The 57,671-nt window shown below is 74.0% G+C and carries 42 protein-coding genes and 1 riboswitch (2 of these 43 cut by a window edge); of the genes, 24 read left to right on the top strand and 18 right to left on the bottom strand.

Annotated features, from left to right (window positions below; all coding sequences use genetic code 11):
• The 3 genes in view from ACH4TG_RS16365 to ACH4TG_RS16355 are tightly spaced (at most 46 nt apart) and all read right to left on the bottom strand, a layout consistent with a single transcriptional unit that may run on beyond the window.
• On the bottom strand, nucleotides 1-281 hold the beginning of the coding sequence (locus ACH4TG_RS16365; protein WP_398242955.1) for an AMP-binding protein. It extends 1,201 nt beyond the left edge of the window; 281 of the gene's 1,482 nt are visible here — the first part of the coding sequence; its start codon is at nucleotides 279-281; the stop codon falls past the left edge of the window.
• Nucleotides 278-1,411 carry an acyl-CoA dehydrogenase family protein gene (locus ACH4TG_RS16360; RefSeq protein WP_398242954.1) on the bottom strand — a complete coding sequence of 378 codons (1,134 nt, stop codon included), beginning with the start codon at nucleotides 1,409-1,411 and terminating at the stop codon, nucleotides 278-280. The genes ACH4TG_RS16365 and ACH4TG_RS16360 overlap by 4 nt, the downstream gene beginning before the upstream one ends.
• A gap of 46 nt (nucleotides 1,412-1,457) precedes the next feature.
• Nucleotides 1,458-2,171 carry a thioesterase II family protein gene (locus ACH4TG_RS16355; RefSeq protein WP_398242953.1) on the bottom strand — a complete coding sequence of 238 codons (714 nt, stop codon included), beginning with the start codon at nucleotides 2,169-2,171 and terminating at the stop codon, nucleotides 1,458-1,460.
• 396 nt (nucleotides 2,172-2,567) lie between these two features.
• On the opposite strand from ACH4TG_RS16355, the gene ACH4TG_RS16350 reads away from it, so the two are divergent.
• The 10 genes from ACH4TG_RS16350 to ACH4TG_RS16305 all read left to right on the top strand — a co-directional run bounded on the left by ACH4TG_RS16350 (nucleotide 2,568) and on the right by ACH4TG_RS16305 (nucleotide 25,863).
• Nucleotides 2,568-2,852: a phosphopantetheine-binding protein gene (locus ACH4TG_RS16350; RefSeq protein WP_398242952.1), complete on the top strand. Its 285-nt coding sequence runs from the start codon at nucleotides 2,568-2,570 to the stop codon at nucleotides 2,850-2,852.
• Nucleotides 2,853-2,883: 31 nt separating this feature from the next.
• Entirely contained in the window at nucleotides 2,884-4,230 is a 1,347-nt protein-coding gene (locus ACH4TG_RS16345; RefSeq protein WP_398242950.1) for an NAD(P)/FAD-dependent oxidoreductase, read from the top strand.
• On the top strand, nucleotides 4,227-13,277 hold the full coding sequence (locus tag ACH4TG_RS16340; protein ID WP_398242949.1) for a beta-ketoacyl synthase N-terminal-like domain-containing protein: 9,051 nt from the start codon (nucleotides 4,227-4,229) through the stop codon (nucleotides 13,275-13,277). Before ACH4TG_RS16345 ends, ACH4TG_RS16340 begins: the two co-directional genes overlap by 4 nt.
• Complete coding sequence (locus tag ACH4TG_RS16335; protein WP_398242948.1) at nucleotides 13,274-17,953, top strand: SDR family NAD(P)-dependent oxidoreductase; 4,680 nt, start codon at nucleotides 13,274-13,276, stop codon at nucleotides 17,951-17,953. Before ACH4TG_RS16340 ends, ACH4TG_RS16335 begins: the two co-directional genes overlap by 4 nt.
• A gap of 127 nt (nucleotides 17,954-18,080) precedes the next feature.
• Nucleotides 18,081-19,718, top strand: a complete 1,638-nt coding sequence (locus ACH4TG_RS16330) for an NAD(P)/FAD-dependent oxidoreductase (protein ID WP_398242947.1) — start codon at nucleotides 18,081-18,083, stop codon at nucleotides 19,716-19,718.
• A 101-nt stretch (nucleotides 19,719-19,819) separates the two neighbouring features.
• A complete protein-coding gene (locus ACH4TG_RS16325) occupies nucleotides 19,820-21,484 on the top strand; it encodes an NAD(P)/FAD-dependent oxidoreductase (protein WP_398242946.1) in 1,665 nt (554 codons plus the stop codon).
• Complete coding sequence (locus ACH4TG_RS16320; RefSeq protein ID WP_398242945.1) at nucleotides 21,474-22,106, top strand: flavin reductase family protein; 633 nt, start codon at nucleotides 21,474-21,476, stop codon at nucleotides 22,104-22,106. Before ACH4TG_RS16325 ends, ACH4TG_RS16320 begins: the two co-directional genes overlap by 11 nt.
• Nucleotides 22,103-23,866, top strand: a complete 1,764-nt coding sequence (locus tag ACH4TG_RS16315; protein ID WP_398242944.1) for a fatty acyl-AMP ligase — start codon at nucleotides 22,103-22,105, stop codon at nucleotides 23,864-23,866. Before ACH4TG_RS16320 ends, ACH4TG_RS16315 begins: the two co-directional genes overlap by 4 nt.
• Before the next feature lie 135 nt (nucleotides 23,867-24,001).
• Complete coding sequence (locus tag ACH4TG_RS16310) at nucleotides 24,002-25,552, top strand: acyl-CoA carboxylase subunit beta (RefSeq protein ID WP_398243053.1); 1,551 nt, start codon at nucleotides 24,002-24,004, stop codon at nucleotides 25,550-25,552.
• A complete protein-coding gene (locus tag ACH4TG_RS16305) occupies nucleotides 25,549-25,863 on the top strand; it encodes an acyl-CoA carboxylase subunit epsilon (RefSeq protein ID WP_398242943.1) in 315 nt (104 codons plus the stop codon). Before ACH4TG_RS16310 ends, ACH4TG_RS16305 begins: the two co-directional genes overlap by 4 nt.
• Nucleotides 25,864-25,870: 7 nt before the next feature.
• Here ACH4TG_RS16305 and ACH4TG_RS16300 read toward each other — a convergent pair whose 3' ends face one another.
• The 3 genes from ACH4TG_RS16300 to ACH4TG_RS16290 are packed head-to-tail and all read right to left on the bottom strand — an operon-like array spanning nucleotide 25,871 to nucleotide 28,727.
• On the bottom strand, nucleotides 25,871-26,755 hold the full coding sequence (locus ACH4TG_RS16300) for an ABC transporter ATP-binding protein (protein ID WP_398242942.1): 885 nt from the start codon (nucleotides 26,753-26,755) through the stop codon (nucleotides 25,871-25,873).
• The gene (locus tag ACH4TG_RS16295) at nucleotides 26,752-27,675 is read right to left on the bottom strand and encodes an ABC transporter ATP-binding protein (RefSeq protein WP_398242941.1); all 924 of its coding nucleotides are present in this window, start codon (nucleotides 27,673-27,675) and stop codon (nucleotides 26,752-26,754) included. Before ACH4TG_RS16295 ends, ACH4TG_RS16300 begins: the two co-directional genes overlap by 4 nt.
• Entirely contained in the window at nucleotides 27,672-28,727 is a 1,056-nt protein-coding gene (locus tag ACH4TG_RS16290; RefSeq protein WP_398242940.1) for an ABC transporter permease, read from the bottom strand. The genes ACH4TG_RS16295 and ACH4TG_RS16290 overlap by 4 nt, the downstream gene beginning before the upstream one ends.
• Before the next feature lie 235 nt (nucleotides 28,728-28,962).
• On the opposite strand from ACH4TG_RS16290, the gene ACH4TG_RS16285 reads away from it, so the two are divergent.
• Both ACH4TG_RS16285 and ACH4TG_RS16280 read left to right on the top strand, forming a co-directional pair.
• On the top strand, nucleotides 28,963-29,565 hold the full coding sequence (locus ACH4TG_RS16285) for a TetR family transcriptional regulator (protein ID WP_398242938.1): 603 nt from the start codon (nucleotides 28,963-28,965) through the stop codon (nucleotides 29,563-29,565).
• 184 nt (nucleotides 29,566-29,749) lie between these two features.
• Nucleotides 29,750-31,015: a serpin family protein gene (locus ACH4TG_RS16280; protein ID WP_398242937.1), complete on the top strand. Its 1,266-nt coding sequence runs from the start codon at nucleotides 29,750-29,752 to the stop codon at nucleotides 31,013-31,015.
• On the opposite strand, the gene ACH4TG_RS16275 is transcribed toward ACH4TG_RS16280, so the two are convergent.
• On the bottom strand, nucleotides 30,958-31,704 hold the full coding sequence (locus ACH4TG_RS16275) for a helix-turn-helix domain-containing protein (RefSeq protein ID WP_398242936.1): 747 nt from the start codon (nucleotides 31,702-31,704) through the stop codon (nucleotides 30,958-30,960). The two genes, ACH4TG_RS16280 and ACH4TG_RS16275, sit on opposite strands and share 58 nt — an antisense overlap.
• 264 nt (nucleotides 31,705-31,968) lie before the next feature.
• Here ACH4TG_RS16275 and ACH4TG_RS16270 point away from each other — a divergent pair, with 264 nt between their 5' ends.
• Nucleotides 31,969-32,637, top strand: coding sequence for an alpha/beta fold hydrolase (locus tag ACH4TG_RS16270; RefSeq protein ID WP_398242935.1), 669 nt, complete (start codon nucleotides 31,969-31,971; stop codon nucleotides 32,635-32,637).
• Nucleotides 32,638-32,735: 98 nt separating this feature from the next.
• On the opposite strand, the gene ACH4TG_RS16265 is transcribed toward ACH4TG_RS16270, so the two are convergent.
• From ACH4TG_RS16265 to ACH4TG_RS16255, 3 genes are all read right to left on the bottom strand, one after another.
• Nucleotides 32,736-33,470, bottom strand: a complete 735-nt coding sequence (locus tag ACH4TG_RS16265) for a D-Ala-D-Ala carboxypeptidase family metallohydrolase (protein WP_398242934.1) — start codon at nucleotides 33,468-33,470, stop codon at nucleotides 32,736-32,738.
• Between the two features lie 481 nt (nucleotides 33,471-33,951).
• Nucleotides 33,952-34,287, bottom strand: a complete 336-nt coding sequence (locus ACH4TG_RS16260) for a cupin domain-containing protein (RefSeq protein WP_398242933.1) — start codon at nucleotides 34,285-34,287, stop codon at nucleotides 33,952-33,954.
• 24 nt (nucleotides 34,288-34,311) lie between these two features.
• A complete protein-coding gene (locus ACH4TG_RS16255) occupies nucleotides 34,312-35,418 on the bottom strand; it encodes a substrate-binding domain-containing protein (protein ID WP_398242932.1) in 1,107 nt (368 codons plus the stop codon).
• 210 nt (nucleotides 35,419-35,628) lie between these two features.
• Here ACH4TG_RS16255 and ACH4TG_RS16250 point away from each other — a divergent pair, with 210 nt between their 5' ends.
• On the top strand, nucleotides 35,629-38,463 hold the full coding sequence (locus tag ACH4TG_RS16250; RefSeq protein ID WP_398242930.1) for a heparinase II/III family protein: 2,835 nt from the start codon (nucleotides 35,629-35,631) through the stop codon (nucleotides 38,461-38,463).
• A gap of 34 nt (nucleotides 38,464-38,497) precedes the next feature.
• On the opposite strand, the gene ACH4TG_RS16245 is transcribed toward ACH4TG_RS16250, so the two are convergent.
• On the bottom strand, nucleotides 38,498-39,958 hold the full coding sequence (locus ACH4TG_RS16245) for a DHA2 family efflux MFS transporter permease subunit (protein WP_398242929.1): 1,461 nt from the start codon (nucleotides 39,956-39,958) through the stop codon (nucleotides 38,498-38,500).
• A 124-nt stretch (nucleotides 39,959-40,082) separates the two neighbouring features.
• Here ACH4TG_RS16245 and ACH4TG_RS16240 point away from each other — a divergent pair, with 124 nt between their 5' ends.
• The gene (locus ACH4TG_RS16240; protein ID WP_398242928.1) at nucleotides 40,083-40,562 is read left to right on the top strand and encodes a MarR family winged helix-turn-helix transcriptional regulator; all 480 of its coding nucleotides are present in this window, start codon (nucleotides 40,083-40,085) and stop codon (nucleotides 40,560-40,562) included.
• Nucleotides 40,563-40,611: 49 nt separating this feature from the next.
• Here the strand turns inward: ACH4TG_RS16240 and dhaK are convergent, their stop codons facing one another.
• From dhaK to ACH4TG_RS16220, 4 genes are all read right to left on the bottom strand, one after another.
• Nucleotides 40,612-41,607 (bottom strand): dihydroxyacetone kinase subunit DhaK, encoded by a 996-nt coding sequence (gene dhaK, locus ACH4TG_RS16235; RefSeq protein WP_398242927.1) that lies wholly within the window; start codon nucleotides 41,605-41,607, stop codon nucleotides 40,612-40,614.
• A gap of 96 nt (nucleotides 41,608-41,703) precedes the next feature.
• Nucleotides 41,704-42,369, bottom strand: a complete 666-nt coding sequence (gene dhaL, locus ACH4TG_RS16230) for a dihydroxyacetone kinase subunit DhaL (protein WP_398242926.1) — start codon at nucleotides 42,367-42,369, stop codon at nucleotides 41,704-41,706.
• A 22-nt stretch (nucleotides 42,370-42,391) separates the two neighbouring features.
• A complete protein-coding gene (locus ACH4TG_RS16225) occupies nucleotides 42,392-43,192 on the bottom strand; it encodes an HAD-IA family hydrolase (RefSeq protein WP_398242925.1) in 801 nt (266 codons plus the stop codon).
• Nucleotides 43,193-43,196: 4 nt separating this feature from the next.
• Nucleotides 43,197-44,057: a ketose-bisphosphate aldolase gene (locus tag ACH4TG_RS16220; RefSeq protein WP_398242924.1), complete on the bottom strand. Its 861-nt coding sequence runs from the start codon at nucleotides 44,055-44,057 to the stop codon at nucleotides 43,197-43,199.
• A 140-nt stretch (nucleotides 44,058-44,197) separates the two neighbouring features.
• Nucleotides 44,198-44,370: riboswitch (M-box (ykoK) riboswitch) on the top strand.
• Nucleotides 44,371-44,683: 313 nt separating this feature from the next.
• Here ACH4TG_RS16220 and ACH4TG_RS16215 point away from each other — a divergent pair.
• From ACH4TG_RS16215 to ACH4TG_RS16185, 7 genes are all read left to right on the top strand, one after another.
• A complete protein-coding gene (locus ACH4TG_RS16215) occupies nucleotides 44,684-46,327 on the top strand; it encodes an NRAMP family divalent metal transporter (protein ID WP_398242923.1) in 1,644 nt (547 codons plus the stop codon).
• A 74-nt stretch (nucleotides 46,328-46,401) separates the two neighbouring features.
• Nucleotides 46,402-46,851 carry a hypothetical protein gene (locus ACH4TG_RS16210; RefSeq protein ID WP_398242922.1) on the top strand — a complete coding sequence of 150 codons (450 nt, stop codon included), beginning with the start codon at nucleotides 46,402-46,404 and terminating at the stop codon, nucleotides 46,849-46,851.
• Nucleotides 46,852-46,951: 100 nt separating this feature from the next.
• Entirely contained in the window at nucleotides 46,952-47,875 is a 924-nt protein-coding gene (locus tag ACH4TG_RS16205) for a MurR/RpiR family transcriptional regulator (protein WP_398242921.1), read from the top strand.
• Between the two features lie 77 nt (nucleotides 47,876-47,952).
• The gene (locus tag ACH4TG_RS16200) at nucleotides 47,953-49,212 is read left to right on the top strand and encodes a Tat pathway signal sequence domain protein (protein WP_398242920.1); all 1,260 of its coding nucleotides are present in this window, start codon (nucleotides 47,953-47,955) and stop codon (nucleotides 49,210-49,212) included.
• A 172-nt stretch (nucleotides 49,213-49,384) separates the two neighbouring features.
• Nucleotides 49,385-50,287 (top strand): NADP-dependent oxidoreductase, encoded by a 903-nt coding sequence (locus tag ACH4TG_RS16195; RefSeq protein ID WP_398243052.1) that lies wholly within the window; start codon nucleotides 49,385-49,387, stop codon nucleotides 50,285-50,287.
• Between the two features lie 204 nt (nucleotides 50,288-50,491).
• Nucleotides 50,492-51,658 carry a S1 family peptidase gene (locus tag ACH4TG_RS16190; protein ID WP_398242918.1) on the top strand — a complete coding sequence of 389 codons (1,167 nt, stop codon included), beginning with the start codon at nucleotides 50,492-50,494 and terminating at the stop codon, nucleotides 51,656-51,658.
• A 151-nt stretch (nucleotides 51,659-51,809) separates the two neighbouring features.
• Nucleotides 51,810-53,339 carry a ricin-type beta-trefoil lectin domain protein gene (locus ACH4TG_RS16185; RefSeq protein ID WP_398242917.1) on the top strand — a complete coding sequence of 510 codons (1,530 nt, stop codon included), beginning with the start codon at nucleotides 51,810-51,812 and terminating at the stop codon, nucleotides 53,337-53,339.
• Nucleotides 53,340-53,523: 184 nt separating this feature from the next.
• Here the strand turns inward: ACH4TG_RS16185 and ACH4TG_RS16180 are convergent, their stop codons facing one another.
• Nucleotides 53,524-54,411: an aminoglycoside phosphotransferase family protein gene (locus tag ACH4TG_RS16180; protein ID WP_398242916.1), complete on the bottom strand. Its 888-nt coding sequence runs from the start codon at nucleotides 54,409-54,411 to the stop codon at nucleotides 53,524-53,526.
• A gap of 162 nt (nucleotides 54,412-54,573) precedes the next feature.
• Nucleotides 54,574-55,047, bottom strand: a complete 474-nt coding sequence (locus ACH4TG_RS16175; protein ID WP_398242915.1) for an ArsI/CadI family heavy metal resistance metalloenzyme — start codon at nucleotides 55,045-55,047, stop codon at nucleotides 54,574-54,576.
• A 40-nt stretch (nucleotides 55,048-55,087) separates the two neighbouring features.
• On the opposite strand from ACH4TG_RS16175, the gene ACH4TG_RS16170 reads away from it, so the two are divergent.
• Nucleotides 55,088-55,534, top strand: a complete 447-nt coding sequence (locus ACH4TG_RS16170) for an ArsR/SmtB family transcription factor (protein WP_398242914.1) — start codon at nucleotides 55,088-55,090, stop codon at nucleotides 55,532-55,534.
• Nucleotides 55,535-55,864: 330 nt separating this feature from the next.
• Here the strand turns inward: ACH4TG_RS16170 and ACH4TG_RS16165 are convergent, their stop codons facing one another.
• On the bottom strand, nucleotides 55,865-56,323 hold the full coding sequence (locus ACH4TG_RS16165) for a MarR family winged helix-turn-helix transcriptional regulator (protein WP_398242913.1): 459 nt from the start codon (nucleotides 56,321-56,323) through the stop codon (nucleotides 55,865-55,867).
• Nucleotides 56,324-56,408: 85 nt separating this feature from the next.
• Here ACH4TG_RS16165 and ACH4TG_RS16160 point away from each other — a divergent pair, with 85 nt between their 5' ends.
• A protein-coding gene (locus ACH4TG_RS16160) for an MFS transporter (protein WP_398242912.1) crosses the window boundary here: on the top strand, nucleotides 56,409-57,671 show its 5' portion. Its footprint extends 249 nt past the window's final position; the window shows 1,263 of its 1,512 coding nt (coding positions 1-1,263); the start codon lies at nucleotides 56,409-56,411; its stop codon lies off the right edge, out of view.

Below are 57,671 nucleotides of genomic sequence, written 5' to 3'. Positions count from 1 at the left end.
GCGATCCGGGCCAGCCGCGAGGGCGGATTGGCGGCCGACACCGGCACGTACAGCACACCCGCCCGCAGGCAGCCCTGCATCAGCGCCACCACGTGCAGGCTCTTGGGGGACCACAGCACCACCCGGTCACCTGGACGCACCCCGCGGGCGGCGAGCGCGGCGGCGTAGCGGCCGGCCAGCTCGTCGAGGGCGGCGTAGTCCAGCCGCCCGTCGGGGGCGTCCACGGCCGGCGCGTGCGGCGTCCTGCGGGCCGCGTCGACGACGGGTTCGTACAGCCTCACAGTCCCAGCTCCTTCGCCGCGATCTCCTTCTGCATCTCCGAGGTGCCCGAGAACAGGACGGCGGGCACCGCGTCGCGCAGCGCGGCCTCGATGCCGTGGTCGGCGAGGTAGCCGCGACCGCCGAAGACCCGCACCGCGTCCAGCGCGCCGGCCAGCGCCGCCTCGGAGACCGCGAGCTTGGCCAGCGCCACGGGCAGCACCGCCCGGCCCCCGGAGTCCATCTCCGCGCAGGCCCGGTACAGCAGCAGCCGGGCGCTCTCCAGCCGCAGCTTCATGTCCACGATCCGGTGCGAGACGGCCTGGAACGAGCCGATCGGACGGCCCGACTGGCGCCGCTCGCGGGCGAAGTCGGTGCACCGCGTGACGAGCCGGTCGAGCAGGCCGACGTACCCGGCGAACAGGCAGGCCCGCTCCCAGCCCATGGACGCCTGGAAGATCGCCGCGCCGGCCCCCTCCTGCCCCAGCACATGGTCGTCCGGCACGAAGCAGTCCTCGAAGTCGACGGTGCCGGCCCGGCAGGACCACAGGCCCATCTTGTCGAAGGGCTCGCTCCTGCGGACGCCCGGCGCGGTCGCGTCCACCACGAAGGCGGTCTGCCCGAGGTGGCCCATGTCCGGGTCGCTGGTCGCGTACGTGACCAGGACGTCGCAGACCGGGCCGTTGCTCACGAAGCTCTTGGTGCCGTCGAGCCGCCAGCCGCCGGGCACCTGGCGCGCCCGCACCTTCAGCCGGGAGACGTCGGATCCGGAGTCCGGCTCGGTCATCGCGTTGCCCGCGATGGCCGCCCCCGAGGCCAGGTCCGGCAGCCAGTCCTTGCGGACCGCCTCGGAACCGTACTCGGCGATCGGCACCGCGCAGGCGAACTGGTGGGCGCTGGCGGCGAAGACCAGGCCGGTGTCGGTGCACGCGCGCCCGAACGCCTCGATCACCAGCGCGGTGTCCAGCGCGCCGAGCCCCCCGCCGCCGTACTCCGCGGGCAGGCAGGTGCCCAGCAGGCCCAGCCCGCCCATCGTGCGCCAGTCCTCGCGGGCGAAGACGTTCGGCGGACGCCCGGCGGGGAACGCCCCGGCGACCTGCCGCAGCGTGTTCTGACAGCGCGCGGACTGCTCCGCGCTCAGTTCGAAGTCCACGATGCCTCCAGGCAGTTCGGGGATGGCGGACGGCTGCCGTGCCGGATCAGCGGGCGACCAGCCCGAACAGGTCGTCCAGGCAGCGGTGCAGGGTGGGGGAGTCGTGCATCATGTGGCCGCCGCGGACCCGCTCCACCTGGCAGGCCGCCACCGTCTCCCGCTGCCAGCCGGCCAGTCCCGCGTCGTCCACCAGCGGATCCAGGTCGCCGGCCACCACCTGCACCGGGCAGGACAGCCGCGGCAGTTCGGGCCGCCGGTAGGTCTCGGCCATCTTCAGGTCGGCCCGCAGCGGCGGCAGGAAGATCTCCAGCAGCTCGGGGTTCTGCTCCACCGCGGGCAGCGTGCCCTGCAACGTCCGCAGGCCCCGCAGCAGTTCGCCGGTGGGCGCGTCGTGCAGTGCCGCCCGGGGGTGCGGGACCGACGGCGCGTTGCGGCCGGAGACCACCAGCGCCAGCGGCGCGCCGGCCGCCGACTCGGCCAGCCGGTGGGCCAGTTCGAAGGCGACCAGCGCGCCGAAGCTGTGCCCGTAGAGCACGTACGGGCCGTCGGCCGCGGCGGCCAGCTCGCCGGCGAGCCGCGTGACGAGCTCGTCCATGTCCCGGACGAGCGGCTCGGTGCGCCGGCGGCCGTGCCCGGGCAGATCCACCGGGGTCACCCGGGCGAGACCGGAGAAGCGGCTCCGCCACGGATAGAACATCACCGCGCTGCCGCCGGCATGCGGCAGGCACAGCAGTCGGGGTAGGGGCTCGGCGCACTGCACGGCTTCGACCTCCAGGTATCGCGGACAGCCGCGTCGATCCTGGCCGGTGCGGGTGCTCCGCGGCGACGGCCGCGGGTACTCATCCTTTCTGCCCGCCCCCTGCCGCCGGCCGGGTGCGCACCTCCCCCTTTGGTGCGGATCCGGCCCCGTGCGGCGCGCCGGCAATTCATCACGTCTGGTGAAGCCCGAGCCACGGCTCGCTGACTACGGTGGGCGCAGCCGGCCGCCGGGAACGTGCGGCCGGTCCGCCCGGAACGGCCTGTAGGGGAACCGCCGAGACTCGGAGCCGGCGGATCCCGGCCCCAGCGCCTGCGGCGGGCACCCCGTCCGGCGGGGACCCGCGGCGGCGCATCCGGCCGTCACGTAAATCCCGCCCGGACCCCGGAGGCCGCAGGCATGCCCGAAGAGACCGTTGCGCAGGACGAGATCCTCGCTGAACTCACGGCGTTCGTCGAGAAGCGCTTCCTGCCGGAGGGGACGGCGAGCCTCGAGTCCGACGTCCCGCTGCTCCAGCTCGGCATCCTCACCTCGCTGAACACCACCGAGCTGATTGCCCACATACAGGACCAGTACCGGTTGTACATCCCGCCCGAGCACATCGTCGGCCGCAACTTCAAGACGCTGGAGGCCATCAGCGCCCTGGTCTTCCGGTTGCAGGGCGACCCCGCGGCGATGGCCTGATCCACCCACACCGATCGTATGAGGAGCAGTCTTGTCCGCAGTCGACTACGACATTGGCATCATCGGCGGGGGCCCGGCGGGCTCGACCGCGGCCAGCTACCTGGCACGGGCCGGTCTGTCCGTGGCGGTCTTCGAGGGTGACACCTTCCCCCGGCCGCACGTCGGGGAGTCCCTGGTGCCCGCCACCACTCCGGTGCTGCGCGACATCGGCGCCCTGGAACTCGTCGAGAAGGCCGGTTTCCCCCGGAAGTTCGGGGCGGCCTGGACCTCGGCCGCGCCAGAGGGGATCCCCACGCTCGGATTCTCCGGCCTGTCCCACGGACTGGGCGCGGCGGAGATCGACTTCGACGAGCGCGACCAGCCCGGCGTCGAGCAGGCCCACACCTACCACGTGGACCGCGGCAAGTTCGACCAGCTGCTGCTCCAGCACGCCAACTCCTGCGGCGCCAAGGTGCTGGAGGACACCCGCATCGGCAGCGTCGACTTCTCCGGCGAGAACCCGGTGCTGCGCCCGGTCCGCGGCAAGGACTCGGGCTACACCGTGCGCATGGTGGTCGACGCCAGCGGCCGCGGCACCATGCTCGGCCGCCAGATGAAGCTGAAGGTGCCCGACCCGGTCTTCAACCAGTACGCGGTGCACACCTGGTTCGAGGGCCTGGACCGCACGGCGCTGTCGCACGACAAGAAGAAGGCCGACTACATCTTCATCCACTTCCTGCCGATCACCGACACCTGGGTGTGGCAGATCCCGATCACCGACACCGTCACCAGCATCGGTGTCGTGACGCAGAAGAAGCACTTCACCGCGTCCAAGGACGACCTGGAGGGCTTCTTCTGGGACTGCGTCGGCAGCCGGCCGGAGCTGCGCAGCGCCCTGGAGGCGTCCGAGCGGGTCCGCCCGTTCAAGGCCGAGGGCGACTACAGCTACGGGATGAAGGAGATCACCGGCGACAAGTGGGTGCTCATCGGCGACGCCGCCCGCTTCGTCGACCCGATCTTCTCCAGCGGTGTCAGCGTCGCGCTCAACAGCGCCCGCATCGCCACCAAGGACATCATCGCCGCCGCCGAGACCGGCGACTTCACCAAGCCGCGGTTCGCCGAGTACGAGCGCACGCTGCGCCGCGGCGTCGGCAACTGGTACGAGTTCATCAGCATCTACTACCGGCTCAACATCCTGTTCACGGCCTTCGTGCAGGACCCGCGGTACCGGCTGGACGTGCTCAAGATGCTGCAGGGCGACGTCTACGACGACGACGAGCCGCGGGCGCTGGAGGCGATGCGCAAGATCGTCGCCGCGGTCGAGAGCGACCCCGACCACCTGTGGCACCGGCACCTCGGCAGCCTGACCACCCCCTCAGGGGCGGCACTGCTGAAATGACCTCCACAGCAGCCGACGCGGTGGCGATCGTCGGGGCGGGCTGCCGCTTCCCCGGCGGGGTGACGGGCCCGGACACCTTCTGGCGCCTGTTGCGGGACGGGACGGACGTCATCACCGAAGTCCCCCCGTCCCGCTGGGACCTGGCCCGCATCTACGATCCCGACCCGGACGCGCCCGGGCGGACGTACGCGCGCTGGGGCGGCTTCCTGCCGGACGCCGACCGGTTCGACGCGGGCTTCTTCGGCATCGCGCCGCGCGAGGCCCGGCAGATCGACCCCCAGCAACGGCTGCTGATCGAGGTCGCCTGGGAGGCGCTCGAGGACGCCGGCATCGTGCCCGGCACCCTGGCCGGGACCCGCACCTCGGTGTGGTCCGGCGGACTCGGCGCCGACTACTTCCTGCGCCACGCGCAGGAGGCCGGCCGCGCGGGCATCGACCCCTGGTACGCGTCGGGCAAGGAGGCGAGCTTCGGGCCCGGCCGGCTGTCCTACCTGCTGGGCCTGAACGGGCCGAGCGTCGCGCTCAGCACGGCCTGCTCCTCCTCCCTGGTGGCCGCCCACCTCGCCCGGCACAGCCTGCTCGCCGGCGAGTCGGACACCGCCCTGGTCGCCGGGGTGAACGTGCTGCTCGCCCCGGAGCTGACCATCTTCATGTCCAAGGTCGGCGCGATGGCCAGGGACGGCCGGTGCAAGGTCTTCGACGCCGCGGCCGACGGCATCGTCCGCGGCGACGGGTGCGTGGTGCTGGTGCTCAAGCGCCTGAACGACGCGCTCGCCGACGGCGACCGGGTGCTCGCCGTGATCCGCGGCTCCGCGGTCAACCACGACGGCCACAGCGCGGGTCTGACCGTGCCCAGCGCCGCCGCCCAGCAGAACCTGCTGCGCGACGCGCTGTCCGCGGCCGGCGCGGCACCCGCCGAGGTCGGCTTCGTCGAGGCCCACGGCACCGGCACCCCGCTCGGCGACCCGCTGGAGATGAGCGCCCTGGCCCAGGTGATGGGCGAGGGACGCGACCCCGCCGCCCCGCTGCTGGTCGGCTCGCTCAAGACCAACTTCGGCCACACCGACGGCGCGGCCGGCGTCGCCGGGCTGCTGAAGGCCGCGCTCGCCGTCCGCCACGGCCAGATCCCGCCGCACCTGCACCTGCACCGGCCGAACCCGGCGATCCGCTGGGACCGCTGGCCGGTGCGCGTGCCCGTCGAGCTGACCGACTGGCCGCAGGACACGCCCCGCCTGGCCGGCGTGAGCGCCTTCGGCCTGAGCGGCACCAACGCCCACGTCGTGGTGGCGGAGCCCCCGCAGCGGGAACCGATGCCCGCAGGCGGCGCCTCCTCCGGCGCGGCCACCCGCGTGCTGGCGCTGTCCGCCCGGTCCGGCGAGGCGCTGCGCGAGCTGGCCCGCGCCCACCGCGACCGCCTGCTGGCGGAACCTGGCGCCGCCCTCGCGCCCTGGACCGCGGGCACCGCCCGGCTGCGCACCCACCACGGCGAGCACCGGCTCGCCGTCACCGGCACCACCACCGCCGAACTCGTCGCGGACATCGACGAGTTCCTGGCCGCCCCGGCGCCCGCCGATGACGCCGGGGCGGCCCTTCCCGACGAGGACGGCGAGCAGCTGCCGGTGTGCTTCGTCTTCTCCGGGCAGGGCGGCCAGTGGGCCGGAATGGGCCGGGAACTGCTCGACGCCGAACCGGTGTTCGCCGCGGCGCTGGCCGAGGTGGACGCGCTCGTGCAGCAGGCCGCCGGATGGTCGCCGGCCGCGGAACTGCGGGCCGGCGCCGAAGGATCCCGGCTGTCCGACACCGAGATCGCCCAGCCCGTCGTCTTCGCTCTCCAGGTCGCCGCCGCCGCGCTGTGGCGGTCCTGGGGGATCGAGCCGGCCGCCGTCATCGGCCACAGCATGGGCGAGATCGCCGCCGCCCACGTCGCCGGGGCGCTGAGCCTGCCCGACGCGGTCCGGATCGCCGTCCTGCGCGGGAAGCTCCTGCAACGCTCCGCCGGCCAGGGCCGGATGGCGTCCGTCGCGTTGCCCGAGGCCGAACTGCTGCCGCTGCTCGCCCCGTTCGGCGACGACCTCGCCCTGGCCGCCGTCAACAGCTTCTCCGCCAGCGTGATATCCGGCACCGACGCCGCGGTGTCCGCGCTGACCGCGGGGCTGTCCGCACGCGGGGTCACCTGCCGTGACATGCCCGGCGAGTACGCCTTCCACAGCCCCCAGATGGCCTTGCACCAGGCCGAGTTGACCGAACTGCTCGCCGGCCTCGAACCGGCCGCACCCGCCGTGCCCATGCTGCGCACCAGCGGCACCAGCGGGCCCGGGGACGACCCCGAACCGGCCCTCGACGCCGCCTGGTGGGGGCGCAACGTGCGCGAGCCGGTGCGGTTCGCCGACGCGATGGCCCGCGCGCTGGACGCCGGGCACCGCGTCTTCCTGGAGATCGGGCCCCACCCGGTGCTGGCCCAGCCCATCGTCCAGGCCATGGACGCCGCGGGCGCCGACGGCCGGGTGGTGGCGACGCTGCGCCGTAACACCGACGCGGTGCGCACCTCCCGGGCCGCGCTCGCGGAGCTGTACGCCGCGGGCGCCGGCATCCGCTGGCGGCACGTCGAACCCGACCCGAACCCGGCACGCGACCTGCCCCGCTATCCCTGGCAGGGCGAGCCGCTGTGGTTCGAGGTGCCCGAGGGCGCCGGTGTCGAGGGCATGGCGGTCGCCGATGGGCAGACCGGGGGCCCGGCACTGCCGGCCGAACTCCACGGCGAGCTGCGGCTGTTCGACGCCGACGGGCGGCTCGTCGCCGAGGCGGACGGGCTGCGGCTGCGGACCGGCGGGCAGCCGGGTAGCGGGCACGCGGCGGGTGGGCAACCGGCAGGCGGGCCGGCCCTCCAGCAAGCCGCGGCCGGCGTCGCGGCGCCTTCCCCCGCGCGCCCCGACCAGGCCGCCCTGGTCGACATGGTCGCCTCGGCCGCCGCCCGGGTGCTGGGCCTCGCCTCCGCGGCGGCGGTCGGCCGCGCCCGCGGCTTCGCCGACCTGGGCATGGACAGCCTCGGCGCCGTCCAGCTGTGCAAGGCGCTGGAACGCTCGCTGGGGGTGCGGCTGCCCAAGACCGCGGCCTTCGACCATCCCACCGTCCAGCGCATGGCCGCCCACCTCGGCGACCTGCTCGACCGTCAGGTGCTCGTCGCCCCGGGCCCCGTTGACCTTGCCTCCGTTGTCCCGGCCTCCGTTGTCCCGGCCCCCCTTGACCCGGCCCCCGTTGACCCGGCCACCGTGCCGGACGTCCGCAGGGCCGCTGCCCCCGCCCACCGGACCGCCGTGCCCCCGGCTCCCGAGCCGATCGCCGTGGTCGGCGTCGGCTGCCGCTTCCCGGGCGGCGCCGGCGGTCCCGACGCCTACTGGCGGCTGCTCATCGAGGGCGTGGACGCCGTCCGGCGCGCCCCCGAGGGCCGCTTCGACGACGCCCGGCTGTGGTGGGGCGGCTTCCTGGACGACGCCGCGGGCTTCGACGCGCCCTTCTTCCGCATCCCGCCGCGCGAGGCCAAGGTCATGGACCCGCAGCAGCGGATGTTCCTGGAGGTCGCCTGGGAGGCGCTGGAGCACGCCGGCATCGCGCCGGCCGGGCTCGACGGCACCCGCACCGGCGTGTTCGTCGGCATGAACTCCACGGACTACGCCCAGCGGGTGGCGGCCCGCAGCGTCGACGCCTTCTACGGCACCGGCACCTCCTTCAGCGCCGCCGCCGGCCGGCTGTCGTACCTGCTCGGCCTGCGCGGCCCGAGCCTCGCCGTGGACACCGCCTGCTCCTCGTCCCTGGTCGCGATCCACCTGGCCGCGGCCAGCCTGCGCTCGGGGGAGAGCGACCTGGCCGTGGCCGCCGGCGTCAACCTCATCCTCGACACCACCATCCACCGCGCCAGCGGCGCGGCCGGTGCGCTGGCCGCCGACGGCCGCTGCAAGACCTTCGACGCCGCCGCCGACGGCTACACCCGCGGCGAGGGCTGCGGGGTCGTCGTCCTCAAGCCGCTGTCCGCCGCCCGGCGCGACGGCGACCGCGTGCTGGCGCTCGTACTCGGCTCGGCCGTGAACCAGGACGGCGCCAGCAGCGGCTTCACCGCGCCCAACGGCCCGGCCCAGGAGGACCTGCTGCGCACGGCGTTCGCCAACGCCCGGGTGGCGCCCGCGGACCTGGACTACGTCGAGGCGCACGGCACCGGCACCCCGCTCGGCGACCCGATCGAACTGCAGGCCCTCGGCGCCGCCCTGCGCGACCGGCCCGCCGGCCAGGACGCGTGCCTGGTGGGCTCGGTGAAGACCAACATCGGTCACCTGGAAGCCGCTTCCGGCATCGCCGGGCTGATCAAGACCGTCCTCGCCCTGCACCACGAGACCCTCCCGGCCCACCTCCACTTCCACCAGCCGAGCCCCGCGGTCGCCTGGGACGAGCTGCCGCTGCGCGTTCCCACCGCGACGCGCCCCTGGCCGCGGAGCACCCGCCGCCGCGTCGCGGGCGTCAGCGCCTTCGGCTTCAGCGGCACCAACACCCACGTCGTCCTCGCGGAAGCCCCCGCCCCCCAAGCGCCCGCCCGCGCCGGAGAATCCGCCGCACCCGCGGCGGGACAGCCCGCCGTGGGCGGGCAGGAACCCGCAGGCGGCACCGGGATGTTCGGCAGGGCAGCGGACGCCTCGGCGGGCGGGGAGGGTGCGCCGCAGGTGCTTGCGCTGTCGGCCGCTTCCGCGCGGGCGCTGCGGGTGCGGGCGGCTGCACACCGGGACCTGCTGGCGGGGCCGGGGGCGCCGTGCGCCGGGGACCTGGCGGCCACGCTCGCGCTGCGCCGCTCGCATCTGGAGCACCGTCTGGTCGTCGTGGGCCGCGGCAGCGGCGAACTCGCCGAGCGGCTGGACGCGTTCGCCGAGGGCCGTGAAGGCCCCGGCACCGTCTTCGCGCGGGCCGCCGAGCGCGACCGCGGGCCGGTGTTCGTCTTCTCCGGGCACGGCTCGTTCTGGCCCGGCATGGCACAGCCGCTCGCCCGCCGCAACCCGGCGTTCCGCGGCGCGCTCGACGCGGCCGACCGCGCCCTGTCGGCCTTCCTCGACTGGTCGCCGGCCGAGGCGATCGCCGCCGGCGCCGAGCCCGCCGACGAACTCGACCGCCAGATCCTGCTGTTCGCCGTGCAGCACGCCCTGGTCGCCGCCTGGCGCGACCTCGGCGTGGAGCCCGCGGCCGTCATCGGCCACAGCATGGGTGAGGTCTCCGCCGCACTGTGCGCGGGCGCCCTCGAACTGCCCCAGGCCGCCGAGGTGATGGTGCGCCGCACCCGGCTGCTGCGCGCCCTGGTCGGCCAGGGCGGCATGGCGGTGGTCGGCCTCGACGCCGACGACACCGCACGGGAGATCGCCCGCTACGGCGAGCGGCTGTGCGTCGCCATCGTCAACAGCCGCCGCTCGACGGTCGTCTCCGGAGAGAGCGCCGCCCTCGCGGAACTGGGCGCCGGGCTCAAGGAGCGCAACGTCTTCTTCCGCGCCGTGGACGCCGGCGGCCCCGCCCACAGCCCGTGGGCCGAACCGCTGCGCGCCGAACTCGTCGAGGCGCTGACCGGGCGGCTCGACCCGGTGCCGCCGCGGGTGCCGTTGTACTCCTCGGTGGACGGCGCCGCCGTGGCGGACCGGCCGCTGGACGCCGGCTACTGGGGCGACAACCTGCGCATGCCCGTCCGGTTCGCCGACGCCGTGCGCGCCGCCGCCCGCGACGGCCACGACACCTTCGTCGAGCTGTCCGCGCACCCGATCCAACTCACGCCGATCGAGCAGGAGTTGCGCGCCGACGGAACCGAAGGGCTGCTCGTCCCCTCGCTGGTGCGCGGCGAGGACGGCGAAGTCGCCCTGCTCACCGCGTTCGGCGCCCTGCACGCCGGCGGCGCCGACGTCGGCTGGCGGCGGCTCCACCCCCGTCCCGGCGGGCCGGTCACCACGCCGGGCTACCCGTGGGAGCACCGCCGCTACTGGGTGGACGACCGCCCGGCCGCGGCCGGATCCGGCCACCCGCTGACCGCCCGCACCGTGCGGACCGGCGGCACCACCGTGGTGGAGGCCGACCTGGACGCGGAGCTGGTCGCCGCGCTCGGCGGCGACCCCGCCGCCGGCGGGCCGCGGGTGCCCGCCGCCACCTGGCTGGAGCTGGCGGTGGCCGCCGCCCGGACCGCGCTCGGCCCCGGCCGCACCGTCCGGCTGACCGGCGTGTCCTTCGACGCGCCGCTGCCCGCGCCCGGCGACGGCACGCGCACCGTCGCCCTGTCCCTGACCCGCACGGCGGAGGCTCCCGGCGCCCACCGTTTCGAGGTCACCGCGCAGGACGGCGCCCGACCGCTCCGGCTCGCCGGCGGTACCGCGCGCCCGGCCGGCCCCCGCGGACCCGCCCCCGAGGGTGCGCGGACCGAGGCCGGCGCCGGGCTCCGCGACCGCGCCGCCGCGCTCGCCGGGACCGCCGCCGAGGTGGTCGCGGTCCGGGCCGACGGCGAGCGGATCGCGGTGGAACTGCGCCGCCGCCCCGCCGCCATGCGCTGGCACCTGGACCCCGATCTCGTCGAACTCGCCCTGCGGGCAACCGCGTTGCTCGGCGCGGAGTCCGCGGACCGGCTGCCGACGCCCGCTTCGGTCGGCTCCGTCACCGCCCACGACGTGCCCGGCGAGCACGTCGTCCTCCACATCGCACCCACCGCGGACGGCAGTACCCCGGGGGACGGCCACGCCACGGGAGCGGGCGACCCCGCCGGGAACGGCCCCGCCGGGCGCGGCCGCACTGGGAACCACCTCGCCGGAAGCGACCCCGCCGGGAACGATCCCGCCGGAAGCGGCGGCCCCGCCGTCGAAGGCGACCCGGCGGCGGGGAGCGGCCCGGCCGCGGCGGACGTGCTGATCGCCGACCTGGACGGCCGCCCGCTGGTCGAGCTGACCGGCATCCGGCTGGCCGTACCCGCCGGAAGACCGCTGGACCAGGACGCCGCCCGCCGCCACGCCGCGCACGTGCACGTCCCCGGCTGGCAGGAACTGCCCGCGACCGTATCTGCGGCGGGCCTCGCCGGCTCGCCGTCCGTACCTGCGGCGGGCGTCCCCGGCGCGCCGTCCGCCCCGGCGCCGTCCGGTGCCGCCGAGCCCGCCACCGGCGCGGTCCTGCTCGTCGCGGACACCTCCGGTGTCGCCGGCGCGCTCGCCGACGCCCTGGAGCGGCGCGGCACGCCCGTACGTCTGCTGACCCCGGGCCCGGCGGACGGGCTGCGCGAGCGGCTCGCCGCCGCGCTCAAGGAGCTGGCCGCCGGGCCCGGTTGCGCCGCCGTCGTGCACCTGTCCGGGCTCGACCTGCCGTCCGGCGTGCCCGGCACGGCGGAGGTCGCCGGAGCGTGCGCGGCGGCAGCGGACACGACCGCCGCCGTGGCGGCCGCCGGCGCCGGCGCCCGCCTGTGGTGGGTGACCCGCGGCGCCGTGGCCGTGGACGACCTGGAGGAACCGGCCCCCGCGCAGGCCGCGCTGCGCCAGGCGGCCGTGGTCGCCGGTGTGGAGCAGCCGACCGCCTGGGGCGGGGCGCTCGACGTGGACCCGCTGTCCGCGGGCCCCGCGGCCGACGCCGACGCCGTCCTCGCCGAACTCGACCGGCGCCTGACCGCGGGCGCCGGGCCCGGGGAGGACCGGCTCGCGCTGCGCTCCGGACGGCGGCTGGCCGCACGGGTGCTGCCCGCGCCCGCCGCGCCCGCGCTGTTCGCGCCGGTGCGACTGGACGCCGGGCGCGCCTACCTCGTCGCGGGCTGCGGCGGCCCGCTCGCCGAGCAGGTCGCCGGGTGGCTCGCCGACCGCGGCGCCGGGGAGGTGCTGAGCGTCCCGCTGGTCGAGGGGCCCGCGCACGCACGGCAACTGGTGGAGGACCAGGCGGCCGCGGGCTGCCCGGTCGGCGGCATCGTGTGGCTGGGGGCCGGCTGGAACCTGCCGTCCGGCGGCGCGCCCGGCGCCCGCGAGCTGGAGGCGGCGCTCACGGAGCGCGCGAGCGGCGCCTGGCTGCTGCACGAGGCGTGCCGGGAGACCGGCACGGAGCCGGACCTGTTCCAGGTGTGGAGCTCCGTGGCCGGCAGTTGGGGCGCCATCGGCGCCGGGGCGCAGGCCCCGGTGGACGCCGTGCTGACCGCGCTCGTCGCCCACCGCAGGTCCCGCGGGCTGCCCGCCACCTCCGTGGCCTGGGCGCCGTGGGGCGACGTCGGGCTGCTCGACCGCGACAGCGCCCAGCGGCTGACCCGCAGCGGCATGACCCCGTTCGCCACCGCCACGGCCCGTGAACTCCTCGACCAGATCGCGGCGTTCGGCCCGGCCGCGGTCGAGGTCGCCGACGTCGACTGGGGGTTGCTGCTGCCGCTCTACCGGCAGGCGCTGCCGTTCCCGCTGTTCGACGTGCTGGCCGAGCGGGAGCAGTCCGCGCCCGGCGACGCCGACGCGCTGCTGGACAAGCTGCGCACGCTGTCCGGTGAGGCCCGTGCCGACCTGGTGCTCGACTGCGTGCTGGAGGAGGTCGCGGTGGTGCTCGGCCTGGACGGGTCGGACGAACTGGAGCCGCGGCAGGGCTTCTTCGAGCTCGGGCTGAACTCCATCACGGCCCTGGAGATGAAGGTCAGGCTGGAGCGCCGGTTCGGCTGCCCGCTGCCCGCGACGCTGGCCTTCGAACACCCCAACGGGCAGGCGCTCGCCGCCTGCCTGGCCGCCGAGGTGGTGGGCGCGGACGCCCCGCCCGGCACGGGCGGCCCCCTTGACCGCGCTGCCGGAGGTCTCACAACAGGTGGCTGCTCACCCTCCGGCAGCGCGACCAACCCGCCCGCCCAGGCGGCCGGCCGGCCGGCTGGCCGAGGCGGCGGCACCGGTCCCGGCACCGACCCCGGCGGCCCGGGCGCCGGCGCCCACGACGGCACCGGCGACGGCGACGGCACCGACCCCGCGGACCTGGACGAGCTGGCTGCCCGGCTGGACGCCGAACTGGCAGCCGTCACCGAGCTGTTCGAGCAGGAGGAGCGATGAACCAGCCCACCGCCGCAGCCGCCGGCGACGTGCGTGCCCTGCTCGCCCAGGCCGGGCGGACCATCGCGAAGCTGCGCGCGACGGTGGAGGAGCAGCGGGCCGCCCTGCGGGCCCCGATCGCCGTCGTGGGCATCGGCTGCCGCTTCCCCGGCGGCGCGGACTCGCCCGAGGCCATGTGGCGGATGCTGAGCGGGGGCGTGGACGCCATCGGCCCGTTCCCCCAGGACCGCTGGGACACCGCCCCCTACTTCGACCCCGACCCGGACACGCCCGCCACCGCCTACGTCCTGGACGGCGGCTTCCTGGACCGCGTCGACACCTTCGACGCCGGCCTGTTCGGCATCACGCCCGCCGAGGCCACCGGCATGGACCCGCAGCAGCGCATCGCCCTGGAGGTCGCCTGGCAGGCACTGGAGGACGCCGGGCTGCCGCCGGACGGCCTGGACGGCTCGCGCACCGGGGTGTTCATGGGCGCCAGCACCGGCGACTACGTGCGCATGCGCCAGCAGTTCGGCGCGCCCGAGGGCATCGACGCCTACCAGATCCTCGGCGAGAACAGCTTCATCGCCGGCCGGATCGCCCACACCCTCGGCCTGCGCGGCCCCGCCCAGGTCGTCGACACCGCCTGCTCCTCCTCGCTGCTCGCCGTCCGCCAGGCCTGCCAGTCGCTGCGGCTCGGCGAGGTCGACCTGGCCCTGGCCGGCGGCGTGAACGTCATCCTGTCGCCCTACGGCTTCGTGCTCGTCAGCAAGGCCGGAGCGGTCGCCCGCGACGGACGCTGCAAGGCGTTCGACGCCGCCGCGGACGGCTACGGGCGCGGCGAGGGCTGCGGGGTCGTGGTGCTCAAGCGGCTGTCCGACGCGGTCGCCGACGGCAACCGGGTGCTGGCCGTGATCCGCGGCGGCGCCGTGAACCACGACGGGCACGCCAGCGGCATCTCCGTGCCCAGCGCCCAGGCCCAGCAGGACGTGATCAGGGCCGCGCTGGAGGACGCGGGGCTGCCCGCCGAGCGGGTCGGCTACGTGGAGGCCCACGGCACCGGCACCCCGCTCGGCGACCCCATCGAACTGCGCAGCCTGGAGCAGGTCCTGGGCCAGGGGCGGCCGGACGGGCAGCCGCTGCTCGTCGGCTCGGTGAAGACCAACATCGGCCACCTGGAGGCCGCCGCCGGCATCGCCGGGCTGATCAAGGCCGTGCTCGCGGTCCGGCACGGCGAGGTCCCGGCCAGCCTGCACTTCCGCACCCCCAACCCCAACATCGCCTGGGACCGGCTGCACCTGTCCGTCGCCGCCGAGCACACCCCCTGGCCGTCCGACGGGCAGCCGAGGGTCGCCGGGCTCAGCTCCTTCGGCGCCAGCGGCACCAACGTCCACCTGCTCGTCGAGGAGCCGCCGCCCGCCGCGGCACCGGCCGGGGACGCCCCCGCCCGCCCGGCCGAACTCGTCGTCGCCTCCGCCCGGGGCGAGGACGCGCTGCGGGCCCTGGCCGGCCGCTGGGCCGGCCACCTCGACGCCCACCCGGACACCGCGCTGCCCGCCGTCGCCCGCACCGCCGCCACCGGGCGGGCCGCCCAGCAGGTCCGCGCGGCCTTCACCGCCGCGGACCTCCCCGAACTCACCGGCCGCCTGCGGGCCTTCGCCCAGGGCGAGGGCCCCGCGCCGCGACGGGCACTGCGGGCGCAGCGCGCCAGGACCGCGTTCCTCTTCCCCGGCCAGGGCGCGCAGTTCGCGGGCATGGGCCGGCAACTGTACGACGCCGAGCCGGTCTTCCGTGAGGCGCTCGACCGCTGTGCCGACCTGCTCGCCCCCGAGGTCGAACGGCCGCTGCTGGACGTGGTGTTCGACGCGGACGGCACCGAACTGGGCCGTACCGCCTGGACCCAGCCGGCCCTGTTCGCCGTCGAGTACGCCCTGGCCGAGCTGTGGCGCTCCTGGGGCGTGCGGCCGGCCGCCCTGATCGGCCACAGCGTGGGGGAGTACGCGGCGGTGTGCGTCGCCGGCGCCGTCGAACTCGGCGACGCGCTCCGGCTGATCGCGCTCCGCGGCCGGCTGATGGACGGCGTGCGGACCCCCGGCGCGATGCTCGCCGTACCCCTCGACGAGGAGGCCGCCCTGCGCGCCGCCGGCGGGCATACCGACCGCGTGTCGCTCGCCGCCGTCAACGGCCCCCAGGACACGGTGCTGTCCGGCGACGCCGCCGCCATCGAGGAGATCGCCGCCGAACTCGCGGCTGCCGGCATCAAGGGCCGCCGTCTCGCCGTCTCGCACGCCTTCCACTCCCCGCTGCTCGACCCGGTGCTGTCCCCGCTCGAAGAGGCCGCCGCCGCCGTGGAGTTCCGCGAGCCGCTGGTCCCGGTGTACTCCAACCTCACCGGCGAGAAGCTGGACCGCGCCACCCTCGCCGACCCCGCCTACTGGGTCCGGCACGCCCGGCAGCCGGTCCGCTTCCACCAGGGGATGCTGGCCCTCGCCCGCTCCGGCGCGGGCGCCTTCGTCGAGGTCGGCCCCGGGCGCACCCTGCTGGGCCTCGGCAGCCGGGCCCTGCCCGACCAGAAGCTGCTGTGGCTGCCCTCGCTGCGCCGCGGCACGCAGGAGAGCGCGCAGATCCTGGACAGCCTCGGGCGCCTGTTCGCCTGGGGCGCCCCCGTCGACCTCGCGGCCCTGCACGGCCCCGGGACCCCGCGCCATGTCCCGCTGCCCACCTACGCCTTCCAGCGCCGCCCGCTGGCCTTCCCGCTCGCCGAGGCCGGCGCCACCGGACTCGCCGGACCGGGCACCGGCCCGGCCACCGGCGCCGGGGAGCCGGGCGAGGACACCGTGCGCTACACCGTCAGGTGGGAGCAGGCCCCGGCCGCGCCCGCCGACGAGGTCCCGGCGGGCCGCACCCTGCTGCTCGCCGACTCCGGCGGCGTCGCCGAGGACCTGGCCGCCCGCCTCACCACCCGCGGCGGCACCGTCGTCACCGTCCGGCTCGTCCCCGACGGCGGCCGGGCGGACGGCCCCGGGGCCGTCCCCGCCGGCGACCCGGCACGGCTGCGCGCCCTGCTCGCCCAGCACGCCCCGCTGGACCGCGTGGTGCACCTGGCCTCGCTCGACGTGCCCCCGGGCGACGCGGCCACCGCCGCCGACCTCGCGCACGCCCGCGTCACCGGCCCGGAGACCGCGGTCCACCTGCTCCAGGCGCTCGCCGACGGCGCCGCCGCGGGCCCGGACGGCCCGCCGCGGCTGTGGCTGGTCACCCGCGGCGCCCAGGCCGCGGGGGAGAAGGACGAGGCCGGCGGCCTGGCCGGCGGCATGCTCGTCGGCCTCGGCAAGGTGGCCGCGCTGGAGCAGTCCGCGCTGTGGGGCGGCAGCGTCGACCTCGACCCGGACGACGACGAAACCGGGGCTCTCGCCGACGAGTTGCTGCGGCCCGGCGAGGAGGACGAGGTCGCGCTGCGGGCCGGCGAACGCCTGGTGCCCCGGCTCGTCCCCGAGCCCGCCGCACCCGCCGGGCCGCCCGTGCTGCGCGCCGACGCCTCGTACCTGGTCACCGGCGGACTCGGCGGCCTGGGCCTGACCCTGGCCGGCTGGCTCGCCGACCGCGGGGCCCGCCATGTCGTCCTCACCGGGCGCTCCGGGCTGCCGCCGCGCGAGCAGTGGGACGCGGTCGCCGCGCTGGACCCGGCCGCTGGTGAATCGGACGGCGCCGGCGGGCTGTCCGGGGCGACGGCCGCCCGCGTACGGGCCGTCCGCGACCTGGAGGGCCGCGGCGTGCAGGTCACCGTCGCCCGCGCCGACGTCACCGACGAGGCTGCGATGCGCGAGGTGTTCGCGACCGCGGCCGCCGCCGGCCGTCCCGTGCGGGGTGTCGTGCACGCCGCCGGGCTCGCCGGGGCGCAGAACATCGACGAGGCCGAACCCGCGGAACTGCACGCCGTCCTGCGGCCCAAGGTCGAGGGCGCCTGGACGCTGCACCGGCTGTTGGCCGACGCCGAACCGGACTTCCTGGTCCTCATGTCGTCCATCGCCTCGGTGTGGGGCTCGGCCCACCTGGCCGCCTACGCCGCCGCCAACCGCTTCCTGGACGGCCTGGCCGCCCACCGCCGGGCCACCGGCCGTCCCGCGCTGAGCATCAGCTGGGGCCCGTGGAACGTCGCCAGCGGCCTGGGCGGCGACGACCTGCTGGCCCGCCTGGAGGCCCTCGGCCTGCGCGCGCTCGACGCCCGCACCGGCCTGGACCAGCTCGGCGGCCTGCTGGCCGGCGACCACGCCCACGCGGTGGTCTCCGGTGCCGACTGGCACACCCTCAAGCCCCTGCTGGAGTCGCGCCGTGCCCGCCCGCTGCTGGCCCGCATCGAGGCCGCCGCGCCCGGCGGAGGCGGCGCCGCGCCCTCCGACCTGCTGACGGGCGTGCTCGCCGCCCCCACCGACCGGCGCGAGGACCTGCTCGACGCCTACGTGCGCGACGCGCTCGCCGACCAACTCGGGGTGCCGCGCGCGGAGATCACCGACGACATCGACCTGCTCGACATGGGCCTGGACTCCCTCGGCGTCAGCCAGCTGATCACCCGCTACCGCAGGGAACTGGCCCTGCGCCTGGAGCCGCGGCCCTTCTTCGAGGTCCCGGCCGTCGGCTGGGGGCGGCTGCTCGCCGAGGAGGTGGCCCGGCAGCACCCGGCGCCGCAGGGCCCCTGATCCGCACCACGACCGGCCCGCACCACCACCGGCCCGCACCACGACGCACCCGCACCACGACCGGCCCGCACCACCACCGACCGGCGGCACGACAAGACCGGCAGCACAAGGACGAGAGAGGCATCAGATGACCGAACGCCATGACGTCGCCATCCTGGGGGCCGGCATCGCCGGCTCGATCCTGGCGTCGGTACTCGCGCGCAACGGGGCCAAGGTGCTGCTGCTGGACGCCGGCAGCCACCCTCGGTTCGCCATCGGCGAGTCCACCATCCCCTACACCTCCGTTCTGCTGAAGGTGGTCGCCGCCCGCTACGGCGTGCCCGAGATCGCGCACCTGTCCAGCTTCGACTCGGTGCGCAAGAACGTCACCGGCGCGTGCGGCGTCAAGCGCAACTTCGGCTTCGTCTACCAGCGCGAGGGCCAGGCCCAACGGCCCGACGAGGTCAACCAGTTCGTCATCCCGAAGATGCTGCACACGGAGAACCACTTCTTCCGGCAGGACATCGACGCCTACATGACGTACACCGCCGCCCGCTACGGCGCGGTCGTCCGGCAGAACACCCGCATCGAGGAGATCGACATCGACGGCTCGGGGGTCACCCTGAACGCCGCCGGCGGCGAGAAGTTCCTCGCCCGCTACGTCGTGGACGCCAGCGGCCACCGCTCCCCGGTCGCCGAGCGCTTCGGCCTGCGCGAGACCCCCACGCGCTTCCGCCACCACTCCCGCTCGCTGTTCACGCACATGGTGAACGTCACCCCGTACGACAAGGTGATGCGCACCCCGGAGGCCTACGGCAACCCCAGCCCCTGGCACCAGGGCACCCTGCACCACGTCTTCGACGGCGGCTGGCTGTGGGTCATCCCCTTCGACAACACCAAGGACGGCACCAACCCGCTGGTCAGCGTGGGCCTGACGCTGGACCCGAGGCGGCACCCGCGCCCGGACGGCCCGCCGCAGCAGGAGTTCGACGACTTCCTGCGCCGCTTCCCGGACATCGCCCCCCAGTTCCGCGACGCCCGCCCGGTGCGCGAGTGGGTGTCCACCGGCCGGCTGCAGTACTCGGCGACCGGCACGGTCGGCGACCGCTACTGCGTCACCGCGCACGCCGCCGGCTTCATCGACGCCCTCTACTCGCGCGGCATGACCAACACCCTGGAGGTCGTCAACGTCCTGGCGCACCGGCTGCTGGACGCCATCCGCGACGACGACTTCTCCCGTGAACGCTTCTCGCTGGTCGAGCAGCTGGAGCAGCGCCTGCTGGACGCCAACGACGACCTGGTGCACAGCTCCTTCACCGCCTTCCGCGACTACGACCTGTGGAACGCGGTCTTCCGGGTCTGGGCGATCTCCACCGTGCTCGGCACCTTCGGCCTCCAGACCGCCTACGACCGGCTGCGGCGCTTCGGCGACGTGCAGCCGCTGCTGGAGCTGGAGAACGCCAAGTACCTGGGCTCGCCGTTCCCCACGCACGACGCCACCAACGAGCTGCTGCGCGCGTCGACGTCCATCAGCGACCAGGTCGAGGACGGCACGCTGGAGCCGCGCGAGGCCTCGATGCGCATCTTCGACCTGCTCGGCGAGGCCGACTTCCTGCCGCCGCCGCTGCAACTGGCCCGCCCGGAGAACCACTTCTTCCACGCCACGCCGCCGCGCATGGCCCGCACCGCGGCCTGGGCCAGGACGAAGGCGCCCGCGCACATCGCCGGCACGATCACGGGCGCGATGAGCTCCTTCGCCCGCGAGCACGTGCCCGGCCGCGGCTGACCGGCAGCGGCGCGTGCGGTCCGCGGCCACCGCGGCCGCACGCGCGGCAGCACCCGACCGGCACGCCGAACCGTGCCCGATCCGAGCAGGTGATGGGGAAGATGACCAGCCAACCCGACAACCACGGAGACCGCGCGGCGCACGACGCGGACGTGACGATCCTCGGCACCGGAATCACCGGCACCCTGCTGGCCGCCGCGCTCGCCCGAGGCGGCCTGGCGGTGCAACTGCTCGGTGAGGACCAGCTGCCGCGCGTCGTCGGGGGCGAGGCGACCCTGCCGTGCACCTCGTTCCTCTACGACCTGATCGCCACCCGCTTCGGACTGCCGGAGGCCGCCCTGCTCGCCGACGCGGGCCGGGTGCGCACCGAGGTCTCGCACAGCTCCGGCGTCCACCGCACCTGGGGCTTCGCCCACCACGAGCCCGGCCAGGAGCACCGGGCCGGGCACAGCCTCCAGTTCAACGTGCCCTCCGAGCACGGCGAGAGCCACTTCCACCGGCCCGACCTGGACGCCTGGCTGCTGGCCAACGCCGCGCGGCGCGGTGTGCGGGTGCGGCAACGCGCCCGGGTGGACAAGGCCGTCGTCGAGGACGGCTGCGTCCGGCTCGCCCTGGAATCCGGCCAGGAGCTGCGCACCGGCATCGTCGTCGACACCCAGGGCCCGGACTCCGCGGTCGCCCGGGCCCTCGGCGCCGAGCGGGTGACCGTCCAGGCGACCCGCAGCTACGGCTTCCACGCCGTCGGCGTGCAGCCCTACGAGCGGCTCGCGCCGCCGCGGCCCGGATCCCACCCGTGGTCGCAGGGCGTCCTCACGCACGTCTTCGACGGCGGCTGGCTGCAGATCGGCCACTTCCGCAACGGCGACGGCACCCCGCCGCCCACCGTGCCGGCCGTCGTCACCCTGTCCCTCGACGCGGGCCGGCATCCCGCGGCGGCCGGCCGGAGCACCGAGCAGCTGTGGCGGGAGGTGCTGCGGCACGCCGAGCGCCACCCGTCGATGGCCGCCCAGCTCGCCGGTGCCCAGCCGATGGCGTCCTGGAGCGACGAGGCACCGCACTGGCGGGCCTCGCGCACCGCCGGCGAGCGGATGCTGCTGCTCGACGGTGCCGCGCTCGGCGGCGACCCGCTGCTCGGCCGGGACCTGTACGCCTCCGCCCAACTGGTCCTGGTGGCGGCCGGGGACGTGCTGGCCGCCGCCCGCGACGGCGACTTCTCCGCGGGCCGCTTCCGCTACCTGGAACGGCTCCAGCACGGCATGGCCGACCGGCACGACGCCTTGGTGGGAGCGGCGCTCGCGGCCAGCGGCTCGTTCGAGCTGTGGAGCGCCCTGTCGCGGGTGTGGCTGCTGGGCACGATGTTCGACGCGCTGTCCCTCAAGCGCAGTTCCAAGGAACTGGCCGCGGGTGCCTCGGAGATGGCGCTGGCCGGGCTGCGCGCCGACCCGGCGCTCGGCGCCTGCCACCGCACGGTCCCCGAGTACAACGAGCTCCTGGACTTCACCCTCGCGCTGTGCCGGGGCGCGGCCGGGGGCGAGTCGAGCCCGCGGCAGGCCGCCGACCGCATCCTGCGGCGGCTGCGGCACGACCGCATCGTCCCGCCGATCTACGGCTTCGGCGACCCGGACGACCTGGAGTACGTGCTGAGCCTGCGCGGCCGGCTGCGCACCCTGCGCTGGGTGCGCGGCGAGGCGCAGCCCTCGGTGCAGCGCCTGGTGCGGCCCTACGGGCTGCGCGGCGGCGGCAAGGACCTCGGCCATGACGAGTGACCCGGGGATGCGGGCCCTGCTCCCGCCGCCCCTCGCCCCGGCCCAGGACCGCCCGGGCGTGCCGGACGGCGGGCGACTCGGGGACGGCCCCGCAGCGCCCTTCCGCGGCGAGGCCCTCGCCCCCGACCCGGCCGCGATGCGCCGGGTGTGCGGCCACTTCACCACCGGCGTCACCGTCGTCACCGCCGTCGCCGACGACGGCTGGATCGGGGCGACGGTCAACTCCTTCACCTCCGTCTCCCTCGACCCGGCCCTGGTGCTGTTCTGCCTGCGCCACGACTCGCGGCTGCTGACCGCGATCCGCAGCGGCGGGCAGTTCGCGGTGAGCATCCTCGCCACCGGACAGGGCGCGGTGGCCATGGACTTCGCGGCCAAGGGGCTGCCGAACTTCGACGGCCTGGCCTGCCTGACCGGAGCCACCGGCGCGCCCGTGCTGCGCGACAGCGTCGGCTACCTGGAGTGCAAGCTCGCCGACGAGTACCCCGGCGGCGACCACCGGATCGTCGTCGGCGCCGTGACCGCGCTGGGCGTCCTCGGCGACGGCGCCGCGGCCGGCCGCGACGGCCCCCTGACCTTCTACCGCGGGCGGCTCGCCCGGCTCGACAAGGAGTGCGAACGATGACCGCCGAGCTCACCGAGCACGTGACCCACGGGGTGTACACGCTCACCGACGCCCTCGCCGCGCGCGGCGAGAAGCAGCCCCACGACACCGCCTACGTCTTCCTGCGCGACGGCGAGCAGCCCGAAGCGCCCCTGACCTACGGGGACCTGGCGGACGCGGCCGCCTCCCGCGCGGCCGCGTTCGTCGCCTTCGGGCTCGCCGGCCGCCCCGCGCTGCTGGTTTACCCCTCGGGCCTGGAGTTCGTGCGGACCCTGCTCGGCTGCATGCGCGCCGGCGTGGTCGCCGCGCCGGTGCAGGTGCCCACCCGGGCCCGCTCGCTGGCCCGGGTGCGGCGCGTCGCACAGGACGCCGGCACCCGCACCGTGCTGACCACCGCCGCAGTGCGGGCCGACCTGCTGGAGCGATTCGGCGACGGCCCGGAGCTCGCCGGCCTGGACCTGGTCGCCACCGACACCCTGCCCGTGGCCTCGGGGATCGACACCGCGATGCTGCCGCCGCCGCCCGAGCAGGGCGCCCCGGCACTGCTGCAGTACACCTCCGGCTCCACCGGCGACCCCAAGGGCGTCGTCGTCTCGCACGCCAACTTCCTGCACAACGCGGTGGAGACGCAGCAGTCCTGGCCGTGCGGCCCCGACGGCGCCGTGGTCTCCTGGCTGCCGCTCTTCCACGACATGGGGATGCTCTTCGGCGTGGTGCTGCCGCTGCTCGCCGGGATACCCGCCTACCTGATGGCGCCCGACGCGTTCATCCGCCGCCCGGCGCGCTGGCTGGAGGCGATCTCGCGGTTCCGCGGCACCCACGCCGCCGCGCCCAGCTTCGCCTACGAGCTGTGCGTGAAGGCCGCCGAGGCCGGCGCGGTCCCGGCCGGGCTGGACCTGTCGTCCTGGCTGGTGGCGGCCAACGGGGCCGAGCCGGTGCGCTGGCGCGCCATCGAGGCGTTCACCACCGCCTTCGCCCCCCTCGGCTTCGACGCGCGCGCGATGTGTCCCGGCTTCGGCCTGGCCGAGAACACCCTGAAGGCCACGGGCGACCGCAGCGACAAGCCCCCCACCGTGCTGTGGCTGTCCGAGGACGCCCGGCGCGACGGGCGCGTTGTGCTCCGGCCCGCCGGAACGCCCGGTGCCAGCCCGCTCGTCGGATGCGGCCGCCCGGTGGGCGGCACCCGGGTGCGGATCGTCGACCCGGCCACGCTGGTGCCGGCCGGCGAGGACACCGTCGGGGAGATCTGGGTGAGCGGCCCCTGCGTGGCCGGCGGCTACCACGGCCGGCCCGAGCTGAGCGAGGAGGTGTTCCGCGCCCGCCCGGCCGCCGGCCACGAGGACGGCCGCACCTACCTGCGGACCGGCGACCTCGGCTTCCTGCACGACGGCGAACTGTTCGTCAACGGCCGGCTCAAGGACGTCATCGTGCGCACCGGCCGCAACTACTACCCGCAGGACATCGAGCTGTCCGCCGAGAGCAGCGCGCCGGGCCTGCACCCCAACTGCGCCGCCGCCTTCTCCGTCGACGACGGCTCCGCGGAGCGCCTGGTCGTGGTGGTCGAGGTGGACGGGCGCACGGCCCGCGCCGTCGCACCGGACCGGCTGCGCGCGCTGGTGCGCGACGCCGTGTGGGACAACCACCGCCTGGAGGCCGACGACGTGCTGCTGGTGCGGCGCGGCAGCCTCCCCAAGACCACCAGCGGCAAGGTCCAGCGCCGTGCCGCCCGCGGCCTGTACGAGGACGGCACGCTCGCGGTCGCGTCCGTCGGCACGCCCTGACCCGCACCCGTTCCCGCCGCCCGCGTACCAGGGAGGTACCCGCCCGTGCCGGACACACCCGCAGCACCCCCCACGGTCCCGCCGGACCCGCCCGGCCGGCCGGCCCGGCAGGAGCGGTCCGGCACCGCGGCCCGCCTGGCCGAACTGGAGCGCCGCCGCGAGCAGTTGCGCGCGGCGGCGCAGGACGCGCCGAGCGTGCGCAAGCAGCACGAGAAGGGCAAGCTGACCGCCCGCGAGCGCATCGAGGCGCTCGTGGACCCGGGCAGCTTCGTCGAGCTGGACGCGATGGCCCGGCACCGCAGCCACGACTTCGGCATGGAGCGGAACCGGCCCCTCGGCGACGGCGTCGTCACCGGCCACGCCACCGTCGACGGGCGCCGGGTGTGCCTGTTCGCGCAGGACTTCACCGTCTTCGGCGGCGCGCTCGGCGAGGTCTACGGCGAGAAGATCATCAAGGTCATGGACCTGGCGCTGCGCACCGGCTGCCCCGTCATCGGCATCAACGACTCCGGCGGCGCCCGCATCCAGGAGGGCGTGGTGGCGCTCGCCTACTACGCCGAGCTGGTCAAGCGCCAGGTGCAGGGTTCCGGCGTGATCCCGCAGATCTCGCTGATGACCGGGCCGTGCGCCGGCGGCGCCGTCTACGCCCCGGCCATCACCGACTTCGTGGTGATGGTCGACGGCATCTCGCACATGTTCGTCACCGGTCCCGAGGTGCTGCACGCCGTCACCGGCCAGCGCATCGACCGCGAGGAACTGGGCGGGGCGAGCGTGCACAGCACCGTCTCGGGCAACGCCCACTACCTGGCGCGCGACGAGAAGGACGCCTTCGAGTACGTCCGCCTGCTGCTCGGCCACCTGCCGAGCAACAACATGGCCGAGGCGCCGGTGGACGAGTACGCCCCCGTGGTGGACCTCGACGAGTTCAGCCCCGCCGACCTCGCCCTGGACACCCTCGTCCCCGACGAGCCCAACCGCCCGTACGACATGCACCAGGTGCTGCGGGCCGTCCTCGACGACGGCGAACTGCTCGAAGTGCAGCCGCTGTTCGCCCGCAACATGATCTGCGGCTTCGGCCGGGTCGAGGGCCGCAGCGTCGGCGTGGTCGCCAACCAGCCGCAGATGATGGCCGGCGCGCTCGACATCGACGCCAGCGAGAAGGCGGCGCGCTTCATCCGCACCTGCGACGCCTTCCACGTCCCCGTGCTGTCCTTCGTGGACGTCCCCGGATTCCTGCCCGGCCTGGACCAGGAGCGCGGCGGCATCATCCGGCGCGGCGCGAAGCTGATCTACGCCTACGCCGAGGCCACCGTCCCCACCGTCACCGTGGTCACCCGCAAGGCGTACGGCGGCGGTTACGGCGTGATGGGCTCCAAGCACCTGGGCATCGACGTCAACCTCGCCTGGCCCACCGCCGAGATCGCCGTGATGGGCGGCCAGAGCGCGGTCACCGTGCTGCACCGCAGGGCGGTCGAGCAGGCGGACGACCCGGAGGCGACGAAGGAGCGGCTGCGCGCGGAGTACGAGGAGGCGCTGTGCAACCCCTACCGGGCCGCCGAACGGGGCTACGTGGACGCGGTGATCATGCCGCGGGAGACCCGCCGCGAGGTGGCGATGGCGCTGCGCGCCCTGGCCGACAAGCGGATCACCCGGCTGCCCCGCAAGCACGGGAACATCCCGCTGTGAGCGCCGCACGCGAGACCGCCGGAGCGCGGGCGACGACGACACCCGAGCGAAGGCGCCGAGCGGGCGGCGAAGCGGACGGAGAGCCGCTTCGCGGCCCGGACGTGCGGGTGGTGCGCGGCGCGCCGGCCGCCGAGGAGCTGGCCGCCCTGCTGGTCGTCTGGGCCCGGCTGACCGCGGCCGCCGAACGCCCGGCCGCGGGCCGCGCCGGCGGCCGGGGGGCCGCCGCCCCCCCGCCCGCCCGGCCCTTCGAGATGACCGGCGTCCCGGCCCCGGGTACGGGCGCCTGGCGCCGCAGCGCCTGGACGTCCTGACCGGCGGTCAGGCGTGCGCGGCGGCCCGGTCGATGACGGTCATGGTCTCCTCCAGGGTGGCGGGGACCTCGTGGACCTCGGCCGTGACGCCCGCCGCGCTCAGCGTGGCGCGGACGGTGTCCGGGGGAGTGTCGGCCAGCCGGACCCGCCGCCCGGCGAGCGTGACCGGCAGCGAGGCCCGGTCGAGCGCGTCGAAGGCGGTGGACCACTGCTCGGTGTCGACCTCGCACGCGGTGGTGGCGCCGATGATGTCCTTCTCGGTGCCCTCCGCCACCGCCCTGCCGTGCGACATCAGCACCAGCCGGTCGCACTGCTGGGCCTCCTGCATGTAGTGCGTGGTGACCAGCACGCCGACCCCGCGGTCGGCCTCGGCGTGCACGGCGTCCCACAACCGGGCCCGCGACAGCGGGTCCACACCGGAGGTCGGCTCGTCCAGCACCAGCAGTTCGGGCCTGTGCGCGAGCGCGATGGTGAAGGCCAGCTGGCGCTGGAGCCCCAGGCCGATCGCACCGACCGGCCGGTCGCGGACGGCCCGCAGGGCGGGCGGCAGGTCCTCGTCCGCCGCGCCGAAGGCGGCGTTGGCGAACCGCAGGTTCTGCGCGACGCTCAGCGACTCCCACAGGCCCAGGCCCTGCGGAACGTAGCCCAGCCGGCTGCGGGTGGCGCGGTCCGGGGCCTGCCCGAACAGGGCGACGGACCCGCTGGTGGGGACGGTCAGGCCCAGCACCAGGCGGATCAACGTGGTCTTGCCCGCCCCGTTCGCGCCGAGCAGGCCGACGATCTCGCCCGCGCGCACGCTCATGCTCACGTCGTCCACGGCGGCGAAGGAGCCGTAGCGCTTGCCCGCGGAGGCGGTCGAGGCCAGCGGCTGCCCGGCCGGCACGGCGCTCATGAGGCGTCTCCGGCGTGCTGCGCGGCCAGGGTGTAGGCGATCACGCTGTCCTCCATGTCTGCCGGGACGGGGTCCTCCCCGTCGCGAGGCGGTCCGGGGTGCCAGGACCGCGTCTCGTAGCCGCGGCGCCAGGACAGCTCGGCCGGGCCCGCCGGAGCGCGACCGGTGGTCAGCGTGCCCGGGGTGCCCGCCAGGATCGCGGCCGGAACACCCGCCGCGAGCGTGGTGCCGTGGTCCAGCACCAGGCAGGTGCTGGCGCGTTCGGCCTCGTCGAGGTAGGTGGTGGCCATGACGACGGCCGTGCCCTCGGCCGCGGCCCGGGAGATCAGCCGCCACAGGTCCACCCGGCTGACCGGGTCGACACCGGTGCTGGGCTCGTCCAGCACCAGCAGTTCGGGGCGGTGCAGGATCGCCAGGCAGAAGGCGAGCTTCTGCCGCATGCCACCGGACAGGTCCTGCGCGAGGCGGTCCACGGCCTCGGTCAGGCCGGCGGCCCTGGTGAGTTCGGCCTTCCGGTCGGCGAGGTCCCGGCCGCCGATCCGGTGCGCCGCGGCGACGAAGCCGAGGTTCTCGTCGACCGACATGTCCAGCCAGACGCCGGAGGCGCCGGTGGGCATGAAGCCGCAGCGCGTGGGCGGCGGGGCGCTGACCCGGCCGCCGCTCACCCGCACCCTGCCGACCAGGGTGCGCAGCAGCGTCGTCTTGCCGGCGCCGTCGCCGCCGACCACCGCGGTCACCTCGCCGCGCGGGGTGGCGAGGGTGACGTCGTCCAGCGCGGTGGTGCGGTCCAGCACGACGGTGGCGCCGAAGATCCCCCAGCCGTCCGGAGAACCCGGCTCCGCGGTACCCGGCTCCGCGGCGCCCCGCGGCGCGGCGGAGGGCCCGCCGCGCTCGCCGGGTGCCGGAACGGTCCGGCTCATCGCGCCTCTCCCGCCAGCGCCGGGGCCTTCGTCCTGAGCGGCTTGGGGGCGCTGGGCGCCAGGTCGCGGCGGAAGCGCAGCACCGCGGCGGAGAACACCAGCACCGCCATGAACGCCAGCACCCCGAGCGGCAGGGCGAGCGAGGAGACCGGCGCGTTCCGCAGCATGACCCCGTTGGAGATCATGTTGAAGTACGTGAGCGGCAGGATGTAGCCGATCCACCGCACGCCCGCCGCCATGGCGGTCAGCGGGAAGATCATGCCGGACAGCAGGATCTGCGGCATCACCGTCATCAGCGCCATCTGCATGGCCTGGCCCTGGTTCTGCGAGAGCGTCGAGATGAGGACGCCCAGGCCCAGCACGACGAAGAGGAAGAGCGCGGCTCCCAGCGCGAAGACCGCCACGTTGCCGGTGAACGGCACGCCGAACAGCAGGCAGCCGATCACGGTGACCAGCACCATGTCCACCGCGGCCAGCACGAAGTAGGGCGCGATCTTGCCGGCGATCACGTCCGAGGGCCGGAAGGGCATCACCGCCAGCTGTTCCAGGGTGCCGGTCTGCCGCTCGCGGACCAGGCCGATCGCGGTCACGATCGTGCCGATGAAGGCCATGATCATGCCGACCAGGCCGGGCACCATCACCCACGAGGTCTTCAGCCGCGGGTTGAACAGGACCTGCGGCTTCACCGCGCCGTTGCTCGCCGCCACCGCGGCCGACGCCGACTGCGCGGAGAACAGCTGCGAGCCGTCGATCAGCGCGGTGGGCGCCCCGCCGCCGGCCGAGGTGACGACCACGACCGCGGCCTTCTCCGAGCGCAGCGCCCGTTCCGCGTCCGCGCGTCCCTCACCGGGCCGCACCGACGTGACGTCGAACGGCGGCTTGAGGTGCTGGGCCACCTGCGCGGCCTGCGGGCCCACCACACGCGTCTTCAGGTCGTCGACATGGAAGTTCGCGGCGTAGCCGAAGATCACCAGGAGCAGGAGGGGCAGCGCGATGATCATCGCCATCGTGCGCCTGTCCCGCCGCAGCTCTAAGAATTCCTTGAGGATCATCGCCCACATGGCGTCACCCACTGTTCGTACGGCCCGAGTCAGCCTCGAGCCTGCGGCCCGGAAGGAGGCCGGCCCACGCCAGGTTGTGCCGCGAGGCACCGTGGGCCGGACTGGCCCTCACCGTAGGGGGTGGGGGAGCGGAAATGCAACAGGTGTTTATTAACGGTAGGCTGACCACGTGACAGCAACTGACCCGGCACCCGCGCGCACCACCCGGCGCGGCCGAGGGCGGCCCGTGGGAAGCCGATCCGGGGACACCGCGACGCGCGCCCGCATCCTTGAGGCGGCGAGGGAGCTGTTCGCCACCCGCACCTACGGCGCCACGACGATCCGTGCGGTCGCCGCGGCCGCCGACGTCAACCCGGCCCTGGTGCACCACTTCTTCGGCACCAAGCGGGACCTGTTCGCCGCCACCGTGCAGCTGCCGGAGCAGGTGACCGCGCAACTGCCCGAGCTGGTCGCGGGCGACATGGACGACATCGGGCAGCGCATCGTCCACCTGTACCTGACGATGTGGCAGGAGCCGGCCACCGCCCGCCCCCTGGCCGCCATGGTCCGTACCGGGATGTCCGACCCGGAGGCCGCGGACATCCTCAAGCAGGTGCTGACCAGCACCATCCTCGGCCCGCTGGCCGCCGCCTCCGGCCGGGACCAGCCGGGTCTGCGCATCACGCTGGCCGCCACCCACCTCGTGGGCCTGGCGATGGGCCGCCACATCCTCGCGCTGGAACCCCTCGCCGAGGCGGACATCGACCACCTGACCCGCTGCGTCGCCCCTGCCATCCAGCACTACCTCACCGGCCCCCTCCCGCCGCCCCGCCCCGAGAAGCCCGCCTGAAGGGCCATCGGCTCGCGGCGGCCGCGCACCAGGCGCGCCGGCGCTGACGACGGCCTTCCGTCCTCAACCCCCCCCGCCACAGCCGGCGTGCGGCGCCCGTCACCTCTACCGGCTGGACCCGTCGCCCCCGAACGGTCGACAATCCGGGAGCGGGAACTACCGCAGGGGCAACGAAAGGGCGGGCATGGCCAGTTACGGCACGGTCCAAGCGGTCAACGCACTGACCGCGCGATGGGCCGCGACCCTGCCCGGCGACGGCACGGTGCTCGCCGCAGCCGGGGTGTGGCCGCTGCTCGGCCTCCTCGCCGACGGTGCCGCGGGTCCCGCCCGGCGGGAACTCTCGGACGCGCTCGGCATCCCGGCGGACGGCGCCGCGACGGCGGCACGCGACCTGCTGGCCACCCTCGGGGCGACGCCCGGCCTGCGCACGGCCCTGGGCCTGTGGACCCGCGCCACCCTGCCCCTCGAACCCGCCTGGCTGCACCGGCTGCCCGCCGACGTCCACGGGCAGCTCACCGGCGACCCTGCCGAGGACCAGTCGCTCCTGGACGCCTGGGCGGCCAGAAGCACGGACGGGCAGATCGACGCGATGCCGGTCAAGGCGGACGACGAGACGCTGCTGGTGCTGGCCGGTGCGCTGACCCTCCGCACCGACTGGATCCGGCCCTTCAGCGAGGGCGCGACGGAAGCCGGGGCAGGGCCCTGGCGTGGCAGGGAGCTGGCCGCTTTGTACCGGAGCACCCGTCTCCTCCACCGGGTCGGCGTCGCGGACACGGCAGCCGGCCCCCTCACCGAACTCCAGGTCATCGGCACCCGGGGTGTCGACGTCCACCTGTACCTCGGAACGCCCGAGGCCACCGCGGGACAGGTGCTGGGCGCCGCCGTGGCCACTCTCCACAACCGCCGGACCGTGGTCCCCGGCACACACCTGTCCTACGGCGCCCCGGGCCCCGGTCTGTCCGTGACCCGCGTCCCCAGCACGGACGGCGAACCCAGGCTCCATGTGTCCACGGTGCCGTTCACCGTCACCGCCCACCACGACCTGCTCGCCCACCCCGACCTGTTCGGCCTGCGCACGGCGACCGACAAATCGCAGGGCCACTTCCCCGGCATCAGCGCCGAGCCGCTCGCCGTCCAGTCCGCCGCGCAGGCGATGACGGCGACGTTCGGCGCGCGCGGCTTCCGCTCCGCGGCCGTCACCGCCTTCTCCGCGATGGCCGCCGGCATTCCGGACCACCCCTTCCGGGTCCGCGAGATCGACGTCCGCTTCGACCGTCCCTTCGGGTTCCTCGCCCTGCACCGCACCTCCCGGCTCGTCCTCAACGCGGGCTGGGTCACCGACCCCGACCTCATCGAGCGCACCCCGTACGACTGGGCGGACGGAGGGACGCGTCAGTCCGAAGGCCCGGCCACCGACGGAGACGGGGACACGCCGGCATGGCTCCGGTGACCCGTGCGGTAACGGCCCGGGGTCGTTCCGATGACAGCGGTGAACGCCGCGATGAAGCTGCTGGGGTTGGCCCATCCGCAGGCCGAGGCGATCCGGAGGGTGTCGTGGCCCTCGGCGAGGAGCACGAGCGCGTGGTGCACGCGTAGCTGGGTGCGCCACTCGTAGAAGGTCATGCCGAGTTCGTCGTGGAAGAGCCGGCTGAGGGTGCGGGTGCTGGCCCCGATCGTCCTCCCGAGTGCGGCGAGCGTGGCGTTCTCCGCGGGCGTCTCGTGCAGGATCCGGGCGACGGCGCGCAGCCGGTCGTCCCGGGGCTCGGGCAGGTGCAGCGGCTGCTCGGGTGCCTCGCGGAGTTCGTCGACGAGGACGCGCAGGAGCCGGGAGCGCGCGGCGGGGCCGTAACCGGGCCCGGCGTCCTCGTCGTTGCGCGGGCCGGTCAGGGCGAGCAGGACCTCGCGGGCGAGGCCCGAGGCCAGGAACACAGCGGGACGGTCCGGGACGAGCCGGGCCAGGGACGGTGCGAGGAAGACGATCCGCATGTCGGTGTCGCCGTGCGCCCGGTGGTGGTGCGTGAACCCCGCGGGGGTCCAGGCGACCCGGTTGGCGGGAACGATCGACGTTCCCTGCTCGGTGTGAACGGCCAGCACACCGCCGGCGGCGTACACCAGGTGCCCGCGTGCGTGCGACTGCACCGCACTCGTCCCGCCGGACGGCCACAGGTGGCGACCGCCGGACGGCCACACATGTGACGTCACACCGGCGGTCCGGCGAGGTTGGCGGCGAACGGGCATCGGTTGGCATCGTAGCGGTGGCACGCCACCCATCGATCCGGCGAGGCTTCCTGCGTGCGGGGTGGTCGCCACATGCGGCGGAGCACATGATCGCACCCCGGCCGTCAGGGCGGCGTGCCCCGCTCCCGCGGCGCGAAAGAGCACGTACGAGAGAAGGAGAAGCGCATGGCGACGTTCGTCCTCGTGCCCGGCGGCTGGAAGGGTTCCTGGTCGTACGAGGCGGTGGTTCCGCTGCTGGAGCGTGCCGGTCACACCGTTCACGCCCTGACTCTGACCGGTCTTCGGCCGGACGAGGACGCGGCCACGGTCGCGTCCGCCAACCTCGACACCCACGCCGACGACGTCCTGCGGCACCTCGACCGGCACCGCATCACCGGCGCGACGCTGGTCGGGCACAGCTATGCCGGGATGGTGATCGCCGCCGCCGCGGACCGCGCCGGCGGCCGGATCTCACGGCTGGTGCATCTCGACGCCTTCGTGCCGTGCGACGGCGAGTCGTGGTGGTCGTCGGCGAACGACTACTTCCGGGGCGTGGTCGCGGCCGGCGCCGCGGACACCGGCTTCTCCGTCCGGCCGCCGGGCACCGGGGATCCCCGTCGACGTCCCCATCCCCTCGGCTCGTTCCTGCAGGCGATCCGGCTCACGGGCGCGCACGCCCGGGTCCCCCGGCGGGAGTTCGTCTACTGCTCGGGCTGGGAGGACCGCACGCCGTTCGCCGCACTCCGCACCCGGCTCCTGGCCGATTCCGCATGGCAGGTCCACGAGCTGCCCACCGGGCACGACGCCATGCACGAGGCACCGGAGGCGGTCGCCGCACTCCTCCTCGCCGAATGAACCTCGGGTTCATCAAGGCGATCGTGGCGATCGAGTCGGAAGTGCGGGTCGGTCCTCACCTGGAGGAGGAGCGACCCGCACCTGACGGCTGCTGCCGGTCAGATGCCGCACTGAGAGGCGGACCAGAAACGTGAACCCTGGTCACCGAGGTGGGCGTGGGTGCTGTGGCCCGGGTAGCCCGGGCCGAGGATCTCGCTGAAGCCGTGGTAGCGGGCCTCGAGGTCGAGGGCACAGTAGCTGGGCGTGCCGGTGAGGTCCGCCGCTCGGCCGTACAGATGGTTGCTGCTCGACGCGCCGCCGACCGCGCTGTTGCACGAGTACGAGCGGAAGCCGCTGCTGATGTTGATCGGACGGTCGCCGAGCGCGTGGCGCAGCGCCTCCAACTGCCACATGAGGCGCAGCGCGTTGGAGCGTGCCACGGCAGCGCTGACCGCCCCGCCGGCCCATGTGGAATTGCACCTGTTCAACTCGCTGTAGGCGAAGTGGATCGGGGTGCAGTCGGCGTCCTGAAGGGCGTAGATCTTGCCGAACGTCTGCGGTCCGGCGATTCCGTCGGCGGAAAGGCCGTACGCCTGCTGGAAGCGGACGACGGCCTGTTTGGTGGCGGGGCCGAACTGCCCGTCGATCGTGAGCACGGACCCGTAACCGGGATATCCGGCGACGCGGATCTGGAGCTGGCGGACGTCCTCACCGCTGGCGCCCTGCGAGAGGGTGCGCCCCCAGCTGTAGCAGCTGTCGGCGTGTGCGCTGCCCGCGGTCACCGTGGCCCCGGCGAACAAAAATGCCACGAGCATGACAAGTGTGAGTAAGGGGCGCGGAACGCATCTGATCATGGATACTCCTGTGATCGGGAACCGGAACCGGATCAGACTGCCCGAGCAGTTCAACGCGCGTCAACCGCCCGCACCCTGCGGAGAGGACCGCCCGCCCGGTGACCGACAGCCGCCCCCGAACTCCCGCCGCACGGACCTGCGATCAGCCTCACCAACCCACCGCGCAACCCCGCGTGCGCCGGCCCCAGCCACGCTCAAGCGGAACTCGACAAGAGCGGTCGATGGACGACCACTTCACTGTCCGGCGCTCTGCGGTCAGTCCCTCGCCGGGTGGAGGTCATACGGGGGCCGGGAGGGGCATGCGTGCGAGTCCGGCCGGGTCGATCAGGGCGGTGATCCCGGTGATGCGGCCGCCGGGTGGAGGACCCGCAGCAACTGCTCGACTCGGCCCTCCCGGGCCGCGGCCGGGAACGCTCGGACGACCTCGCGCTGCCGTCCTGCGGCGGTCGCCGGCTGCTGGGCGGCCTGCACTCCCGGCCTCTCAGGCGCGGTAGCGGATCTCCAGCATCACGCAGCCCGGGGTGGTGCGGTAGGGGCCGTGGGGCATGAGCGGGGGACGGGAGGCGAACCAGCCGGTGCCGAACGTCCGGTCGAGGGTGAGGTCGTGGAGGTTGCCCTCCAGGAGATGGACCTCCTCGGCCCACTCGTGGCGGATCACCTCGGCGGAGGTGTGGAAGCCTGGCTCCCAGCGGACGAGGCGGGTCAGGATGTCGGGGTCGTCCTGATCGCGGGAGAGGACCTTCTCCTGCGTGCCGGCCTGCTGCCCCGGGCGCCATGCCATGACGTCCGTGGGAAAGAACTCGTGCTCGTCCTTCATCGTGCTCCCTCGCCGACTGGTCGGTCAGGTACGGACGTTGAGCTGCGGGCGCAGCATCAGCGTGTGGGTCGGGCGGTCCGGGTCCTGGAGCCTGCGGACGAGGAGGTGCACCGCCTCGGCGCCCACCGCGTGCCGCGGCGGGGCCACCGCGGTGAGGGGAGGGTCGGCCAGGGCGGCGATCTCGTCGTCGTAGGAGATGACGTCCAGGTCGCCCGGCACCTGGACGCCGGCCGCCTGCAACCGGCTGACCAGCGGCAGGGCGATCGAGTCGTTGTGGATCAGCACCGCGTCGACCTGCCCGTCGCGCACGGCGCGGACGAGTCGCCCGCACTTGTCGTCCAGATCCGCCGGATCGTTCTCGACGAGGGCGGACGGCACGTCGGGGGAGCACGGCTCCAGGCCCAGGGCGGTCAGCGCCTGCCGGTGGCCGATCTTGAGCATGGGCGCGGTCATGGTGTCGAACTGCAGCAGGGCGATGTGCCGGCGGCCGCGCTCCCTCAGGTGCCTGACGGCGAGGAAGGCGCCCTGCTCGTGGTCGGTGGCGACGGACTCCACCGCGCCCGTGTCCGGTCCCGTCCGCCGCTCGGCCAGCACCACGGGAACGGGGAGGGTGTTGAGCCACGCCTCGGTGCCGGGGGAGGTGCGCGGGTCCTCGGCCGTCGTCACCAGCAGCCCGTCGACGCCCGACTGCACCATCTGCGCGACGAGGACCCGCTCCTCGGCGGGGAGATTGCGGGACACCCCCAGCGAGAGCCTCACCCCGAGCGACTCGGCCGCCGCTCGGGCACCGGCGATGACCTCCGGGTAGTAGTAGGCAGGGTGCGGGACCACCATGCCGAGGCTGTAGGCCTGGCCGGGGGCCTTCGGGACGTGGCCGGGCGCCATCCCGCGAAGGGACGAAGGGTCCCGCCGCTCCGCCGCCGTCCCGGCGGGGCCGCGCCGCGGTCGCCCGGCGGGCCATGTGACGCCGCCGTGCACCCGGTTCAGCTGCCCGCCGCGCGCCAGCTCCCGTACGTCCGCGCGGATCGTGACCGCCGCGACCCGCAACTCCGCGGCGAGTTCCCGGATGGTGACGGACCCTCTGGCCTGGACCGACGCCAGGATCGCCGCGTGCCTGTCCTCCGCGCTCATGCCCGTTCGCGTCTCCCTCGTCCGTCCCGCGGAAACGATATCACTTCTCCCCCGACCGGATCCCCGTACGCGTAAGTACCCCTTGACAAGCTTCACTTGATATCGAATAGTCGTCCGACATCAAGTTGCCGGCACCGGTACGCGCCCCGGTACCGCCGTCCGCACCGCACCGCACCCGCACCCCGCACCGCTCGTCCCCGGGAGACCTCCATGCCGCTGACCCGCCGTACGCTCCTGCAGGGCGCCCTGGCCGGTGCCTGCGCGACCCCCGTGCTGGCCGGACTCTCCGCCCCGGCCGCCCACGCCGCGACGGCCACCACGGAAGTGCCCGACGCCGCCTTCTTCGGCGCTTGGGACGCCGCCTCCGGCGCCTGGGCCACCCCGCCGGTGTTCGACTACCCGAACCAGCCGGGCCTGTCCGCCGTCGCCGACGCGGCACGCTCCGCCGACTACCCGGCCGCCCGTGCCGCGCTGCTGGCATACATGCGCACCCGCCCCGACCGCACGCCCCCGGCCTGGGCCTACAACGGCGTCTACTCGCCGTCCCTGGTCCCGCTGCTCCTCGACCACATCTGGACGCTGGGCAAGGGCGAGATCTACCAGACCACCCTCACCGTGGAGCCCGCCTGGACCACGTCGGCCACCGACGTCACCGGCATCGTGAAGGCCGCGGTGAGCGCGGCGGGTGTGGGATTCATGCTCATGGCGCGCAACAAGGAGTCCGCCACCGCGGAGTTCGGCAGCCGGCACGCCACGACCGGCGCGCCGGTCCTCGCCCTCACCCACGCCGACGGCAGCGTGACCAGGCTCGGCGCGAGCCAGAGCTCCTTCATCGCCGCCGGCGCCGACGCGGCGACCGCCTTCGGCTCCGCGCCGAGCCTGTTCGTCCACGACGAGGGCACCGGGCCGTTCGCCCCCACCACCCGCAAGGCGTACCTGTGGTTCGACCTGACCGGGGTGACCGCGCCGCGGTCCGCCACCCTCGAACTGACCGGGCGCACCGACGCGGCCTCCCAGGACGTCATGCTCCACCAGGTGCAGGTGACCTTCGACGAGACCACCCGCTGCTGGAACAACACCGTGCAGAACACCTTCTCCTGGCAGGCCGACCCGCACGGCTTCGACTGGAAGAAGATCGCCGGCGCCGACGTCGACAGCGAGTTCTTCTACCAGCTGCCGCGCTTCTACTTCGCCGGGCCGCTCGCCGACGCCTACCGCGCTTCCCAGGACGAGCACACGGCCGCCGGACTGATCGGCCTGATCACCGACTTCATCGACGACACCAACACCGCCGCCTACGGCTCGCCGAACGGCGCGGCCAGTTATCCCCGCAACCTCGACGCCGCCTGGCGCTACCAGAACTGGTGCTACGCCTACGAGATCCTGCGCACCAGCCCGTCCCTGACCGCGGACGCCAACACCAGCCTGCTGAAGGCCATGTACGCCGCCGGGCCGTACTTCTCCACCACGACCTCCCCGACGCCCAACTGGATGATCACCATCAAGAGCGTCCTGCTCTACCTGGGCGCGTACTTCCCGGAGTTCGCCCAGGCGTCCCGGTGGCGCGCCGACGCGCAGTCCTACCTGGTCCAGCAGGTCGCCGACGCGCTCTACCCCGACGGCGGCTACACCGAGGCGTCCTCCAGCTACGCCATGGGCGTCGCGACGACGTTCGTGGGCACCGCGGACGTCCTCGTCGCCAACGGCTACCCGGTCGGCTCGGCCGACCCCGTCCGCAAGCTCGCCTGGTTCCTGGCCGACGAGACCTACCCCAACGGCTACGACCCGGCCTACGGCGACTCCAGCTACGGCAACCAGCGGCCCGCGCTCGCCCAGTTGGCCGCGCTCTTCGACGACGACCGGCTCCGGTACGTCGCCACCGGCGGCACGTCCGGCACCGACCCCGGCCACACCTCGGTGACCTACCCCGACACCCGCGTCGCCGTCCAGCGCACCGGATGGACCGACCAGGACTGGTATCTGCGGCTCGCCGCCGACCGCGGCAACCACGGCCACGCCGATGAACTCGCCGTCCAGGTCTACGCCCACGACCGCCCGCTGCTGCCCGCCATGGGCGCCTACGTCTACGCCGTCGACCCCACGGCCGACTGGCTCCGGGCGACCACGCAGGCCAACAACACGGTCACCATCGACGGGAAGGCGCAGGACCCCACGGCCGGCGGAGCCGTCAGCAACGTGTCCGTCCCGTGGGCCGACCTCGCCGACGGCCACACCGACGCCACGCCCGGCGTCCGCCACGCACGCTCCGTGCTGTTCCTGCACGGCCTCGGATGGCTGGTCACCGACACGCTCACACCGGCGGACTCCGGGCCGCACGCCTACCAGCAGAACTGGCACCTGCTGCCCGACGCCGCACCCGCCCTCGACGGCGCCGTCGCCCGCACGAACTTCGCCTCCGGCACCCAGCTGGCCATCGTTCCGGCCGCCCCCAAGGCGGTGACCGCGACCCTCGCCGACGGCTACTACTCGCCCGTCACCTACCAGGTCAGCCCCGCGAAGTACGTCTCGTACGCGCTGACCGCCGCGGGCCCGGTCACGCTCGACACCCTGCTGCTGCCGGTGCCGCCGGACTCCGGCACCACGGCGGAACTGCGCGCCGAGGACGTGGCCGGCGGCGGCCGCCTGCTGCGGCTGACCGCGGCCACCCCCGAGGGTGCGCTGAACGGCTTCTGCCTCCGCGCCCCGGACGACGGGCGGACCCGCAGGTTCGGGCCGTACTCCTTCGACGGGTCGCTGGCGTACGTCGACCACCTCGGCGACGTCCAGCGCATCCTGCTCACCGGCGGAAGCTCCCTCCAGCAGGGAGGCCGCGTAGTGGCCGCCGCGGACGCCCCCGTGAACGCGCTGCTGGCCGTCCGCCTGGACCCGATCGCCGGGACCGTCGACGTCACCGGCCCCGCCGCCCGGCCCGGCGGAGGCCCCCTGCGGCTCGCCGCCCCCTGGGCCCGCACTGCCACGGTCGCCGGCGAGACGGTGCCGATCACCCACGAGCCGGGACTGATCACCCTCCCGGCCCTCCACTGACCCGCTCGCCGCTGGTACGGGGCGGGGGCGCCGCTCAGCTCTGCGGCGTCCTCGCCTCGGCGGCCGCTGCCGCGCGCCGGCGGCGAGGGATGCGCGGACTGCGGGGTGGGGGAGGGGTGTTGCGGGCGGGGGCGTCGTGCAGCTTCAGGGTGAAGAGCGTGGCCGCCGCGCACATCACGGCGAGGACCAGGTAGACGGTGCGGTAGGCGGACGGGGGCGCGGTGCGCAGGCCGTGCGGGGTGCCGGCGATCAGCAAGGTCGCCACCAGCGCCGGCGCCAGGGCCATCGCGAGCTGGCTGATGACGCTGCTGAGGGTGGACGCCTGGCCCATGTCCTCCTTGGGGATCGTGCTGAACGAGGCCACCGTGACCGGCATGAAGACCGCCCCCATCCCGAGTCCGAGCAGGAACATGTAGAGCCGCACGGCCCACGCCCCCGTCCCGGCGTCCACGCTCGTCATCACCCCCAGCACGACGGTCACGCACAGCAGCCCGCCGGCGATGATCAGCCGCGGGCCCACCCGGTCGTAGAACCGCGACACGACCTGGACGGTCAGCAGCACGCCGATGGCCTCGGTGAAGGTGCTGGTGCCGGAGTGCAGGGCGGACCCCCCCTGCGCCTCCTGGATGAACAGCGGCGCCGCGTACATCGCGCCCATGAACGGCACCACGCCGATCAGGCCGATCACCTTGGTGTCCCTGAACAGCGCGTCCTTGAACAGCCGCAGCCGCAACGCCGGTGCGCGCGTGCGCAGTTCGACCACGATGGTGGCCGCCACCAGGACGGCCGCGGCGGCCAGGCTCCCCACGATCACCGGCGACGACCAGCCCTGCCGGGCGCCCTCGCACACCCCGTACATCAGCAGCGACATCGCGGCCGCGGACAGGACGAGGCCGGGGACGTCGAGCCTCCCGGGCCTGGGATGGCGGGAGTTGTCGAGGAACAGCAGGCCGAAGAGGCAGGCGGCCGCGCCGAAGGGCAGGTTGACGTAGAACACCCAGCGCCAGGAGAGGCTGTCGACCAGCACACCGCCGATCATGGGTGCGACGGCGGGCGCGACCTGCTGCGGGATGGTCATCACGCGCGAGGCACGCACCCGCTCGGCGGGCGTGAACGTGCGGAACAGCATCGCGGCGGCCACCGGTGTGAGCAGCCCGCCGGCCAGGCCCTGCAGGCCCCGGTAGAGGACGAGTTGGTCGAGGCCGCCGGCGATCCCGCAGAGCGCGGACGCCGCGGTGAACAGCCCCATCGCACCGATCAGCACCGGCTTCCCGCCGAAGCGGTCGCCGAGCCAGCCGGACAGCGGGATGGTGATGCCCACGCACACCGGGTACACCACGACGACGCTGTCGCTGCCGGCCGCCGACACGCCGAACTGGCGGGCAATGGACGGCAGGGCGACGGTGGTGATGGCACCGTCCATCACCACGAGGAAGAACGTGGCGACGAACATGACGGGGACGACCAGGCGCTGGTCCAGGCGGCGGCCGGGCATCGTTCTCCTTCCCCGGCGGCCCGGGGCGGTCTGCGGTGGTCGGGGATCGGGCGAAAGACTCGGCGCGCACGGCCGATATGCTGAGTCTACTCACTATGAGTCGGCACACAACGGGTGAGAGCTCGTGGAGAGAGTGAGGCGGAACACCGTGGTGGAGACCCGCAGCAGCGACGTCCTGGTCGACGACCTCTTCCTCACGACGCTGCGGCTGCGCACCTACGTCGACGCCCAACTGCGCTGCCACGGCCTGTCCGTGTCCCGCCTGCGGCTGCTGCGGGCGCTGGCCACGACGACCGAGCCGCTGCGCATGCGCGACCTCGGCGAGGCGCTGGACGTCGCCCCGCGCACGGTCACCTCGCTGGTCGACGCGCTGGAACGGGAGGGCCTGGTCGAGCGGGCCCGCCACCCCACCGACCGCCGCGCCTACCTGCTGACCCTCACCCCGGTCGGCCGCGACCTCCACGCGCGCGCCGAGAAGATCGACCGCACCGCCCTCGCCACGGCGACCTCGACCCTCTCACCCGCCCAGCGCGCCACCCTGCTCGACCTGCTGTCCACCCTCCGCGCAGCAGTCCCCGACGCCCCGCCGACCCCTCCGGAGTGAGGCTCGCGCGGGGCGTGCACCCTGGTGCCGTCGACGGCCGCGCCGGGCGTCAGAACACGCGGACGGGGATCTCGGCGGGCGCGCCGAAGAGGTCGACCAGCTCGTCGTCCAGGCGGACCAGCGTGATCGAGACGCCGGCCATGTCCAGCGAGGTGCAGTACTCGCCGACGTAGGAACGGTGGATCTCGATGCCGAGGTCCGCGAGCTGCTTGTGGGCCAGCCCGTACACGAGGTAGAGCTCACCGACCGGCGTGCCGCCCAGTCCGTTCACCATGAGGGCGACCCGGTCGCCCGAGACGAACGGCAGGTCCTCGACGACCGCGGTGACCAGCTCCTTCACCATCTCCTTGGCCGTGCCCAGCTTCTCCCGGCGCCGGCCGGGCTCGCCGTGGATGCCGACGCCCATCTCCACTTCGTCCTCGGGGAGTTCGAACAGCGGGGAGCCCTTGGCCGGCGGGGTGCACGGGGTCAGGGCCATGCCCATGGTGCGGGCCACGGAGTTGACCTTCGTGCCGATGCGGTGCACCTCGTCGAGGTCCGCGCCGCGTTCGGCCGCCGCGCCGACGGCCTTCATCACGAAGAAGTTGCCCGCCACCCCGCGGCGGCCCACGGTGTAGGTGGAGTCCTGCACCGACACGTCGTCGTCGATGAACAGGGTGCGCGCCTCGATCCCGTCGACCTGCGCCATCTCCTCGGCCATCTCGAAGGCCATCCGGTCACCGGTGTAGTTGTTCACCAGCAGCAGGACGCCCTTGGGGGAGGCGACCCGCTTGACCGTCTCGTAGACGAAGTCGGCGGGCGGCGCGGAGAAGACGTCGCCGGGGCAGGCCGCGTCGAGCATGCCCTTGCCGACGCTCATCACGTGGGCGGGCTCGTGGCCCGAGCCCGACCCCTGGACGATCGAGACCTTGCCCTCCTGCGGCGCGTCCGCGCGCATGATCAGGTTGTACTCGGGGACGTAGCGCAGGGTGTCGGGGTTGGCCAGCGCCAGCCCTTCCAGCATCTCGGCGACGAAATCCTTCGGGTCGTTGACGAACTTCTTCATCAGGTGGCTCCAGGTGGTTCGAAGGTGCAGGGGAGGGGATGCGGGGGAGGAGCGGCGGCCCGGCCACGGGGAAGGGGCGGCCCCGGCCGGGCGCCCTCAGTCGCGGGCGTCCCAGGTGTCGGCGATGCGCTCGGCCATCACCGCGACGGCCACCGCGCCGGGGTCCGGCGAGCCGATGCTGCGTTCCCCGGTGTAGCTCTGGCGGCCCCGCATGGCTTGCATGGGCGTGGTCGCGTCCGCCGCCGCCCGCGCGGTCGTCGCGGCCACGCGGGCGGCGCCGGCACCGGTCGCGCCCCCGTCGGCGCCGCCGAGTTCCTTCTCCACCGCGTCCGTCATCGGCACCAGCGCGTCCAGCAGGGTCTTGTCGCCCACGTCGGACCTGCCGCGGACCTTGATGCCCTCGGTCGCGGCCCTGAGCATGGCGACCGCGTCCTCGCCGTTCAGCCCGGCCAGGTCCGGCCGGTCCTTGACCGCCATCGCCGCCCGCAGGAACGCCGTCCCCCACAGCGGCCCCGAAGTCCCGCCCACCCGCTTGGAGATGACCATCGCGACCCGTTTGAGGAACTCCGCGGGCGAACTCCGGTCGAAGGTGTCCCAGTCGGCGAGGACGATCTCGAAACCCCGCGCGAGCGAGTACCCGAAGTCGCCGTCGCCCGCGACGGCGTCCAGATCGCTGAACTGCCGCTCGTTGTCGACGGCCGTCCGGGCGATCGTCCGGACCACGAACTCCAGGTCGCTTCCTGCTGTCGATGGCGATGACATGGCTCTCCTCACCCGCCTGGCGTCAGTGCTGCCCGGTGCCCGGGCCGCCGGCCGCGAGGATGCGCTGGAAGTCCTCCAGGCGGACGAACGGGCGCGGGTCGAGGCCGAGCGGGTCGCTCAGGACCTCCGTCACGGTCTCCTGCGGTGCCGGGTCGCCGAGGGAGCTGACCACCAGCGACGCGCCGGCGAAGTCCTCCTGCGCGGTGTAGGCGCTGACGGTGACGACGCACGCGAGGTCTGCGCCGAGTGCCGCCAGCATCCCGTTGCGGCTGTCCTCCACCACCGCGGTCCCCGCGGGGTCGAGGGCGAGCCGATCGACGCACAGCTGGTAGATGTCCGGCGCCGGCTTCTTGTGCTCGACGACGTCGCCGGCGAACACATGGACCTTCGGCGCGAGTTCGGGACCCGCGGCCAGTTCCAGCACGCTGCGGACCGACTTCTCGGCCGAGGTGGAGGCGACCGCCAGCGTCCAGCCCGCGTCATGGGCCTCGGTCATCACCCGCCGCACCCCCGGCCGGGGCGGGATGGCGCCGCTGCCGATGATGCCGGTGTAGATCTCGGTCTTGCGGCGGTGCCAGCGGGCCACCTCGCCGGCGAGCGCCTCGGGGTCGGAGGGCAGCCCGGCCTCCTGGACGAAGTCCGGGGTCAGCAGCGCCTTCATCCGCTCCTTGCCGCCGCCGACCTTGACCTTCTCGGCGTACTCGGCGTCGGACCACTGCACGGGCAGGCCGAACTCCTCGAACGTCCGGTTGAACGCGGGCAGATGACCGTAGCGCTCGGTGTCGGCGAGCACGCCGTCGCAGTCCAGGACCAGGGCGGGCATCGGATCAGTCCGCCCGGCCCGCGCTGCCGAACAGCGTCATCAGCGAGCCGGCCATCTCGACCACGTCCTCGCGCACCGCCCGGAACAGCGAGGGCGGGTCCCACTTGCCGCGTTCGGCCGCGGACTGCAGGAACGCGAGGTTGGACTTCATGTACGTCTCCTTGAGGGCGGTCGAGATGTTGACCTTCGCGCAGCCCAGGGAGATCATCTCGTGGAACTGCTCGTCGGACATCCCGCTTCCGCCGTGCAGCGCGATCGGCAGCGGGTGGGCCGCCACGATGTCCGCCACGCGCTGGAAGTCCAGGACCGGCGCCTGCTTGTAGGCGCCGTGGGCGTTGCCGATCGCGGGGGCGAAGACGTCCACCTGGGTGGTCCGCAGGAACTCCAGCACGGTGTCGAGGCTCTGCCGCTCGGCCGCGGTGTCGGAGCCGACGCCGTCCTCCACGCCGGTGATGGACTCGATCTCGCCCTCGACGTGGGCCCCGTAGCCGCGGGCCTCGGCGACCACCTCGACCGTCTGCCGCATGTTCTCCTCCACCGGCATCCGGGAGGCGTCGAACAGCACGGAGTTCCAGCCGCGGGCCAGGCACTCCGAGATGACCTCGCGCTCGGGGCAGTGGTCCAGGTGCAGGGTGACGGGTACCTCGATCCCGGCCGTCATCGCCGTCCACATCGCGTAGAGCACGTCGCTGCCGATCGACCTGACCGTCTTCACGGAGGTCTGCACGATCAGTGGCGACGACTTCTCCACCGCCGCGGCCAGCACCGACTCCAGGGTGAGGTCGTTGACGATGTTGATGGCCGGAACGCCGTACCGCTTGTCGAAGGCGTCGGAAACGATGGTGCTGAGGGGTACAACGGGCACGATCCCTCCAGTGCTGAGTCTCCCCGTCCCATTGCACGCCCGCGGCGCGCGCCCCGCCACTCGGCCAACGGGCGCGCGCCCGGCGGCGTACTTGCGTCGATACGCAAGGAGTGGTCTATAGTGTCGAGCGTTGGGAAACCAAGGCACCTCGTTCGGTGAGGCGTCTTCACGGACACAGGCCACTGACCCCACGACGTCGAGAGACGCCCAGGTTCAGGACACCTCTCCCCGGCCTAAGGGGTGAGGCCAAGTGGCTTCCCTGGCAAGGGATTACGCCGTGGAGTGCCAAAGCTCTGACGAGTTGGGGTGTGCCGGTCCTTCGCGGGCCGGTCCGCTCCTTGCCGAGTCGGCGACGGCGCCCGCGACGGGCGTCCCGGCCGGAAGGAGGCGAGAGACATGGAATGCAGTAGTCCGGGCCACAGTCGGCCCCTCCTCCGCCTGTCCTCGCATTCTTCCGGCACGCGGTAACCGCCACCCCCTGTACAGGCCCTCCCGGGTCGTGACCGGCCCTGCTCAGCCATGGGCACGGGTCGTCACTCCGGGTGTCGAGTTCGTCGCGCTGCGCGGGGGTGGTGACGGCCGCGTGCCCCAGACCTCCCCCGTACCCGGGGGCCTGGAGGCACGTCATGAGCAACTACACGGACACCGTTCCCGTACCGCGCCCGGCGGTCCTGGACGATGCGCACGTCGGCGACATCCGCGGTGCGCTGGGCACCATCAAGGCCGGTGACACCGCCCCGCGCCGGGGCCTGCCGGCCAAGCTGAAGACCTTGCTGGCGATCGTCGGGCCGGGCCTGATCGTCATGGTCGGCGACAACGACGCGGGCGCCTTCGGCACGTATACCCAGGCGGGGCAGGACTACGGCACCCGCCTGCTGTGGACGCTGCTGCTGCTGGTCCCGGTGCTGTACGTCAACCAGGAGATGGTGCTGCGGCTCGGCGCGGTCACCGGGGTGGGGCACGCCCGCCTCATCCTGGAGCGGTTCGGGAAGTTCTGGGGCGCGTTCAGCGTCATCGACCTGCTCATCCTCAACGCGCTCACCATCGTCACCGAGTTCATCGGCATCACCCTGGCCGTGGGCTACCTCGGCCTGCCCAGGACCGCGGGCGTCCTGGTCGCCGCGGGGATCGTGATCGCCGCCGCGTCCACCGGGTCGTTCCGCCGGTTCGAGCGCACCGCGGTCCTCCTGTGCCTGGGGTCGCTGCTGCTGATCCCGATCTACTTCCTGGCGCACCCCGCCACCTCGCAGATGGCGCACGACCTCGCCGCTCCCGGTATGCCGCACGGCGCCAGGACGGCGGACGTGATGCTGCTGATCATCGCGATCGTCGGCACCACCGTCGCGCCCTGGCAGCTGTTCTTCCAGCAGTCCTACGTCATCGACAAGCGCATCACCCCGCGGTTCATGCGCTACGAGAAGGCCGACCTGATCATCGGGATCGGCGTCGTCATCGTCGGCGCCGCCGCCATGATGGGCTTCACCGCCGCCGCGTTCGGCGGGACCGGCGTGGGGGGCTTCACCGACGCCGCGGGCGTCGCCCACGGACTGGAGGCCCACGGGGGCAAGCTCGCCGGGGTGCTGTTCGCCGTCGCCCTGCTGGACGCCTCGATCATCGGTGCGTCGGCGGTGTCGCTGTCGACCGCCTACGCGCTGGGCGACGTGCTGGGCATGAAGCACTCGCTGCACCGCGGGGTACGGGGGGCGAAGGGCTTCTACGCCGTCTTCGCCGGCCTGGTGCTGGCGGCCGCGGCGATCGTGCTGATCCCCGGCTCCCCGCTGGGGCTGCTCACCGAGGGCGTGCAGACCCTGGCCGGGGTGCTGCTGCCGTCCGCGTCGGTGTTCCTGCTGCTGCTGTGCAACGACCGCGCCGTCCTCGGGCCATGGGTCAACGGCCGCTGGACCAACGCCTTCACGTCGCTGGTGGTGGCGGTCCTCGTCACCCTGTCCGTCATCCTGACCGCCTCCGTCCTCTTCCCCGACATCACCTCGGCTGCCCTCGCCGACATCATGGCCGTCGGCGGCGTCGCCGGGCTGCTCGCCCTCGGGTACGCGGAGTCGCGGCGCCGGCGCAAGGGCTGGGCCCGCACCGGCCGCCCGGTGGACCGCAGCGGCCGGGACACCTGGCGGATGCCGCCGCTGGCCGACCTGCCCGCCCCGAGCATCTCCACCGGCCGCAAGGTGGGACTCACCGCACTGCGGTCCTACCTGCTGGTCGCCATGGTGCTGGTGGTCGTGCGGATTGTGCAGCTCGCCCTCGGAAACGGCTGACCCGCGTCCGGGAGGTGCCCCGGCCCCCATCTCGCGGCGAACCGCGCGAGGCTGGAGAGGAAGGGAGATGCAGCATGAGGAGGCTGCCGCACCCGCACACCGGGGAAGGTGCCGCAGCACTGGGCGTCTTCACCCTGGCGGCGCTGGAACTCATCGCTCTGAGCGCGGCTCCGGCCGGGAACCGGCCCGTGATCGCCGGCGCCCTGGCCGCCGCGGCGGCCCTGGTCCTGCTGGGCGTCGCCGTCGTCCGGCACAGGCGCAACCGTCCCGCCGTCCGGCTCGCCCGTCCCTCGACCCCGGAAGCGGTCGGGGCGGAGTGGTTCAGCGCGGAGACCTTCGAGGGCTTCCCCGCGGAGGCCGTCGGACCGCTGCTGGGGCATCCGGGCGCCCCCTCGCCGAGCAGCCTCTACAGCGCGTGGGTCCTGGCCGTCGAGGGACACGACCCGGTGTGGATCGAGCGCCACTTCGGCCTGCCCCCGGATGTGGCGCACGTCCTGTGCGAGGCGGCCCGTTCGCGACGCTGAGCGGCCTCCGGGCCCGGGCCGCGAGGGAACGCGGAGGAACAAGGTGTTGACTGAGCCCCTGCGGCGATCGTAATTTTCATCCTCACGGAGATCGATGAAAATGAGGATCGCGGTGACGGGTGAGAGCGGTGGCCTGCTCAGCAGGCTCTCGATCGAGGGGCCGGACATGCCGGAGGCCCTGTCGAAGATCGCGGAGGTCATCCTCGCCGACCCGGAGGGCGCCGCCCACCTGAGCATCCTGGACCTGGCCGAGCGTTCCGGTACGTCGACGGCGACGGTCACGCGGTTCAGCCGCACGCTCGGATTCCGGGGCTACGCGAACCTGCGCGTCGCCGTCGCCACCGAGACCGGACGGGCCGAACAGGCCCGCTGGGAGACCGACATCGGCGGCGACATCACCCCGGACGACCCGCTGACCGAGGTGCTCGGAGTGGTGGCCGCCGCCGACACCCGGGCGATCCAGGACACCGCCGCGGGCATCGACGTCTCCGCCGTCGACGCCCTCGCCACCGCCATCGCATCCGCGGGCCGGGTCGAGATCTTCGGCCTGGGCAGCAGCGGCACCGCGGGCAGCGAGATGGCGTTCCGGCTGGAGCGCATCCGGGTTCCGGTGCGCTACCGGGCCGACACGCACACGGCGCTCACCAACGCCGCGCTGCTCCAACCCGGCGACGTGGCCATCGCGTTGTCGCACTCGGGGCGCACCCGGGACGCGATCGAGATGCTCGCCGAGGCCGCGGACCACGGTGCCCTGACCGTCGCCGTCACCTCCTACGCCCGCTCGCCGCTCGCCGAGATCGCCGACATCGTCTTCACGCCCTCGGTGCACGAGACGACGTTCCGGCTGGCGGCGCTCTCCGCGCTCCACTCCCAGTTGCTCATCCTCGACCTCATCTATGTGGCCGTCGCGCAGCGCACGTTCGGGCGCACCGCGGAGGCACTGAAGCTGACCGCCCGCGCGGTCGACGCCCACCGGGTGCCCGACAAGGCGCCGGCCCGCAAACGCGGACGGGCGAAGGAGTAGCCGACCCGAACTCCGCGCCGCCGCGGGCCACCACCCCTTCCGCTCCGACCCTCCAGGGACATCACATGGCACGAGACATGGCACGAGACTCCTTCCTCCCCAGCCGGCGCGGCGTGCTCGCCGCCGCCTCCGGCACCCTCACCGCCCTGCTGGCCGGCGCCCTCGCACCCACCTCCGCCTCCGCCGCCCCGGCGCCGGCGGCGGGAGCCTCCGCCAGGTCCGTCAGCCAGGCCTTCGCCTTCCTCGACGCCAAGTTCGACGAGTACGGCAGCGGTGACGCCCTGCGTGTCCCCCGCAGCTACACCGGCGGCTTCTTCGAGACGCCGACCTGGACGTTCGTCTCCTCGTTCGCCTACGACGACGCGCTGATGATCATCGCCTGGCTGGCCCGGGGCCGGCCGGACGACATACGCCGCGCCACGGTCCTCGGCGACACCCTGCTCTACGCCCAGGCGCACGACCCCATCGGCGACGGCCGCACCCGCGCCTCCTACCAGCCGGACTCCTTCACCACCCTCACCGGCCGCCTCGACATCGGCTCGCCCGCCGCGTACACCGGGAACCAGGCCTGGGTGGGCATGGCCTTCGCGCACCTCTACGCCCGTACCCGGCAGCAGCGCTTCCTCGACGGGGCCCTGCGCGAGGCCGACTGGATCCACGAGCACACCTTCGACGGCACCCGGGCCCCCTACGGCTACACCGGCGGGCGGACCGCCGACGACCAGCCGAACACCTACAAGGCCACCGAGCACAACATCGACACCGGTGCCTTCTTCACCATGCTCGCCCAGCTGACCGGCGAGCAGGTGTGGCGGAGCCGGGCGGGCGTCGCCTACGCCTTCGTGGACGCCATGCGCGACCCGGCCGGCGGACACCTGTGGACCGGCACCGACCCCGACGGCGTCACCACCAACCGCACCCCGATCCCCGAGGACGTGCAGACCTGGTCCTACCTGGCCACGCTCGACCACCGCTACAGCAGTTGCGTGGACTGGGTCGTGCGGAACCTGGCGGCGGACGACGCGGGCGTCTCCGGGGTCAGCTTCAGCGACACCGACGTCAGCAAGGTGTGGCTGGAGGGCACCGCCCACACGGCGCTGGCGCTGCGCGCCCGCGGTACCAAGGGCGACGTGCCGCGGGCGAAGGACCTGCTGTGGAACATCGAGCAGGCCCAGATCACCACGCCCGTCGGCGACGGCCGGGGGATCCCCGCGGCGTCCAGTGACGGCCTGGACAGCGGCTTCGGCGACCTCTACTACGCCAGCCTGCACACCGGGGCGACCGCGTGGTTCCTGCTGGCCGCGCTCGGCAGCAACCCGTTCCGCCTTCCCCACTGACGCCCGCTGCCCCGACCGGCGCCCGCTGACGCCCGCCGGTCCGCCCCCTCTCCGCGAAAGCTGCGAGGGGGCGGACCGGCCGCGACGGGTCCGCGTGCGCCGCGGCGGCCGGCAGGCGTGGTGCATGCTGAGCCCGGAGCGGCCGGTCCTGTCGGCGAAGACGGAGGAAGCGATGAAGGCGGCGCAGTTCAGGCGGTTCGGGGGTCCCGAGGTGCTGGAGATCGTGGACCTCCCCGACCCGCACGCCGGTCCGGGGCAGGTGCGGATCGCGGTGGCCGCCGCCGGCGTCAACGCGAGCGACTGGAAGAAGCGCCAGGGCCTGATGGACCCCGAGCTGCCCCAGACGTTGGGCTACGAAGCGGCCGGCGTCGTCGACGAGGTCGGCGAGGGCGTCACCGATGTCGGCGCCGGCGACCGGGTGTTCGGCTTCTGCGCCGAGGGCGCCGCGCAGGCGGAACTGGCCGTGCTGTCCTCCTACGCGCCGATCCCGCCCTCCCTCGGCTTCGCCGAGGCCGCCGCGCTGCCGTCCGTGACGGAGACGGCCGCGCGGGCGCTCGACCAGCTCGGTGTCACCGCGGGGATCACCCTGCTCGTCAACGGCGCTTCCGGGAACGTCGGCAGCGCCGCGGTCCAACTCGCGGTGGCGCGTGGCGCACGCGTGATCGGCACCGGCAGTCCGGCAAGTGAGGGGCGCCTTCGCGCCCTGGGCGCCGAGCCGGTCGCCTACGGCGAGGGCATGAGTGCCCGCGTGCGCGCGCTCGCCGCCGAGGGGGTCGACCTGGCCCTCGACGTCGCCGGAAGCGGCGTCCTCCCCGAGCTGATCGACCTCGCCGGAGGGCAGCACCATGTGATCACGGTCGCCGACTTCGCCGGCGCGCAGGAGCACGGGGTCCGGTTCAGCCGCGGCGACCGCGGCCGTGCGCTCTACGTCCTGCACGAGGTCGGCGACCGGATCGCGTCCGGGCAGTTCGCGCTCCCGGACGTCAGGACCTTCCCGCTGACCGCCGTCGCCGAGGCGCACCGCACGGGGGAGGCCGGCCAGGCCCGCGCGAAGCTGGTCCTGCTCGTGGGCTGACACGGGGGGCTCGTCACCGGGCCGGCAGGTCAGGGCGAGGGACGGGTCGCGGCGCCGCCGGCCACGCGGCCAGGGGCCGTCCAGGGGCATGTGCCGGCTCCCCTACATGGTCTAGGCATGACAATTCCTTGCCCCTATGATGACTCAACCACCCCTTGAGAGCGCTCTCTTGGAGCGGTCTCCCCCCACCTCGAAGGACGTGCCATGAAACGCAGACTCGGCGCGATCATCACCGTCTCCTTAACGCTCGCCGCGGCGACCCTGGGCGGCACAGGCGCGATGACGGCGACCGCGGCCCCGGCGGCCCCCGCCCGCGCGGACGCCTCCGAAGCGGTCGTCACGGCGATGGTCCACGACCTGGGCCTGACCCGGGCCCAGGCCCGGCAGCAGATCCAGCGGCAGGCGGACGCGACCACCCTGGAGCCCAAGGCGCGCAAGGCCGCCGGGAGTTCGTACGGCGGCTCCTGGTTCGACCCGTCCGGCGGACGGCTGGTCGTCGCGGTCACCGACGCGCAGGCGGCGAAGGCCGTCGCCAGGACCGGCGCGGCCACCACGGTCGTCCACCACACCGCCGCCCAGCTCGACTCGGCGAAGGCCGGCATCGACGCGCTGTCCAGGAAGCGGAAGGCGCCTGCCGGAGTGAGCAGTTGGGGCGTCGACCTGCAGTCGAACCGGGTCGTGATCGACGTGCGGGCCGGCGCGGCCTCGGACGCGGCGGTGCGCTCCTTCGTCGACGAGGCCGAGCGGCAGGACACCGCGCACGTCGTCACGGTGAACGCCACCGCCGCGCAGCCGACAACGTTGTCCGCCGGCACGGTCGGCGGCGATCCGTACTACAGCCACGGCATCCGCTGCTCCATCGGCTTCTCGGTGTACGGCGGCTTCATCTCCGCCGGCCACTGCGCCCAGACGGGGGCGGCGGTGTACGGCTGGGACGGTTCCTACGTCGGCAACTTCCAGGCCGGCACGTTCCCGGGGAACGACTACTCCTGGGTCAACGTGGGCAGCGGCTGGTGGACCGTCAACGTCGTGCTGGGCTGGGGCACGGTCTCCGACGTGCTGGTCCACGGCTCCGCCGTGGCGCCGGTCGGCTCCTCCATCTGCCGCTCGGGATCGACGACGCACTGGCACTGCGGCACGGTCCTCGGGATGAACGAGACGGTCAACTACAGCCAGGGCAGCGTCTACGGGCTCACCGAGACCAACGTGTGCGCCGAACCGGGCGACTCCGGCGGCTCGTTCATCAGCGGCGACCAGGCGCAGGGCGTGACCTCCGGCGGCTACGGCGACTGCACGTCCGGTGGCGAGACCTGGTTCCAGCCGGTCAACCCGATCCTGTCGCGCTACGGCCTCACCCTCCAGACCAGCTGACCCACACACCGCCCCTCGCACCGCCCGGCCCGGGAGCACCTCGGACCCGGGCCGGGCGTGCACGGGGCACGGCCGGCCTCCCCGGCCCGGGGTTCCCCGCACAGGCGTACCCGGGCCGGCCCCACTCCGACCCCCATGGAGGGACACCGCAATGCCCGCTCCCCAGCCGCGGCTTCCGCGAACCCGCCGACGTCCGTCCGCATCCGCCGCCCTGGCCGCCCTCTGCCTGCTGTGCGCGGCACTGATCCTCGCCACCGGCCACGCGTCCGCCGTGCCCGCCGGCGCGAGCATCACCGGACCGGGCAGCACCTGCGTGGACGTCAGCGGCGACGACGTCGGCGGCAACGGCGCTCCCGTCCAGCTGTGGGCGTGCCAGCCGCAGGCCGCCGACCAGCACTGGACGTCCGACGCCGACGGGACGCTGGAGACCCTCGGCCGATGCCTGGACATCAACGGCAACGGGACCGCGGCCGGCACCCAGGTCGAGTTGTGGGACTGCGACGGCGTGGGCGGCCAGGTGTGGCAGCAGCGCTCCGACGGCTCGCTGTTCAACCCGCAGTCCGGCCGCTGCCTCGACAGCCCCGGCGGCGCCACCGCCAACGGCACCCGCCTGCAGATCTGGGACTGCAACGGAACCGCCGCCCAGCAGTTCCGCCTCGGCACGCCCGCCGCCGGCGAGTCCAACGGGGGCGTGCGCATCATGCCGCTGGGCGACTCGATCACCGACGGGTTCAACGTGCCCGGCGGCTACCGCGCGGACCTGTGGCAGTACCTGGCCGCCGACGGCCACACCGACGACTTCGTCGGCTCGCAGTCCAACGGCCCGGCGCGGCTGGGCGACCACGACCACGAGGGCCACCCCGGCTGGCGGATCGACGAGATCGACGCGCACGCCGCCGACTGGGTGCGCGCCACGTCGCCGCGCACGATCCTGCTGCACATCGGCACCAATGACATGGTCCAGAACCACGACCCGGCCGGCGCCCCGGCGCGGCTGTCCACACTGCTCACGCACCTCACCGACGCGGCCCCCGGCGCCGACGTGCTGGTCTGCGACCTCATCCCGCTCGCCGACCCGGTCCTCGAAAGCCGCGCCGAGCAGTACAACGCGGCCGTCCCCGGCGTGGTCTCCGCGCTCGCCGCACAGGGCAGGCACGTGCACTTCGTGCCCATGCATGCCGCGCTCACCACCGCCGACCTGGCCGACGGCGTGCACCCGACGGCCGGCGGCTACTCCAAGATGGCCGCGCGCTGGTACTCCGCGCTGGTCTCCTCCCCGGTCACCCGCTGGGAGGCGGAGAACCCCGCCTACGCCACCGTGCACGACGCCGACCTGCCGTCCAGCCCCACCGCCTCCGGCGGGGTGAAGGCCGGTCACATCGACAACGCCGACAGCTATCTGCAGTACGCCGTCACCGCCCCCTACACCGGCACCTACCGCATGTACGTGCGCGCCGGAAACGGCATGGGCGCCGTCTGCACCCACCTGCTCACCGTCGACGACGCCCCCGCCACCACCGTCGCCTACCCGCCTTACGGCTGGGAGGAGTGGTCGATGACCGGCGTCGACGTCCACCTCCGGCAGGGCGCCAACACCGTGCGCTTCGCCAAGGGCACGTGCTACGCCGAGATCGACGCGATCGACTTCGCCACGCTCGGCGCCCCGACTCCCTGGATCTAGGGTTGTGACCGCAGGGTCCGCCGGGTTGCTCGTCATGGCGGTTGGACGTGTGGTGACGGCCGATCCGGCACCGTGCGGGCTTGATCCAACGCTTCGTCGTGGCAAACGACCACCACCGGCCCTACAAGCTCGGGATGCCCAGAGGCTGGTGGGACGAGGGCTGGCAGGTCGCCCCGGCCGGTGGCTACGCCGTGAGGCGGTCCGCTTCGGCGAGCAGCAGATCGCCGAAGGGCTGGAAGCCGATGCTGCAGGCGTAGACGCCGCTGACGACTCGGTGGATGGTTCCCCATTCCCAGATGGCGGTGGCGTCCACGCCCGTGCGAGAAGCCAGTTGCCCGGTCCGCGCCCGCAGGTCGTCGCCGAGGTCCGGGTTGCAGCGCACGATGGTGCCGAGATCGCAGGCCGGTTCGGCCCGCAGCCCGGCCGGATCGATGAGCTTGAAGCCGCCGTCACTCGCCCGCAGGGCGTTCATCTCGTGGATGTCGCCGTGGACCAGAACCGCGGACCGGTCGTCGTGGGCAAGGCGACGACGGTTCATGCAGTTCAGTGCGTCCGCCACAGTCGCCGGCGAACACGGTCGCCCCGCCTGCTCCCATAGCCCTGGCAGCCGATCGGCGTACTGCTCAGCCAACGTCGCGCCGGTGGGGAGGCCGTTGTCGGGACCGATCGGACGCCACAGGCGAACGGCCACATCGCACAGCAAGAGGTGGCGGCGTGCAGGGTCGGCGACGATGTCGTGCATCGGAGCCCCAAGGCGCTCCAGCAGAAGGGCCTGTCGACCCAGGTCCTCGCCCAGCAGCTTGGCGCAGCCCCCTCCGTTCGCCAGGCGCAACGCCGTGGCTTCGTGCCCGACGTCCCGACCTGGCACACCGATCTTGAGGACCGCCGGAGTTCCGTCATCAAGCGTCACCTCGACGACCAGGGCGGCGTGACCGCCAGCCAGGCTGGACCCGATCGTCAGACCCCACTCCTGGGCCAGCGAGTCGACCACGCCCGGCAGCTCGTCCAGCCAGGACGCGTTCCCGTCCGCAAGGACCGTCCTGCGGACCTGGTCAGGAATGTCGAGGCTCATACCGCCAACCTAGTGCCGTGACCGCAGCGGTTCGCCGGATTTGTTCAGGCTGCTTGTCCGTTCCGATCGGCGCCACGCCATAAGTCTCGGCGATGGGCGCTCGGTTGAGCGGGCGGTGTTCCTGGGGCGCACCGCCCGTCCGGTGCGCCTGTGGTGCGGCTGTCAGCTGCCGCAGGAGCACCCGGCGGCGGAGGCTGCGACGGCTTCGGACCGGTCGCCTCCCGCGCAGCAGGCGGCACCGCCGTCGACGGCGCTCTTGCCGAGATGGTCGCCGTCGGCCTTGACCACGTAGACCTCCCAGGGCTCCTTGCCGGGCGCGGTGACCCAGACCTTGTCCTGGAGGGCGTAGCAGCAGGAGGTGTTGTTCTCCTCGAACGTGGCCAGGCCCGCTTCCTGGAGGCGGCCGGTGGCGGCGGTTACCTGGCCGGTGGACTCGACCTCGACGCCGAGGTGGTCCAGCCGGGTGTCCTCGCCGCCTTCGCCCTCGATCAGCACCAGCTTGAGCGGGGGCTCGGCGATGGCGAAGTTGGCGTATCCGGGGCGCAGCTTGGCGGGTTCGACGCCGAAGAGCCTGGAGTAGAAGGCGATGGAGCCTTCGAGGTCTGCGACACGCAGGGCGAGCTGGACGCGGGACATGACGTCTCCCTCCGACGGGACTCTGTATCGATGATCTTCGATGCAGCTCGACAAGTCCGAGGTTGCCACCGGAATCGACAGGCGTCAACATAGACGCACGTCTAAGTCAGAACTGCGGGTCCTCGGCCAGGACGACACCGAGGCGGCGTGCTGCTCGCCGATGGTCCGCGAACCGCTCGACGCCTCCGACGCGGTCGACCTGGCGCGCATGTTCAAAGCGCTGTCGGACCCGTGCGGCTACGGCTGCTGTCGCTCATCGCCTCCCACGAGTCGCGGCGAAGCGTGCGTCTGCGACCTGACGGGCCCGTTCGACGTGTCCCAGCCGACGATCTCCCATCACCTGAAGGCGCTGCGGGAAGCGGGCCTGGCCGACTCCGAGCGACGCGGCACCTGGGTCTACTACTGGGTGATCCCGGGTGCTCGGGCCCGGCTGTCCTCGTTGCTGCAGATCGCCCCGGCGCCCGGCAGGGCCGGTGCCCCGGCGTGAGCGATCCGATCCCGCTCGCCCGCCGGGCGGCCGCGGAGTTCGTCGGCACGGCCGCCCTGGTCGCGGTGGTGGTCGGTTCCGGCATCCAGGCCGCAACGCTGTCCCAGGGGTCGACGCCGTACGCCCCATCCGCGACGAGATCGAGCAGCGCATCCGAAGCCTCCTCGCCGAACTGGACGTCCAGGAAACGGTGTGAGCCGCGGCGGGGCGCGCCGCCGGCGCCACGGCAGCGGCGGCCGGGACACGCGAACAGCGGCCAGCGGCAAGGGCGCCGGGCCGGCCGCGCCGTCGTCCCCGCGCGGGGTCTCCTGGTGGACGGCCGCCGGATCGTCAGCGCTTGTCGGCGAGAAGCGCCACGAGGCCGAGGAACTGCCGGCGTTGCGCGGGGGTCAGGGGTGCGAGGAACTCGCGCTGGATGCCGTCGATGACCTTGTCGAGTTCGAGCAGCCGGGCGGCTCCCTGCTCCGTGATGGTGACGATCTTCCGCCGCTTGTTGGCCGGGTCCACGGAGCGCACGACCAGGCCGCGCGCCTCGAGGTCGGTCAGGACCGCGGTCACGTCGCTCCGGTCGATCCCGGTGCTGCGGCCGACCTCCGCCTGGCTTGCCGGTCCCCATTCCTCCAGCGCGGCCAGGAGTCGGTAGTGGTAGCCGCGCAGGCCCTCGCCGTGCGCCTCGAAGCCGGCGTTCAGCAGTCCGAACGCGCGGGCGTGCGCCCTGCTGACGAGCCAGGTCGCGCGGCCCTCGAGCCGGGCGGGGGTGCGGCCGTCGGGGCCGTGGGGTGCGGGCACCCCGCCAGCGTAACGGTTGTTGGCGCCACCCACATCAGCTATGTTGGACGTGCCAACATTGGCAAGGCCAACATAGGAGGTAGTGGTGGCGGCAGATCCCGCTCCGCTGACGCTCGCGTCCTGGCGCGGCCGACGGATCCTCGCGCTCCTGTGCGCGGTGGCGTTCCTCGACTTCGTCGACGCGTCGATCACCAACGTGGCACTTCCCCACATCAGGACCGCGCTGGGCTTCTCGGTGCAGAGCCTGCAGTGGGTCCCCTCGGCGTACCTGCTCACCTACGGCGGGCTCATGCTGCTGGGCGGTCGCCTGGCCGACCTGCTCGGCCGCCGCACCGTCCTGCTTGCCGGCACCGCAACTGTCGGACTGTCCTCGCTGGCCGGCGGCTTCGCGGGTGACGCCGGCGTCTTCATCGCGGCGCGGCTCGCCCAGGGCGCGGGCGCGGCGTTCATGCTGCCGGCCGCGCTGTCCACGCTCACCACCACCTTCACCGGGCAGCGGGACCGCCGGTCCGCGCTGGGCGTGTGGGCCGCGATCGCCGGCCTGTCGTCGGCCGTCGGGATCCTGGCGGGCGGCCTGCTGACCGAGGGGCCGGGATGGCGCTGGGTCATGTTCGTCAACCCGATCGCCTGCGTCATGGTCGTCCCCGCCGTCCTGGCGCTGCTGCCGCGGGACCGTCCGGCCGCCCGGACGTCGCGGTTCGACGTGCTGGGCAGCGCGGTGATGACCGGCGGGATGCTGCTCCTGGTCTACGCCCTCATCAAGGCGCCAGACCAGGGCTGGGGAGCCGCCAGCACCTGGGGCGAGCTGGCCGGCGCCGCCGCGCTGCTCACCGGGTTCGTCTTCATCGAACTCCGCACCCCCGAACCGATATTGCCGCTGGGCATCTTCCGCGTCCCGGGGCTGGCGGCTGCCAACCTGACGGGGCTGATCGGCTTCGCCGGCATGCTCTCCATGTTCTACTTCCTCACCCTGTACATGCAGAACGTCCTCGGGTACTCGCCGATCGCCGCCGGAGCCGCCTATCTGCCGCTCACCGTCGGCGTCGGGATCGGCGCGGGTATCGGCTCGAAGCTGCTGGCCAGGGTCGGAAGCCGTGCGGTGATCAGCGCCGGCGCGCTGCTGTCCGCGGCGGGTCTGTTCGAGCTCAGCCGGGTCCCCGTCGGCGGCGGCTATGCCGCGCATGTCCTGCCCGGTCTGCTCCTGGTGGCCTTCGGCCTGGGGCCGGTCTTCGTCGGTGTCACCACCGCCGCCAACGCCGGTGTCGGACCGAGCCGGGCCGGCGTCGCGGCCGCGATCCTCAACTCGGCCCAGCAGTTGGGCGGAGCCCTCGGCCTGGCGGTCCTGTCC

It is taken from the genome of Streptomyces sp. NPDC020917 (genome assembly GCF_044333795.1).
In the GTDB taxonomy this organism is placed as follows: Bacteria; Actinomycetota; Actinomycetes; order Streptomycetales; family Streptomycetaceae; genus Actinacidiphila.
The sequence above is the reverse complement of the archived record's forward strand: the minus strand, read 5'-3'. Positions and strand labels throughout refer to the sequence as shown.

Coding starts and splice junctions, on each gene's coding strand:
- ACH4TG_RS16350 (WP_398242952.1), top strand. CDS start 2,568: ATGCCCGAAGAGACCGTTGCGCAGGACGAGATCCTCGCTGAACTCACG.
- ACH4TG_RS16340 (WP_398242949.1), top strand. CDS start 4,227: ATGACCTCCACAGCAGCCGACGCGGTGGCGATCGTCGGGGCGGGCTGC.
- ACH4TG_RS16335 (WP_398242948.1), top strand. CDS start 13,274: ATGAACCAGCCCACCGCCGCAGCCGCCGGCGACGTGCGTGCCCTGCTC.
- ACH4TG_RS16330 (WP_398242947.1), top strand. CDS start 18,081: ATGACCGAACGCCATGACGTCGCCATCCTGGGGGCCGGCATCGCCGGC.
- ACH4TG_RS16325 (WP_398242946.1), top strand. CDS start 19,820: ATGACCAGCCAACCCGACAACCACGGAGACCGCGCGGCGCACGACGCG.
- ACH4TG_RS16320 (WP_398242945.1), top strand. CDS start 21,474: ATGACGAGTGACCCGGGGATGCGGGCCCTGCTCCCGCCGCCCCTCGCC.
- ACH4TG_RS16315 (WP_398242944.1), top strand. CDS start 22,103: ATGACCGCCGAGCTCACCGAGCACGTGACCCACGGGGTGTACACGCTC.
- ACH4TG_RS16300 (WP_398242942.1), bottom strand. CDS start 26,755: ATGAGCGCCGTGCCGGCCGGGCAGCCGCTGGCCTCGACCGCCTCCGCG.
- ACH4TG_RS16295 (WP_398242941.1), bottom strand. CDS start 27,675: ATGAGCCGGACCGTTCCGGCACCCGGCGAGCGCGGCGGGCCCTCCGCC.
- ACH4TG_RS16290 (WP_398242940.1), bottom strand. CDS start 28,727: ATGATCCTCAAGGAATTCTTAGAGCTGCGGCGGGACAGGCGCACGATG.
- ACH4TG_RS16280 (WP_398242937.1), top strand. CDS start 29,750: ATGGCCAGTTACGGCACGGTCCAAGCGGTCAACGCACTGACCGCGCGA.
- ACH4TG_RS16270 (WP_398242935.1), top strand. CDS start 31,969: ATGGCGACGTTCGTCCTCGTGCCCGGCGGCTGGAAGGGTTCCTGGTCG.
- ACH4TG_RS16265 (WP_398242934.1), bottom strand. CDS start 33,470: ATGATCAGATGCGTTCCGCGCCCCTTACTCACACTTGTCATGCTCGTG.
- ACH4TG_RS16260 (WP_398242933.1), bottom strand. CDS start 34,287: ATGAAGGACGAGCACGAGTTCTTTCCCACGGACGTCATGGCATGGCGC.
- ACH4TG_RS16255 (WP_398242932.1), bottom strand. CDS start 35,418: ATGAGCGCGGAGGACAGGCACGCGGCGATCCTGGCGTCGGTCCAGGCC.
- ACH4TG_RS16250 (WP_398242930.1), top strand. CDS start 35,629: ATGCCGCTGACCCGCCGTACGCTCCTGCAGGGCGCCCTGGCCGGTGCC.
- ACH4TG_RS16245 (WP_398242929.1), bottom strand. CDS start 39,958: ATGCCCGGCCGCCGCCTGGACCAGCGCCTGGTCGTCCCCGTCATGTTC.
- dhaK (WP_398242927.1), bottom strand. CDS start 41,607: ATGAAGAAGTTCGTCAACGACCCGAAGGATTTCGTCGCCGAGATGCTG.
- dhaL (WP_398242926.1), bottom strand. CDS start 42,369: ATGTCATCGCCATCGACAGCAGGAAGCGACCTGGAGTTCGTGGTCCGG.
- ACH4TG_RS16225 (WP_398242925.1), bottom strand. CDS start 43,192: ATGCCCGCCCTGGTCCTGGACTGCGACGGCGTGCTCGCCGACACCGAG.
- ACH4TG_RS16215 (WP_398242923.1), top strand. CDS start 44,684: ATGAGCAACTACACGGACACCGTTCCCGTACCGCGCCCGGCGGTCCTG.
- ACH4TG_RS16210 (WP_398242922.1), top strand. CDS start 46,402: ATGAGGAGGCTGCCGCACCCGCACACCGGGGAAGGTGCCGCAGCACTG.
- ACH4TG_RS16205 (WP_398242921.1), top strand. CDS start 46,952: ATGAGGATCGCGGTGACGGGTGAGAGCGGTGGCCTGCTCAGCAGGCTC.
- ACH4TG_RS16200 (WP_398242920.1), top strand. CDS start 47,953: ATGGCACGAGACTCCTTCCTCCCCAGCCGGCGCGGCGTGCTCGCCGCC.
- ACH4TG_RS16195 (WP_398243052.1), top strand. CDS start 49,385: ATGAAGGCGGCGCAGTTCAGGCGGTTCGGGGGTCCCGAGGTGCTGGAG.
- ACH4TG_RS16190 (WP_398242918.1), top strand. CDS start 50,492: ATGAAACGCAGACTCGGCGCGATCATCACCGTCTCCTTAACGCTCGCC.
- ACH4TG_RS16185 (WP_398242917.1), top strand. CDS start 51,810: ATGCCCGCTCCCCAGCCGCGGCTTCCGCGAACCCGCCGACGTCCGTCC.
- ACH4TG_RS16180 (WP_398242916.1), bottom strand. CDS start 54,411: ATGAGCCTCGACATTCCTGACCAGGTCCGCAGGACGGTCCTTGCGGAC.
- ACH4TG_RS16175 (WP_398242915.1), bottom strand. CDS start 55,047: ATGTCCCGCGTCCAGCTCGCCCTGCGTGTCGCAGACCTCGAAGGCTCC.
- ACH4TG_RS16170 (WP_398242914.1), top strand. CDS start 55,088: ATGCAGCTCGACAAGTCCGAGGTTGCCACCGGAATCGACAGGCGTCAA.